Annotated in this window: 55 protein-coding genes and 1 pseudogene (1 of these 56 cut by a window edge); 26 read left to right on the top strand and 30 right to left on the bottom strand. The window is 72.0% G+C overall.

All coding sequences use genetic code 11. The features are described from left to right. The 6 genes from purB to CP981_RS35105 all read left to right on the top strand — a co-directional run. On the top strand, positions 1 to 389 hold the final stretch of the coding sequence (gene purB / locus CP981_RS35135; RefSeq protein ID WP_085922168.1) for an adenylosuccinate lyase. 1051 nt of this gene lie to the left of the window's left edge; 389 of the gene's 1440 nt are visible here — the last part of the coding sequence; its start codon lies beyond the left edge, outside the window; the stop codon is at positions 387 to 389. 11 nt (positions 390 to 400) lie between these two features. Then, positions 401 to 958 (top strand): G/U mismatch-specific DNA glycosylase, encoded by a 558-nt coding sequence (gene mug / locus CP981_RS35130; RefSeq protein ID WP_085922169.1) that lies wholly within the window; start codon positions 401 to 403, stop codon positions 956 to 958. Positions 959 to 1121: 163 nt separating this feature from the next. Next, positions 1122 to 2000: an alkaline phosphatase family protein gene (locus tag CP981_RS35125; protein WP_085922425.1), complete on the top strand. Its 879-nt coding sequence runs from the start codon at positions 1122 to 1124 to the stop codon at positions 1998 to 2000. Positions 2001 to 2003: 3 nt separating this feature from the next. Beyond that, entirely contained in the window at positions 2004 to 3383 is a 1380-nt protein-coding gene (locus CP981_RS35120) for an MFS transporter (protein WP_085922170.1), read from the top strand. Then, positions 3380 to 4411, top strand: coding sequence for a TolB-like translocation protein (locus tag CP981_RS35115; protein ID WP_425282192.1), 1032 nt, complete (start codon positions 3380 to 3382; stop codon positions 4409 to 4411). Before CP981_RS35120 ends, CP981_RS35115 begins: the two co-directional genes overlap by 4 nt. Before the next feature lie 638 nt (positions 4412 to 5049). After that, positions 5050 to 6222 (top strand): ROK family transcriptional regulator, encoded by a 1173-nt coding sequence (locus CP981_RS35105; RefSeq protein WP_085922171.1) that lies wholly within the window; start codon positions 5050 to 5052, stop codon positions 6220 to 6222. A 90-nt stretch (positions 6223 to 6312) separates the two neighbouring features. Here the strand turns inward: CP981_RS35105 and CP981_RS35100 are convergent, their stop codons facing one another. Further along, positions 6313 to 7059 (bottom strand): GntR family transcriptional regulator, encoded by a 747-nt coding sequence (locus CP981_RS35100; protein WP_085922172.1) that lies wholly within the window; start codon positions 7057 to 7059, stop codon positions 6313 to 6315. Between the two features lie 251 nt (positions 7060 to 7310). Here CP981_RS35100 and CP981_RS35095 point away from each other — a divergent pair, with 251 nt between their 5' ends. Next, on the top strand, positions 7311 to 7976 hold the full coding sequence (locus tag CP981_RS35095) for an aspartate/glutamate racemase family protein (RefSeq protein WP_085922173.1): 666 nt from the start codon (positions 7311 to 7313) through the stop codon (positions 7974 to 7976). On the opposite strand, the gene CP981_RS35090 is transcribed toward CP981_RS35095, so the two are convergent. Continuing rightward, on the bottom strand, positions 7928 to 8821 hold the full coding sequence (locus CP981_RS35090; RefSeq protein ID WP_085922427.1) for an RNA polymerase sigma-70 factor: 894 nt from the start codon (positions 8819 to 8821) through the stop codon (positions 7928 to 7930). The two genes, CP981_RS35095 and CP981_RS35090, sit on opposite strands and share 49 nt — an antisense overlap. A gap of 188 nt (positions 8822 to 9009) precedes the next feature. Here CP981_RS35090 and CP981_RS35085 point away from each other — a divergent pair, with 188 nt between their 5' ends. From CP981_RS35085 to CP981_RS35070, 4 genes are all read left to right on the top strand, one after another. Continuing rightward, complete coding sequence (locus tag CP981_RS35085; protein ID WP_085922174.1) at positions 9010 to 9840, top strand: alpha/beta fold hydrolase; 831 nt, start codon at positions 9010 to 9012, stop codon at positions 9838 to 9840. A gap of 258 nt (positions 9841 to 10098) precedes the next feature. Beyond that, a complete protein-coding gene (locus CP981_RS35080; protein WP_085922175.1) occupies positions 10099 to 11673 on the top strand; it encodes an alkaline phosphatase D family protein in 1575 nt (524 codons plus the stop codon). An 84-nt stretch (positions 11674 to 11757) separates the two neighbouring features. Next, entirely contained in the window at positions 11758 to 13068 is a 1311-nt protein-coding gene (locus CP981_RS35075) for a GNAT family N-acetyltransferase (RefSeq protein WP_085922428.1), read from the top strand. A 153-nt stretch (positions 13069 to 13221) separates the two neighbouring features. Then, positions 13222 to 14916 carry a DUF885 domain-containing protein gene (locus CP981_RS35070; protein WP_085922176.1) on the top strand — a complete coding sequence of 565 codons (1695 nt, stop codon included), beginning with the start codon at positions 13222 to 13224 and terminating at the stop codon, positions 14914 to 14916. Between the two features lie 121 nt (positions 14917 to 15037). Here the strand turns inward: CP981_RS35070 and CP981_RS35065 are convergent, their stop codons facing one another. Beyond that, entirely contained in the window at positions 15038 to 15904 is an 867-nt protein-coding gene (locus tag CP981_RS35065) for an SDR family oxidoreductase (protein WP_244329936.1), read from the bottom strand. A gap of 177 nt (positions 15905 to 16081) precedes the next feature. Here CP981_RS35065 and CP981_RS35060 point away from each other — a divergent pair, with 177 nt between their 5' ends. Next, positions 16082 to 16528, top strand: a complete 447-nt coding sequence (locus CP981_RS35060; RefSeq protein WP_085922177.1) for an Lrp/AsnC family transcriptional regulator — start codon at positions 16082 to 16084, stop codon at positions 16526 to 16528. 92 nt (positions 16529 to 16620) lie between these two features. Here the strand turns inward: CP981_RS35060 and CP981_RS35055 are convergent, their stop codons facing one another. Both CP981_RS35055 and CP981_RS35050 read right to left on the bottom strand, forming a co-directional pair. Then, complete coding sequence (locus CP981_RS35055) at positions 16621 to 19929, bottom strand: AAA family ATPase (RefSeq protein ID WP_085922178.1); 3309 nt, start codon at positions 19927 to 19929, stop codon at positions 16621 to 16623. Further along, positions 19926 to 21092 (bottom strand): exonuclease SbcCD subunit D, encoded by a 1167-nt coding sequence (locus tag CP981_RS35050; protein ID WP_085922179.1) that lies wholly within the window; start codon positions 21090 to 21092, stop codon positions 19926 to 19928. Before CP981_RS35050 ends, CP981_RS35055 begins: the two co-directional genes overlap by 4 nt. A 134-nt stretch (positions 21093 to 21226) precedes the next feature. Here CP981_RS35050 and CP981_RS35045 point away from each other — a divergent pair, with 134 nt between their 5' ends. Continuing rightward, positions 21227 to 21415, top strand: coding sequence for a hypothetical protein (locus CP981_RS35045; protein ID WP_143658794.1), 189 nt, complete (start codon positions 21227 to 21229; stop codon positions 21413 to 21415). An 89-nt stretch (positions 21416 to 21504) separates the two neighbouring features. Here the strand turns inward: CP981_RS35045 and CP981_RS35040 are convergent, their stop codons facing one another. Continuing rightward, entirely contained in the window at positions 21505 to 22131 is a 627-nt protein-coding gene (locus tag CP981_RS35040) for a YigZ family protein (RefSeq protein ID WP_085922180.1), read from the bottom strand. A gap of 263 nt (positions 22132 to 22394) precedes the next feature. Here CP981_RS35040 and CP981_RS35035 point away from each other — a divergent pair, with 263 nt between their 5' ends. Further along, positions 22395 to 23177 carry a type VII secretion system-associated protein gene (locus CP981_RS35035; RefSeq protein ID WP_085922181.1) on the top strand — a complete coding sequence of 261 codons (783 nt, stop codon included), beginning with the start codon at positions 22395 to 22397 and terminating at the stop codon, positions 23175 to 23177. 173 nt (positions 23178 to 23350) lie between these two features. Then, the gene (locus tag CP981_RS35030; protein ID WP_085922182.1) at positions 23351 to 23758 is read left to right on the top strand and encodes a CoA-binding protein; all 408 of its coding nucleotides are present in this window, start codon (positions 23351 to 23353) and stop codon (positions 23756 to 23758) included. A gap of 106 nt (positions 23759 to 23864) precedes the next feature. Here CP981_RS35030 and CP981_RS35025 read toward each other — a convergent pair whose 3' ends face one another. Together CP981_RS35025 and CP981_RS35020 are read right to left on the bottom strand one after the other, a co-directional pair. Next, positions 23865 to 24422, bottom strand: coding sequence for a YbaK/EbsC family protein (locus CP981_RS35025; protein WP_167536183.1), 558 nt, complete (start codon positions 24420 to 24422; stop codon positions 23865 to 23867). A gap of 43 nt (positions 24423 to 24465) precedes the next feature. Then, positions 24466 to 25038 (bottom strand): helix-turn-helix domain-containing protein, encoded by a 573-nt coding sequence (locus tag CP981_RS35020; protein WP_085922183.1) that lies wholly within the window; start codon positions 25036 to 25038, stop codon positions 24466 to 24468. Between the two features lie 105 nt (positions 25039 to 25143). On the opposite strand from CP981_RS35020, the gene CP981_RS35015 reads away from it, so the two are divergent. Continuing rightward, complete coding sequence (locus tag CP981_RS35015; protein ID WP_085922431.1) at positions 25144 to 26013, top strand: DMT family transporter; 870 nt, start codon at positions 25144 to 25146, stop codon at positions 26011 to 26013. A gap of 72 nt (positions 26014 to 26085) precedes the next feature. Here CP981_RS35015 and CP981_RS35010 read toward each other — a convergent pair whose 3' ends face one another. Then, positions 26086 to 26850 carry an acyltransferase gene (locus CP981_RS35010; RefSeq protein ID WP_208853025.1) on the bottom strand — a complete coding sequence of 255 codons (765 nt, stop codon included), beginning with the start codon at positions 26848 to 26850 and terminating at the stop codon, positions 26086 to 26088. Between the two features lie 141 nt (positions 26851 to 26991). Here CP981_RS35010 and CP981_RS35005 point away from each other — a divergent pair, with 141 nt between their 5' ends. After that, positions 26992 to 27531, top strand: coding sequence for a gamma carbonic anhydrase family protein (locus CP981_RS35005; RefSeq protein WP_085922184.1), 540 nt, complete (start codon positions 26992 to 26994; stop codon positions 27529 to 27531). Positions 27532 to 27608: 77 nt separating this feature from the next. Here CP981_RS35005 and CP981_RS35000 read toward each other — a convergent pair whose 3' ends face one another. The 9 genes from CP981_RS35000 to CP981_RS34960 form a co-directional block, all read right to left on the bottom strand. After that, entirely contained in the window at positions 27609 to 28370 is a 762-nt protein-coding gene (locus tag CP981_RS35000) for an enoyl-CoA hydratase/isomerase family protein (protein ID WP_085922185.1), read from the bottom strand. Positions 28371 to 28422: 52 nt separating this feature from the next. Next, complete coding sequence (locus CP981_RS34995; RefSeq protein ID WP_244329935.1) at positions 28423 to 29556, bottom strand: cytochrome P450; 1134 nt, start codon at positions 29554 to 29556, stop codon at positions 28423 to 28425. A gap of 223 nt (positions 29557 to 29779) precedes the next feature. Beyond that, a complete protein-coding gene (locus tag CP981_RS34990) occupies positions 29780 to 31138 on the bottom strand; it encodes a cytochrome P450 (RefSeq protein WP_085922187.1) in 1359 nt (452 codons plus the stop codon). A 10-nt stretch (positions 31139 to 31148) separates the two neighbouring features. Then, positions 31149 to 31739 (bottom strand): GTP-binding protein, encoded by a 591-nt coding sequence (locus CP981_RS34985; protein WP_085922188.1) that lies wholly within the window; start codon positions 31737 to 31739, stop codon positions 31149 to 31151. Continuing rightward, positions 31714 to 32094 (bottom strand): DUF742 domain-containing protein, encoded by a 381-nt coding sequence (locus CP981_RS34980; RefSeq protein ID WP_042158149.1) that lies wholly within the window; start codon positions 32092 to 32094, stop codon positions 31714 to 31716. The genes CP981_RS34985 and CP981_RS34980 overlap by 26 nt, the downstream gene beginning before the upstream one ends. After that, positions 32091 to 32504: a roadblock/LC7 domain-containing protein gene (locus CP981_RS34975; protein WP_085922189.1), complete on the bottom strand. Its 414-nt coding sequence runs from the start codon at positions 32502 to 32504 to the stop codon at positions 32091 to 32093. Before CP981_RS34975 ends, CP981_RS34980 begins: the two co-directional genes overlap by 4 nt. Beyond that, positions 32501 to 33733 carry an ATP-binding protein gene (locus tag CP981_RS34970; RefSeq protein WP_085922190.1) on the bottom strand — a complete coding sequence of 411 codons (1233 nt, stop codon included), beginning with the start codon at positions 33731 to 33733 and terminating at the stop codon, positions 32501 to 32503. Before CP981_RS34970 ends, CP981_RS34975 begins: the two co-directional genes overlap by 4 nt. A 438-nt stretch (positions 33734 to 34171) precedes the next feature. Continuing rightward, entirely contained in the window at positions 34172 to 34528 is a 357-nt protein-coding gene (locus CP981_RS34965) for a DUF4333 domain-containing protein (protein WP_085922191.1), read from the bottom strand. A gap of 129 nt (positions 34529 to 34657) precedes the next feature. Next, the gene (locus tag CP981_RS34960; protein WP_085922192.1) at positions 34658 to 35644 is read right to left on the bottom strand and encodes an alpha/beta hydrolase; all 987 of its coding nucleotides are present in this window, start codon (positions 35642 to 35644) and stop codon (positions 34658 to 34660) included. A 295-nt stretch (positions 35645 to 35939) separates the two neighbouring features. Here CP981_RS34960 and CP981_RS34955 point away from each other — a divergent pair, with 295 nt between their 5' ends. Both CP981_RS34955 and CP981_RS34950 read left to right on the top strand, forming a co-directional pair. Then, positions 35940 to 37994, top strand: a complete 2055-nt coding sequence (locus CP981_RS34955; RefSeq protein WP_107429474.1) for an ATP-binding protein — start codon at positions 35940 to 35942, stop codon at positions 37992 to 37994. A gap of 100 nt (positions 37995 to 38094) precedes the next feature. Continuing rightward, positions 38095 to 38304, top strand: coding sequence for a hypothetical protein (locus tag CP981_RS34950; RefSeq protein ID WP_167536182.1), 210 nt, complete (start codon positions 38095 to 38097; stop codon positions 38302 to 38304). Positions 38305 to 38436: 132 nt separating this feature from the next. On the opposite strand, the gene CP981_RS34945 is transcribed toward CP981_RS34950, so the two are convergent. Together CP981_RS34945 and CP981_RS34940 are read right to left on the bottom strand one after the other, a co-directional pair. Next, entirely contained in the window at positions 38437 to 39087 is a 651-nt protein-coding gene (locus tag CP981_RS34945) for a DedA family protein (RefSeq protein WP_085922193.1), read from the bottom strand. 224 nt (positions 39088 to 39311) lie between these two features. After that, positions 39312 to 39767 carry a DUF4442 domain-containing protein gene (locus CP981_RS34940; protein WP_085922194.1) on the bottom strand — a complete coding sequence of 152 codons (456 nt, stop codon included), beginning with the start codon at positions 39765 to 39767 and terminating at the stop codon, positions 39312 to 39314. Positions 39768 to 39933: 166 nt separating this feature from the next. Here CP981_RS34940 and CP981_RS34935 point away from each other — a divergent pair, with 166 nt between their 5' ends. Continuing rightward, complete coding sequence (locus CP981_RS34935) at positions 39934 to 41289, top strand: MFS transporter (protein ID WP_425282191.1); 1356 nt, start codon at positions 39934 to 39936, stop codon at positions 41287 to 41289. A gap of 36 nt (positions 41290 to 41325) precedes the next feature. On the opposite strand, the gene CP981_RS34930 is transcribed toward CP981_RS34935, so the two are convergent. From CP981_RS34930 to CP981_RS34915, 4 genes are all read right to left on the bottom strand, one after another. Next, entirely contained in the window at positions 41326 to 42180 is an 855-nt protein-coding gene (locus CP981_RS34930) for a spermidine synthase (protein WP_107429483.1), read from the bottom strand. Positions 42181 to 42245: 65 nt separating this feature from the next. Beyond that, the gene (locus CP981_RS34925) at positions 42246 to 43088 is read right to left on the bottom strand and encodes a patatin-like phospholipase family protein (RefSeq protein WP_085922195.1); all 843 of its coding nucleotides are present in this window, start codon (positions 43086 to 43088) and stop codon (positions 42246 to 42248) included. A 165-nt stretch (positions 43089 to 43253) separates the two neighbouring features. Then, the gene (gene tuf, locus CP981_RS34920; RefSeq protein ID WP_085922196.1) at positions 43254 to 44426 is read right to left on the bottom strand and encodes an elongation factor Tu; all 1173 of its coding nucleotides are present in this window, start codon (positions 44424 to 44426) and stop codon (positions 43254 to 43256) included. Between the two features lie 109 nt (positions 44427 to 44535). Further along, entirely contained in the window at positions 44536 to 44724 is a 189-nt protein-coding gene (locus CP981_RS34915; protein WP_085922197.1) for a hypothetical protein, read from the bottom strand. A gap of 386 nt (positions 44725 to 45110) precedes the next feature. On the opposite strand from CP981_RS34915, the gene CP981_RS34910 reads away from it, so the two are divergent. The 3 genes from CP981_RS34910 (at position 45111) to CP981_RS34900 (ending at position 47423) form a co-directional block, all read left to right on the top strand. Then, positions 45111 to 45812: a TVP38/TMEM64 family protein gene (locus tag CP981_RS34910; protein ID WP_085922198.1), complete on the top strand. Its 702-nt coding sequence runs from the start codon at positions 45111 to 45113 to the stop codon at positions 45810 to 45812. A gap of 195 nt (positions 45813 to 46007) precedes the next feature. Further along, a complete protein-coding gene (locus CP981_RS34905; RefSeq protein WP_085922199.1) occupies positions 46008 to 46880 on the top strand; it encodes an undecaprenyl-diphosphate phosphatase in 873 nt (290 codons plus the stop codon). Positions 46881 to 46889: 9 nt separating this feature from the next. Continuing rightward, the gene (locus CP981_RS34900) at positions 46890 to 47423 is read left to right on the top strand and encodes a hypothetical protein (RefSeq protein WP_208853024.1); all 534 of its coding nucleotides are present in this window, start codon (positions 46890 to 46892) and stop codon (positions 47421 to 47423) included. Between the two features lie 408 nt (positions 47424 to 47831). On the opposite strand, the gene CP981_RS34895 is transcribed toward CP981_RS34900, so the two are convergent. Further along, positions 47832 to 48692, bottom strand: coding sequence for a hypothetical protein (locus CP981_RS34895; protein ID WP_244329934.1), 861 nt, complete (start codon positions 48690 to 48692; stop codon positions 47832 to 47834). Between the two features lie 238 nt (positions 48693 to 48930). On the opposite strand from CP981_RS34895, the gene CP981_RS34890 reads away from it, so the two are divergent. Then, complete coding sequence (locus CP981_RS34890; RefSeq protein ID WP_085922201.1) at positions 48931 to 49797, top strand: SCO4651 family lipoprotein; 867 nt, start codon at positions 48931 to 48933, stop codon at positions 49795 to 49797. Here the strand turns inward: CP981_RS34890 and CP981_RS34885 are convergent. The 3 genes from CP981_RS34885 to CP981_RS34875 form a co-directional block, all read right to left on the bottom strand. Continuing rightward, on the bottom strand, positions 49794 to 50711 hold the full coding sequence (locus CP981_RS34885) for an SCO6745 family protein (protein WP_085922438.1): 918 nt from the start codon (positions 50709 to 50711) through the stop codon (positions 49794 to 49796). The two genes, CP981_RS34890 and CP981_RS34885, sit on opposite strands and share 4 nt — an antisense overlap. Before the next feature lie 198 nt (positions 50712 to 50909). Beyond that, positions 50910 to 51140 (bottom strand): hypothetical protein, encoded by a 231-nt coding sequence (locus CP981_RS34880; protein WP_085922202.1) that lies wholly within the window; start codon positions 51138 to 51140, stop codon positions 50910 to 50912. 2 nt (positions 51141 to 51142) lie between these two features. Next, positions 51143 to 51394, bottom strand: coding sequence for a DUF6400 family protein (locus tag CP981_RS34875; protein WP_085922203.1), 252 nt, complete (start codon positions 51392 to 51394; stop codon positions 51143 to 51145). A 370-nt stretch (positions 51395 to 51764) separates the two neighbouring features. Here CP981_RS34875 and CP981_RS39025 point away from each other — a divergent pair. Further along, a pseudogene (locus CP981_RS39025) lies at positions 51765 to 52170 on the top strand (SulP family inorganic anion transporter); the annotation flags it as partial. Positions 52171 to 52250: 80 nt separating this feature from the next. Here the strand turns inward: CP981_RS39025 and CP981_RS34865 are convergent. After that, positions 52251 to 53549, bottom strand: coding sequence for a PP2C family protein-serine/threonine phosphatase (locus CP981_RS34865; RefSeq protein ID WP_085922204.1), 1299 nt, complete (start codon positions 53547 to 53549; stop codon positions 52251 to 52253). Between the two features lie 102 nt (positions 53550 to 53651). Beyond that, complete coding sequence (locus CP981_RS34860; protein ID WP_085922205.1) at positions 53652 to 54356, bottom strand: TetR/AcrR family transcriptional regulator; 705 nt, start codon at positions 54354 to 54356, stop codon at positions 53652 to 53654. Between the two features lie 293 nt (positions 54357 to 54649). Between CP981_RS34860 and CP981_RS34855 the strand changes: the two genes are divergently transcribed. Next, the gene (locus CP981_RS34855) at positions 54650 to 56176 is read left to right on the top strand and encodes an APC family permease (RefSeq protein WP_244329932.1); all 1527 of its coding nucleotides are present in this window, start codon (positions 54650 to 54652) and stop codon (positions 56174 to 56176) included. The last annotated feature ends 42 nt before the right edge of the window (positions 56177 to 56218 follow it).

The following is a 56218-nucleotide window of genomic DNA, read 5'->3' as shown; positions in this document are numbered from 1 at the left end:
CGGTGCTCGACGAGTTCGGCGCGTTCCCCGCCGTCGTCGCCCGGGAGCTGGACCGCTACCTGCCCTTCCTCGCCACGACGAAGGTGCTGATGGCGTCCGTGCGGGCCGGTGTGGGCCGCGAGGAGGCACATGAGGCGATCAAGGAGAACGCGGTCGCCTCGGCGCTGGCCATGCGGGAGCAGGGTGTGGAGCGCAACGAGCTGCTGGACAAGCTCGCCGCCGATGCGCGGATCCCGCTGGAGAAGGCGCAGTTGGACGCCCTGATGGCGGACAAGCTCTCCTTCACGGGCGCGGCGGCCGACCAGGTGACGGCCGTCGTCACCCGGATCGGGGAGATCGCCGAGCAGTACCCGGAGGCCGCGGCGTACACCCCCGGCTCGATCCTCTGACGCGAGGGCTCATGGGCCTCACCCCCGAAGAGCTGGCAGCCGCTCGCGACCGCGTCGTCCCGGACGTGGCCGCGAGCGGCCTGCGGGTGCTCTTCTGCGGTATCAACCCCGGGCTGATGACGGCAGCCACCGGCCACCACTTCGCCCGGCCCGGTAACCGTTTCTGGCCGGTTCTGCACGCCGCCGGCTTCACCCCGCGCCAGTTCCGGCCCGCCGAGCAGGAGGAGTTGCTCGCCCATGGCCTCGGCATCACCAATGTCGTGGCGCGGGCGACCGCCAAGGCCGACGAGCTGACCGCGCAGGAGTACCGCGAGGGCGGCCGGCTGCTGGCCGAGAAGGTGGCGCGGCTGCGCCCCCGCTGGCTGGCCGTCGCCGGTGTCACCGCGTACCGCGTCGCCTTCGACGACCGGAAGGCCGCGATCGGGCCCCAGCAGCGGACGCTGGGCGACACCCGTATCTGGGCACTGCCCAACCCCAGCGGGCTGAACGCCCATTGGACGGTGGCGGCCATGGCGGAGGAGTACGGACGGCTGCGCGCCGCGGCGTTCGCGGAGGGTGACGGCGCATAAAGCCGTCCACCGTTCGGCCGGTCGTCATCTTGAAGGCATGTACATGCCTACCGGACAGTTCTACTCTGACGCCGCCCGCGCAGCTCCCCCCTCCCGTACGGAGACTCCCGTGCCTGCTACGCCCGCGTCCCCCTCCTCCACCGAGTCCCCCACCTCCCACCGCATCCGCCGCTCACGCCGCCGTAAAGTCACCGCGCTCGCCGGGGCGTTCGCCCTCGCCACCGCCGGTCTCGGCGTCTGGGCGGGCAACGGTTTCGGCGCCGAGGCCGCCGCGGCCGCCGTGCCCACCCCCGACCATGTGGTCGTCGTGGTCTTCGAGAACCACGCCTACGACCAGGTGATGGGCAGCTCCAGCGCCCCGTACCTCAACTCCCTGGCCTCCGGCGGCGCCGGCCTGACCGCCTCCTACGCCGAGACCCACCCCAGCCAGCCCAACTACTACGCCCTCTTCTCCGGCGACACCCAGGGCGTCACCGACGACAGCTGCGTCGACCCGGGGTTCAGCGACGCCCCCAACCTCGCCTCCGAGCTGACGGCGGCCGGCAAGTCCTGGGCGAGCTACAACGAATCGCTGCCGTCCGAGGGCTCGACCACCTGCAAGAGCGGCACGTACGCGCAGAAGCACAACCCGTGGTTCGGCTTCAGCAACGTCTCCACCGGCTCGGCCCACACCTTCGACGCCTTCCCGACCGACTTCTCGAAGCTGCCCACCGTCTCGTTCGTGGTGCCGAACCTGTGCAGCGATATGCACGACTGCTCGGTGTCCACCGGTGACACCTGGGTGAAGGACCACCTCAAGAGCTACGCCGACTGGGCCAAGACCCACAACAGTCTGCTGCTGGTCACCTTCGACGAGGACAACCGGCTCAGCGGCAACCGCATCCCGACCGTGCTGTACGGCCAGCCCGTACAGGCCGGCTCCACCTCGGACACCACCTACAACCACTACGACGTGCTGCGCACCCTTGAGGACATGTACGGCACCGCGCACGCCGGCCGGGCCGCCGACGCCAAGGACATCAGCGGAATCTGGGCCGGCTGACCCGTGTATCTCGCAGACGGCCGCCCGGCTCCCGCCACCTCCGTACCGCCGGGCGGCCGGCGCACCGGCCGCAGCCGCCGCGTCCGCGCCGCCGTCCCCTCCACGGTGCTGGTCCTGGGCACCGTCAGCCTCATCACCGACATCTCCTCAGAGATGGTCACGGCCGTGCTCCCGCTGTACCTCGTCGCCGAACTCGGGCTGTCCCCGCTGGGGTTCGGGGTGCTGGACGGGGTCTACAACGGGGTGAGCGCACTGGTCCGGCTGGTGGGCGGCCGGCTTTCGGACCGGGGTGGGGGCGTCGGGCACAAGGCGGTGGCCGCGGTGGGGTACGGGCTCTCCGCCCTCTGCAAGCCGCTGTTGCTGCTGGTCCACTCGTTGCCGCTGATCGGGGCGGTGCTGGCGGTGGACCGGACCGGCAAGGGACTGCGGACCGCACCGCGGGACGCGATGATCTCGCTGGCCGCCGAACCGGCCGCCCGTGGCCGGGCGTTCGGGGTGCACCGGGCGATGGACACCGCGGGCGCCCTGTGCGGCCCGCTGGTGGCGTTCGTGCTGCTGCGGGTGGCGGCCGAAGGCTATGACGCGGTGTTCACGGTCAGCTTCTGTGTGGCCGTACTGGGCGTGGTCGTCCTGCTGTTGTTCGTCCCGGGCCGCGCCCTGCCCGCCGCGGAGGGCACCGCCGGACCGGCATCGGCCGGTCCGGCATCGGCCGGTCCGGCATCCGCCGGTCCGGCATCCGCCGGGCCACGGACGCCGGCTGCGCCACGGACGCCCGTGCGCGCGCTGCTGGGCCGGCCGGAGATACGCCGGCTGACCGCATGCGCCGTACTGCTCGGGCTGACCACCGTCAGCGACTCCTTCCTGTATCTGACCCTCCAGCGGCGGCTGGACCTCCCGGCGGGATGGTTCCCGCTGCTCCCTCTGGGCACCGCCGCGGCGTTTCTGTCGCTGGCGGTGCCGATGGGGGCGATCGCCGACCGGATCGGCCGACGGCGGCTGTTCCTGGCCGGGCATCTGGTGCTGCTGTGCGTCTACGGACTGCTGCTGGCACCCCTCGACGGCAGCACGGCGCTGGTCTGTGCCGTGCTCATCCTGCACGGCGCGTTCTACGCGGCGACCGACGGAGTGCTGGCCGCCGCGACCGCCGACGCGGTGCCCGAGGACGCCCGTGGCAGCGGCCTGGCCGTGGTGCAGACCGGCCAGACGGCCGCGCGCTTCGTCTGCTCGCTCGCCTTCGGTGCCGCCTGGACCGCCTGGGGCGACCACACCGCCGTCCTCGCCGCGGCCGTCGGGCTGGCTCTGGCCGCGGCCCTCAGCGCCCGGCTGCTGCGCCCGGCCGGACCGGCGGCGGGCCCGAACTCCCCCTCGGAGCACACCTCATGAACCGCATGCCGCTGAGCCGCACCGCGCGCCTGCTCATCCTGCTCGCCACCGTCGTCGTCCTCGGCGCGGTCGCCGTCGGCGCGACCCTGGCCGCCGCCGGACGCGCCGACCGGAAGGACCGCACCCAGTCCGACGGCCCGAAGGTGACCCCCGGGGCCGTACGACTGGACGGGCCGCACCAGGGTCTCTTCCGCAACATGGCCTGGGGGCCGCACCGCGACGAGATCACCGCCGTGCCGGAAAGGCGGCTCACCGGGCCGCGCACCGCGTCCGGCGTGCACTGTCTGCGGTTCCACGCGGCCGCCGGAACCGGTATCTGTCTCCAGGCCGTCCACGGCGAACTCCGGGACAGCTACCGGGCCGTACTCCTGGACCGCCGGCTGCGCGAGGTGCGCCACTACGACGTGGCCGGCACACCCACCCGCGCCCGGGTCTCCCCCAGCGGCCGCACCGTCGCCTGGACCGTCTTCGTCAGCGGTGACTCCTACGCGGGCACCGCCTTCTCCACCCGTACCTCCGTCGTCGACACCGGCGGCCGGCGCCTGGACGCCAACCTGGAGACCTATGCGCTGACCGTCGGCGGACACCGGGTCCGCGCCGCCGACATCAACGTCTGGGGCGTCACCTTCGCCGATGACACCCGCTTCTACGCCACCGCCGCCACCGGCGGAAAGACCTATCTCGTCCGCGGCGACCGCGGCACCAGAACTCTCCGGGCCCTGCACCCCAACGTCGAATGCCCCTCGCTGTCCCCGGATGGCACCCGGATCGCCTACAAGAAGCGCATCGCGGGCGCCGACCCCGACGCTCCCTGGCGGCTCTACGTCCTCGATCTGCGCACCCTGCGCGAGACCGCGACCGGTGAACACCGCAACATCGACGACCAGGCCGTCTGGCGCGACGGCCACACCCTGGTCTACTCGCTGCCGGGCGACTACGGCTCGGACCTCTGGACGGTCCCCGCCGACGGCACCGGCACCCCGCACCGCCTCCTCTCCGCGGCCCTCGCCCCCGCTTTCACCCGCTAGGGATGTGGGTGGCCCCGGGAACCGCCGCCCCCTCTCCCCCACGGCCACCAGCAGCTGGAACGGCAGCTCGCGCCCGCCCTGCCCCACTCCCACGCCGATCCAGCGGCCCTGCACCCGCCAGCCGTGCATCCGCGGGACATAACCGCACAGCGTGTCCAGCGGCGGCCGGACCGGCAGGCCCTGCGCAGTCCGCTCCAAGTGGGCCCCGAGATCGACGGTTTCGGGGGCGCCCCACCGTAACGACAGCGCCTGCACCAGCGCCGTCAGCTCGGCGGTGAAGTCCTCCTCGGTCTCCGCCACCTCGGCGGCGTCCGCGTCCCAGAACTCCCCGCTGACCCGCAGCCCGGCTATGTGGTAGCCGGGCCCGCTCTCGACCATGGCGGACCGGTCCGGCACCGCCGGGAACTCCCGCCGTCGCAGTCGGTCGATGACCGTCAGATGCTTGTCAATGGTCATGCCGTCAGTAAACCGCGCGGGTCTGACAATTGGCCCTCCCGCGGCCCGGCGCGGGTCGACCTCGCGCGCACCGCGACCGCCGGGCAGGCGTCACGGCGGCCGGCTGCCCCCTCCCGTGGGGCTCGCCGCGCACCCCCTGACCGGCTACGATCCGCCCACACGCAAAGTGAGGGAGACGGACGTTGGGGCGGCTCACCGGCGGGGACCCGTCCCTGCTGCGACGGATCAACTCCGCGGTGGTGCTGCAAGCGCTGCGCGCCGCGGACTCCCCCACGCTCACCGACCTCGTCCAGGTGACGGGGCTGTCCCGGCCGACGGTCGAGGGTGTGGTCGAGGGGCTCATCGAGACCGGTCTGGTGGTCGAGGCGGCCGCCGGGGAGGGTGCGACGCGTCGCCAGGGGCGGCCGGCCCGCCGGTTCCGTTTCCGTACGGAGGCCGGCCATCTGCTGGGCATCGAGATCGGCCCGCACCGCGTCGCCGCCCTGCTGTCCGATCTGGGCGGCCGGGTGCTGGACACCGCGCAGCGCCCCGTGGAGGAGCGCGCACCGGCCGACGAGCGGCTGGAGCGGGTCCGTGCCGTGGTGGCCGATCTGCTGCGCCGTACGGGCGTGCCCCGCGATTCGCTGCGGGCCGTCGGGGTGGCCGGCCCCGGCATCGTGGAGGCCGACGGCACCGTCCGGCTGAGCACCGCGCTGCCCGGCTGGACGGGTTTCCCGCTGGGCGAGCGGCTGCGGCGCTCGTTCCGCTGCCCGGTGCTGGTCGAGAACGACGCGAACGCCGCGGCGGTGGCCGAACACTGGCAGGGCGCGGCGACCGGCTCGGATGACATCGTTTTCGTGCTGGCCGGACTCAGCCCGGGGGCCGGTTCACTGATCGGCGGACGGCTGCACCGCGGCTTCGGCGGGGCCGCCGGGGAGATCGGCGCGCTGCATCTGCTCGGCCGGGAGGCCACCCCGGAGAAGCTGCTGTCGACGACCGGAGAACCGCTGCATCCCCTGGACGAGGCGCAGGTGGCGGCGGTCTTCGCGGCGGCACGGGACGGCGACGCACAGGCGCGGGAGGCGGTGGACCGCTTCATCCGGCGGCTGGTGCACGATGTCGCGGCTCTGGTGCTGGCGCTGGACCCGGAGCTGGTGGTGATCGGTGGCTGGGCGGCGGGCCTGGCGGGCGTACTGGAGCCATTGCGCCGGGAGTTGGCGCGTTACTGCCTGCGCCCGCCGCAGGTCGCCCTGTCGCAGCTCGGCGAGGCGGCGGTGGCCACCGGGGCGCTGCGGCTCGCGCTCGACCACGTGGAGGGCGAACTCTTCGCGGTGGAGAGCACGGTGACGGGCCGCCGCCGCACCGCGGCGCGCTGACGGCCACTACGCAGCGGCGACGCCCCGCCACAACGGAGCGGGCCCCTCCGAGATCCGGAGCGGGCCCGTCCCCTCAGTCGCCGGTCAGTCTCACCCCGCGAGCAACGCGACCGCGTCGCTCTCGCCGAAGGTCAGACGGCAGGTGTCCGCCCGGTAGGTGGAGACCGCGACGGCTGCCGTACGGCCGCCCGAGACATAGCGGGTGGTGACGACCAGGACGGGTGCGCCGGGCAGCCGGTCCAGCTGCTTGGCGTCCTCCGCACGGGCCGAGCCGAGCTCGACGGTGCGGTCCTGGCCCTCCAGCTCCAGCGACTGAAGCTGAGCCAGGACCGCATAGGCCTGCGCCGGGCCGGTCAGCAGCGCGATCTCCGCGCCGCTGGGGATCACGGCCGCCGGGACGTACAGCAACTCGGCGGCGAGGGGCCGGTCCTCGGTGACCCGGCTGCGGCGGACGATGTGCACCGGGTCGCCCTCGGCGGTCTCCAGCAGGCGGGCCACCACGGCGGGCACACTGCCGCTCTCGTCGCAGCCGAGCACCTGCCAGTCGTCACCTGCGGCGCCGGGCCAGCTGTGGCGGGCGGGTGCGACGGCGACACCGACCCGGGGCGGGGCGACCGTGGTGCCCACACCGCGGCGGCGCTGGAGTCTGCCTTCCAGCTCCAGCTGTTCGAGCGCCTGCCGCAGCGTGGCCCGTGCGACGCCGAACCGCGCCGCCAGATCACGCTCGTTGGGCAGAATCTCGCCGACCGCGAACTCCGAGTCCAGCGCCTCGCTGAGCACGGTCTTGAGGTGCCAGTACTTCGGCTCCGGCACCGTTTCGAGCTGCGTGGTCCCCACCCTGTCCTCCGCACTGGCCGCTACCGGGGCTGCTCCCCCATGGGACTCGGGCCGCGCGGCCGGCAGATGTGGGCCCGCTGCGCGCCTGATTATGAGCGCTTCTTTATTAAAGGTTGTTGCAGTATCCCGACGATATGGCCGCCCCCACCCTTGGTCAAGACCAATCCGGGATCACTTTCGGCCCGCTCCGGACGCCCGAACGGGCCGTCCCGCCCACGCCCTCAGCGGGGCCGCTGGGTACTGTCTCCGTCATGCTCGCGCTGCTGCACACCTCGCCCGTCCATGTCCCGGTCTTCGACGCACTACGGGACGCGGAGTCCCCCGGCCTGGCGCTGCGTCACCTCGTACACCCTCAACTCCTGGACCGGGCAAGGGCGCAGGGGCCGGAGGCCGTCTCGGCCGAGGTCTCCGCCGTACTCGCGGACGCGGCCGGCCACGGGGCGCGGGCTGTGCTCTGCACCTGCTCGACGATCGGTGCGGTGGCGGAGACGGCCGGCGCCGCGCTCGGCCTCCCCGCCCTGCGGGTGGACCGTCCGATGGCCGCGGCCGCGGTCGCCACCGGCCCGCGGATCGCCGTACTCGCCGCTCTGGAGAGCACCCTCGCCCCCACGGAAGCCCTGATCAACGAGGAGGCCCTACGGGCGGGCCGCGAGGTCGGGGTGCGTACCGTCCTGGTGCCCGGCGCCTGGGGGCGCTTCGAGAGCGGCGACACCGATGGTTATCTGTCGACGGTCGCCGCCGCGGCGCGGGAGGTCCGGGACGCAGATGTGATCGTCCTGGCGCAGGCCTCCATGGCACCGGCCGCCGAGAGGTTCGACGGCGGCATCCCGGTGCTGTCGAGCCCGCGGCTCGGTCTGCTGGCCGCCGCTCAGCGGGCCACGAGCGACTCCAGCTTCTCGGGGTTGCGGACGATGTAGACGGTCTTGATCTCGCCGTCCGCGACCCCGAGCTGGAGGACGGTGTCCGGCAGGCCGTCGAGGAGCGCCAACAGCGCGATCCCGCCGTTGAGTTCGAGGACGGAGAACTCCATGCCGGGCGGCAGGGACCTGGTGACGCCGAAGAGGAAGCGGGCGACCTTGTCCGGGGATTCGATGATCCGCAGCGGGGCCTTGGCCTTCCCTCCGCTGTCCCCGACCAGCCGGGCGTCGGCCGCCAGCAGGCTCAGCAGCCCGTTCAGATCGTCGCCGGCCGCCGCGGCCAGGAACCGCTCGGTCAGGTCCCGCTGCCGGTCCGGATCGACGTCGTAGCGCGGTTTGCCCTCCTCCACATGCCGCCGGGCCCGGCCCGCCAGTTGCCGGACCGCGGCCTCAGTGCGGTCAAGAGTGGTGGCGATCTCCGCGTACGGATAGCCGAAGGCCTCGCGCAGCACGAACACCGCGCGCTCCAGAGGGGAGAGCGACTCCAGGACGACGAGCACGGCGAGGGTGACCGATTCGGTGAACACCGCGCGTTCGGCGGTGTCCGGGGCGATGCCGCCGACGTCCGTCCGCAGCGGCTCCGGCAGCCAGGGCCCCACATAGGACTCGCGCCGTGACTGCACCTGGCGCAGCCGGTCGATGGCCAGCCGGGTGGTGATCCGCACGAGAAAGGCGCGCGGTTCCCGTACCGCCGCATGATCCGCGCCCGACCAGCGCAGCCAGGCGTCCTGCACCACGTCCTCGGCGTCGGCCACCCGGCCGAGCATCCGGTAGGCCACCCCGAAGAGTACGGAGCGGTGTTCTTCGAAAACGTCGGTGACCTCGGTCGCGGAATCCTTCAGCACCTCTCCATCCCACTCGGCCGCCCCCACGTTGTCCAGCGGAAACGGTGACGGGCGGGCGCGCGGGCGCGTGGTGTGCGGCACACTCGCCCTCGCCCCGGCCGCCCCATACCGCTCAGTAGCCCCAGCTGGCATCGTGTCAGCGCACGCGCGCACCACCGGAAGTCCCGCACCCCCAGAGGAGTTCACCCATGGCCGCCCCGGTCTCCTTCGCCCGTATCACCCCCGCGGACCGGCCGCCGTTCACGGTCGCCTACGACCGCAAGGGCGCGGGCGAACCCATCGTCCTGCTGCACGGCATCGGCCATCACCTCCAGGCCTGGCGCCCGGTGTGCGACATCCTCGCCGCCTCCCATGAGGTCATCGCGCTCGACCTGCCGGGGTTCGGCGCCTCGCCCGCGCTGCCCGGCGGCTCCTCGTACAACCTGTCGTCGGTCGTCCCGCTGCTCACCGCGGCGTTCACCGAACTGGGCGTCGAGCGCCCGCATGTGGTGGGCAACTCGCTGGGCGGGCTGCTCGCGCTGGAGCTGGGCCGCACAGCCGCCGTGCGGTCGGTCACCGCGCTCTCGCCCGCGGGCTTCTGGACCCCGGCCGAGCGGAGGTACGCCCTCGGTGTACTGCGCGGGATGTACGCCGGAGCCCGGGCGCTGCCCCAGCCGGTGGTGGAGTCGCTGGCCCGGAGCGCTCTCGGCCGCGCCTCGCTCACCGGCACCATCTACGCCCACCCCGGCCGCCGCTCGGCCGAGGCCGTCGTGGCGGAGACCCGGGCGCTGCGCGAGGCGCCCGGCTTCGCGCCGACGCTGGCGGCCGGCCGGGAGGTGCGGTTCACCTCCGATGTGCCCGGCGTCCCGGTGACGATCGCCTGGGGCAGCCGCGACCGGCTGCTCCTCCCCCGCCAGGGCGTACGCGCCAAGCACACCATCCCGGGCGCCCGCCTCGTACGGCTGCCGGGCTGCGGGCATGTGCCGATGAACGACGATCCGGCGCTGGTGGCGCGGGTCATCCTCGACACGGTGGGCTGAGCGCGCGGTGCCGTCGTCCCCGGGGGCCACCCGTTCCGGCGGCACGTATCGGGACCGTATGCACCACGTCAGCGTCCTGGCGATCGGGCGGTGGTCTTGCGACCATGGCCCGGGTCCACCGGTCGCGGGAGCCGGCCGGGCGAACGGTGCACCGTGACCGGCGAACGGGCCGGTGTTCACCGTCCGTTCGACTGCGGGGCACCGGACAGCGATACGAAAGGGTGGGCTGTGAGGTCGGTCGAGGCATGGAGGTTGGAGATGGCGCAGGGATCCGGCAGCGGCGTCGGACGGCGGTCGCTGCTGCGGGGCGCGGCGGCGGGTTCGGCGGCGCTGGCACTGCCCGCGCTCTCCTGTGCCGCGCCGGCCCAGGCCCGCAGCGGGCGGCCGGGCGCCGACTGGGGTGTGCAGGTCGGGGATGTCACCACCTCCTCGGGCCTGGTGTGGGTGCGGTCCGACCGGCCGGCCCGGATGGTGGTGCAGACCGCGGCCACCGAGTCGTTCCGGCACGCCCGGTCCTGGCACGGCCCGGTGCTCGGGCCGGAGACCGACTTCACCGGCGTGACCTCGCTGCACGGCCTGCCGTCCGGTGAGCAGGTCCACTACCGGGTGCTGCTCGCCGACCCCGATGACCCGCGGCGCACCGGCGAACCGGTCTCCGGCACCTTCCGCACCGCGCCCACCGGGCGGCGCGCGGACGTCCGCTTCCACTGGTCGGGGGATCTGGCCGGGCAGGGCTGGGGCATCAATCCGGACCGCGGCGGCTACCGCATCTACGAGGACATGCGGCGCCGGAACCCGGACTTCTTCCTGTGCAGCGGCGACAACATCTACGCCGACAACCCGATCCCCGAGCGGGTGACGCTGCCGGACGGCCGGATCTGGCGGAATGTGACGACCGAGGAGAAGTCCAAGGTCGCCGAGACGCTCGCGGAGTTCCGGGGCGCGTTCCGCTACAACCTGCTCGACGACAACTTGCGCCGCTTCAACGCGCAGGTGCCGACGATCACGCAGTGGGACGACCACGAGGTGCACAACAACTGGTACCCGGGGCAGCTGCTCGACGACGACCGGTACACGGAGAAGCGCACCGATGTGCTGTCGGCGCGGTCGCTGCGCGCCTTCAGCGAGTATTTCCCGATCCGAACGCTGCGGCCCGACCGGGGAGGCCGGGTCTATCGCGTGGTGTCGCACGGCCCGTTGCTCGATGTGTTCGTGCTGGACATGCGCCGTTACCGGAACGCCAATTCGCCGGGCCGGCAGACCGACGACCCGCAGGGCATCCTCGGCGCTGAGCAGCTGCGCTGGCTCAAGCGGGAGCTTTCCCGGTCCCGCGCGGTATGGAAGGTGATCGCCTCCGATATGCCGCTGGGGCTGGTCGTCCCGGACGGCAAGACGAACTTCGAGGCGGTGGCCCAGGGCGATCCGGGCGCGCCCCTGGGGCGTGAGCTCCAGCTGGCCGAACTGCTGCGGCACATCAAGCACGACCGGGTGACCGGCACCGTCTGGCTCACGACGGACGTCCACTACACCGCGGCGCAGCACTACGCGCCGGAGCGGGCCGCGTTCAAGGACTTCGAGCCGTTCTGGGAGTTCGTGTCGGGGCCGCTCAACGCGGGCGGCTTCCAGGCGCTGAAGCTGGACGGAACCTTTGGGCCCGAGCAACCGTTCATCAAGGCGCCGGACCGTGCCAACACCTCCCCCGCGGAGAGTCCGCAGTACTTCGGCGAGGTCGATATCGACGGGGGCAGCGGGGAGCTGACGGTGCGGTTGCGTCAGGAGGGTGGCCAGGTGTTGTTCAGCAAGGTGCTGCAACCAGGACGGGTAGGGCAGTAGGGGCCAATGCGTCGATTGCGTCTTTTACCCGTCGGACACAAGGTGTTGGCGATCAGGCAACACCTGTCCGTCAGGCTGGTGTGCATGACTGAAGCATCCTTTGCCCCTTCCGCCCGCCGCCCGCACCGGCGCCGGGACGCCCTCCAGCCCGCCGCTCTCGTCGCGGCCGCCACGGCAGGCTTCCGCTTCTGGTGGTCACGACGCCACGAAAACGCGCCGCCGCCGACCGATACCGGCGCCGCGGCGCCGTCCTCCACCGACCGGGCCCCGGGGTCCGGCGGCCAGGAGACGGTGCTGTGGCGGATGCGGACCACGGTCCGGGACGAGCCGGGCAGCCTGGCCGCGCTGTGCACGGCGCTGGGTGCCCGCCGGGTGGACATCCTCAGCCTCCAGACCCATCCGCTCTCCGATGGCACGGTCGACGAGTTCCTGCTGCGCGCGCCCGATGCGCTGACCTCTGACGAGCTCACCCGTACGGTCGCCGGCGCGGGCGGCACGCACAGCTGGCTGGAGCGCGCCGACGCACACGACCTCGTCGACGCGCCGACCCGGATGCTGGGCCTGGCGACCCGCACGGCCCTGGACTCCGCCGAACTCCCCCTGGCACTGCGGCAGTTGCTGGGTCGCTGCACCATCCATTCGGTGCCCGCGCGCTCCCTGCACGGGCGTCCGCTCGCCGAGCAGGTCCCCACGGAGGGCGTGCTGGAGGAGCACCGCATGAAGTTCCGCGACCCCTCCGGGGGCTCGCTCACCATCGAAAGGCCGCAATTGCCCTTCACCCCCACCGAGTTCGCCCGGGTCCGGGCACTGGTCGATCTGGATGCCCGGCTCGGCCAGCGGGTGCCGCCACGGCGTGATGTGCTCACGCTGCCGGAGGGCAACGAGATCACGGTCCGCCGCGCCGACACCTCCGACCTGGCCGCGGCCCGGGAGATGCACGACCGCTGCTCGCCGAAGACCCTGGGGCTGCGCTACCACGGTCCGGTCGGCGACGCGGACCGCTATCTGGGCCATCTGCTCAGCCCGCGGTTCGGCCGCACCCTGGCCGTGGAGACCGCCTCCGGCCGGCTCGTGGCGCTCGGCCATCTGCTGTGGGACGGCGACGAGACCGAGGTCGCGCTGCTGGTCGAGGACGCCTGGCAGCAGCGCGGTATCGGCGCCGAACTGCTGCGCCGACTGGTGGCGATGGCGGACGAGACCGGCTGCGAGAGCGTGTACGCGATCACCCAGGCCTCGAACACCGGCATGGTGGCCGCGATGCGCGGCCTCGGGCTGCCGCTCGACTACCAGATCGAGGAAGGCACCCTGGTGATCACCGCCCGCCCGACGGGTCTGCCCGCCAAACGGGAGCCGCGGGAGACCGTACGCATCCATGACGGCAGCGGGCGCCGCTGAGCCCCCGGGAGCTCCACCGGACACGGAACCCCGGCCGGCCGGGCGTACGGACGCCCGACCGGCCGCGGCACCCGGCAAGGGCACCGAAAAGCGACAGCAACGTACAGCTTTTTGATGGTGACGCGGCGGGGCGATCCGTACGAGGATGTCCGTATGCCCAACACCACTACTTCCGGGGGCGGCCCGCTGCCCCGCGAGGTCGCCGACGCCTATGTCGACGCCCTTGTCGACCTGGACCCGATCACCGGCACCTTCCTCGGCGTCGCCGAGAGCTCCGACAAGCTCCCCGACTTCTCCCCGACGGGCCAGGAAGCGGTGGCCCAGCTCGCCCGGACGACACTGGAGAAGCTCACCCAGGCCGAGGCCCGGCCGGGCGCGGACAGCGCCGCCGAGCAGGTCTGCGCCCGGCTGCTGCGCGAGCGGCTGACCGCCGAGCTGGCGGTCCACGAGGCGGGCGAGGGCCTGCGCACGGTCAGCAACCTCAGCTCGCCGCTGCACCACGTCCGTGAGGTCTTCACGGTCACCCCGTCCGAGACCGAGGAGGACTGGGCGGCGATCGGCCGACGGCTGCGGGCCGTACCCGCCGCGCTGGAGGGCTACCGCTCCGCGCTGGACGCCGGCCGCAAGCAGAACCTGCCCGCGGGACCGCTCCAAGTCCGCACGGTCATCGGCCAGTTGGACGAGTGGATCGGCACGGACCGCAGCTGGTTCGCCGAGTTCACCGACCCGGGCCCGGACGCGCTGCGCGCCGAGCTGACCGCGGCCGCCGAGGTGGCGACCGGCGCACTGGTGGAGCTGCGCGACTGGTTCCGCGACACCTACGCCCCGGCCATCGAGGGCGCTCCGGACGTGGTGGGGCGGGAGCGCTACGCCCGCCTCGCGCGCTACTTCAACGGCGCCGACCTCGACGCGGACGAGGCGTATGCGTACGGCTGGTCCGAGTTCCACCGGCTGCTGGCCGAGATGGAGACCGAGGCCGAGAAGGTGCTGCCCGGCGCGAAGACGCCATGGGAGGCGCTGGCCTGGTGCGATGAGCACGGCGAGGCGATCGAGGGCGTCGAGGAGACCCGCCAGTGGCTCCAGTCGCTCATGGACGAGGCGATCGACGCGCTCGACGGCACGCACTTCGAGCTGGCGGAGCGGGTGCGCCGGGTCGAGTCCCGGATCGCCCCGCCCGGTGGCGCCGCCGCCCCGTATTACACCCAGCCGTCGCTGGACTTCTCCCGCCCCGGCCGGACCTGGCTGCCGACGATGGGCGAGACCCGCTTCCCGGCGTACGACCTGGTCTCCACCTGGTACCACGAGGGGGTCCCCGGCCATCACCTCCAGCTGGCGCAGTGGGCCCATGTCGCCGACTCGCTCTCGCGGTACCAGACGACGGTGGGCATCGTCAGCGCCAACGCCGAGGGCTGGGCACTGTACGCCGAGCGGCTCATGGACGAACTGGGCTTCCTGACCAACGCCGAACGCCGCCTGGGCTACCTGGACGCGCAGATGATGCGGGCCGTGCGGGTCATCATCGACATCGGCATGCATCTGGAGCTGGAGATCCCCGCGGACTCGCCCTTCCACCCGGGTGAGCGCTGGACGCCGCAGCTGGCGCACGAATTCTTCGCCCGGCACAGCAGCCGCCCGGCCGACTTCGTCGAGAGCGAGATCATCCGCTACCAGGGCATGGCCGGCCAGGCGATCGGCTACAAGCTCGGCGAGCGGGTGTGGCTGCGGGGCCGGGAGGCGGCCCGCGCCCGGCACGGCGCGGACTTCGACCTCAAGGCCTGGCACATGGCGGCGCTGTCGCAGGGTTCGCTGGGCCTGGACGATCTGCTGAGCGAGCTGTCAGCGCTCTGACCAGGTCTTTTCCGGGGGCGGCGGCCGGCCATGGCCTGTGGTGGCCGGCCGCCGCCCCGTCCGTAGGACCGTCGGCAGCACAGCGGGGCGGAACCGGTGCGACGGCGGCGCTGTCCAGCGGTCAGCGCCGGAAGCCGCCCTCGGAGTTGATGACCTGACCGGTGATCCAGCCCGCCTCGTCGGTCGCCAGCCAGGCGATCAAACGGGCCGGGTCGTCGGGCGTGCCCCACTGCCCGCCGGGGAAGCATCCGGCGACCCGTTCACGCAGCTCGCCGACCGCGTAACCGGTGTCCACGGGGCCCGGGTTGACGGTGTTCACGGTGACTCCGAGACCGGCGAACGTGGTGGCCAGGCTGCGGGTCGCCGAGGCCAGCGCCCCCTTGGCCAGACCGTAGGCGATCTCTTCCGGCATCCCGTCACCGAGGTCCTGGCCGGAGGTCATCAGCACGATCCGCCCGCCCGGCGGTCCCGCGGGGCGCCGACGGGCGTAGGCCTGCGCGAGCAGGATCACCGAGCGGGTGTTGACCGCCCAGTGAGCGTCGAGCATCGCCGCGTCAAGGGCGTCGAGGGTGCCGTCGCTGCCGCTGAGGGCATGGTTGGCGACGAGGATGTCCAGTCGGCCGCCGAGCGCCTCGGCGGCGGTGTCGAGGAGGCGGGCGGGCGCCTCGGGGTGCGACAGATCGGCCGGCCCGTGGGCCACCACCGCGCCGGGGGCGGCGAGTTCGCGTACCCCGTCGGCGACCGCGGCCGGGCCGCCCGGGTCCGCTCCCCACGGCTGGTCGGCATCGTGCGGCACATGGTGATGCAGATAGACACCGGCCCCGTATGCGGCCAGCCGCCGGGCGACGGCATAGCCGATGCCACGGCGCCGGCTCGCTCCGGTGACCAGGGCGGTACGGCCGAGGAGCGGCAACGGGTCGCGGTGCGGTGCCTCGGTCCCCGTGGCGGGCCGGCGGCCTTCGGCGGAGCTGCTCTTGTCGTAGGTCATGACACCCCACCCTCGCCGCCGCCGGCCGGGGCGTCACCCGCTTTTCGGGGCCGGTGCCCACGGGCTGCGACGAGTGCGTGATCATGGCCGGTCAGGCGCGTCCGGCACCGGCCTGCAAAAGGGAGATCACCGGCAGCACCCTTGCTCTGCCGGTGATTCCACTGCTAGACAGCACGGATGACCGGTTATTCCCCGGACGCCACCGACTGGCGCATCCTCGACGTCCTCCAGCACAACGGCCGCGCGGGCTACGCCGAGCTGGCACGTGCCGTGAACATGTCCGCCAGCGCGGTCACCGAACGGGTCCGCCGGCTGGAAGAGGCCGGGGTGATCTCGGGCTATGCGGCGGTGATCGACCCGGAGCGCATCGGGCTGCCGGTGCTGGCCTTCGTGCGGCTGCGGTACACCGACGGCAACGACCAGCCGTTCCATGAGCTGCTGGAGTCGACGCCGGAGATCCTGGAGGCCCACCACGTCACGGGCGACGACTGCTATGTCATCAAGGTCGCCGCCCGGACCATGAAGCACCTGGAGGAGGTGTCCGGCCGGATCGGCGCGCTCGGCGCGGTGACCACCAGCGTCGTCTACTCCTCGCCGCTCCCCCGCCGCCCGGTCAGCCGGTGACCGGCGGCCCGTGACGGGCTCGCCCCTGACCGGCGGACCAGGACCGGCAGCCGGTGACGGCCCCCACCCGTGACGGCCCCCGGACTCTGCTCTCAGCTCCGTACGCGGTGCCGGACCGTCGAGCCCGACCGGTCCTTGACGACCTCCAGCTGGGCGGGGATCCGCGCCTTGAGGTCGGCGACATGGCTGACGATGCCGACGCTGCGGTCCCGTTCGCGCAGTGAGTCCAGCACGTCCAGCACCTCGTCCAGGGTCTGTTCGTCCAGGCTGCCGAAGCCCTCGTCGATGAAGAGGGTGTCCAGTCGCGTGCCGCCCGCCTCGTCGGTGACGACATCGGCGAGGCCGAGCGCCAGCGCGAGCGAAGCGAAGAAGGTCTCGCCGCCGGAGAGGCTGGAGGTGTCCCGCTCGTGACCGGTCCAGGCGTCGATGACATGCAGCCCCAGGCCGGAACGCCGGGCGCCGCCGGCCCGTTCGTCGGAGTGGACGAGGGTGTAGCGGCCGGCGGACATCCGGTGCAGCCGGGCGCTGGCGGCCGCCGCGACCTGTTCGAGCCGGGCGGCGAGCACATACGACTCCAGGCGCATCCGCCGCTCGTTCTCGCTGGACGTGCCCGAGGCGAGTGCGGCGAGGCGGGCGATGCGGTCATAGGCGGCGCGCAGCGGGGCCAGCGTGCGGGCGTCGGCCTCGGCGCGGGCGGAGAGCCGGTCGAGCTCGGTGCAGCGTTCCCGGGCCGCGGCATGAGTGGCCGAGGCGGTGCGCAGCCGGGCCGCCGCGGACTGGTGCGCGGACTGTGCGGCGGCCGGGTCGGCGGGCGGCAGCGCCGCCGCGGCCGCGGTTTCCGGATCGGCCAACTCGGCTTCCACGGCGGCGGATTCAGCCTGCCACTCATCGAGCCGTCGCTGGAGCGCCCGCCAGGCGTCGTCCTGGAGCAGGGCCTCCGCGGCGGCCTGCGGGGTGTCGAATCCGGCGCGGTAGGCGGCGTCGGACAGCCCGGCGTCGGCCTCCTTGAGCCGCTGGGCACAGGAGCCGGCCGTACGGGACGCCTCCGCCGCCGCGGCGAGCAGAGCCACCTGCCGCTCCAGCCGGGCGGCCCGGTCGGCGACGCTCGGGCTGTCGCCGCGCGCCCGGGTCAGCTCCTCTTCCAGGGCGGCCCGTTCGCGGTCCAGCGCCTCCCGGTGGGAGGTGCGGGCAGCGGCCCGGCGCTCGGCCTGCTGTTGTTCGGCGCGGCGCCGTTCGTGTTCGCGCTCGGCGCGCCCGAGGGCCTCGCGGGCGGCATGGAGGTCGGCGCCCTGCGCATGGGCATCGGCGTATGCGGCGCGCAACTCCGCCACCTCTGCGGCGAGTTCGTCCGCCGGAGTGTCCCCGGCCGTGGCGGCCGCGGCAGCCAGCGCCTCCTTGGCCGACTGGCAGCGGGCCTCAGCCTGCCCCCGGGCCTCCTCGGTCTGACGGTGCGCGGCCAGCGCGGCTTCCTCGGCCGCCCGGTCGACATGACCCGCCCCGGCCCGGGCCGGCCGGGGGTGCTCGGTCGCGCCGCACACCGCGCAGGCCTCGCCGTCACGCAGTCCGTCCGCAAGCTCGGCGGCGATGCCGCGCAGCCTCCGGTCCTTGAGGTCGAGCCAGTGCTCGTGGGCCGCCGCGGACCGCTCTCTGGCGGCGAGCAACTCCGCTTCCGCCGACCGCACATCTCCGCTGAGCCGATCGCGGCGACGGGCGGCTTCCCAGCGTGCGGCGGCCGGTTCGATCCGGGCGCCGAGCTGTTCGGCCCGGGTGGCGGCCTCCTGCGCCGTCTCGATGCGCTGCTGGTGGGCGCGCTGGGCATCGTCCCATGCGGCGAGCCACTCGGCGGCGTCCAGCAGCGTCTGCTCGTCGGCGCGCGCCTCGCGGTCGAGGACGGTGCGCTCCCGGCCGATGTCGGCGGCCCGCAGTTCGGCCCGCCGGGCAGCGCCGAGCGACCCCAGATCCTCCCGCAACTCCCTTTCCAGCGCGGCGAGTTGATCGCTCTCCGCGTCGGCGAGATCTGGCGGCAGCGGGCTTCGGTGCTGTCGCTCGGCGCGCTGTGCGGCGTCCAGCTCACGCCAGGCGGCGTCGCGCAGTGCGAGCGCGGGCGCGACCTCCGCGGCCGCACGGGCCCGCTCCAGCCTCTCGCGAGTCTGCGTACGTTCCTCGGCGTGGGCCTCCAGCCGGGCGGCCCGGCGCCGGGCGTCCGCGTACCGCTGCTGGAGCCGGTCGCGTTCACGGGCCTCCTCCCAGCGCCCGGCCGCCGTCCGCTCGGCGGTCTCGGCGGCGTGCAGCGCGGAGTCCGCGACCGTCAGCCGCTCCCGTGCGCTCACCCGGGCGACCGCCGCCCTGACCAGCACCGCATCCGCGAAGCCCGGCTCGCCGGGGCCCGGTGGTGTGGCCGGGCCCGCGGCCGGATCTTCCGCGGCGCCACTACGGGCCGATGCGGCCGGTGCGCCGGGCTCCACGGCCCCGGCCTGCCCCGGTACGGTCGCCCGCTTCGTGGCCGCCGCGGTCGCCGTCGCCCGCCCGCGCCCGCCGCCAGCCGTCGCGCCACGTCCGCGCGCCGCTGCGCCCTGCGGCGCCGCCCCGGCCCGCTCCGGCGCCGGGACCGACGGATCGGTGAGGTCGGCGCTCTCCCCGGCCGCCTGCGCCATCCGGTGCGCCAGCGCCAGCAGCCGTTCGTCGCCGGCCGTGACGGTGTCCGCGGCGGCCTTGCGGCGCGCGGTCAACTGCTCTTCGAGCGCGGCGAACCGCCGGGTGTCGAAGAGCCGCCCCAGCAGCCGGGCGCGCGCCTCGGCATCGGCCCGCAGAAAGCGCGCGAAATCGCCCTGCGGCAGCAGCACCACCTGGCAGAACTGCTCCTTGCTCATCCCGAGCAGCTGGCCGATCTCCTCACCGATCTCCTGATGCGAGCGGCTCAGCGCCTTCCAGTGACCGCCGCCCTCCGGCCCGTCGCCGCCTCCGGACCCGCCCTCACCCTCCGGCCCGGCTCCGACCCCGGGCCCGTCACCGTCCACCGGCCCCCCGGCCCCGGCCGGCACGAACTCCCGCAGCCTGCTCTGCGCCTTCTCCTTCGTCGTGCCACTGCCCCGCTTCTTGGGACGTGGCTGCTCCGGCAGCCGGGTGATCTCCAACCGCCGTTCGCCCACGGTCAGTTCGAGGACGACCTCGGTGAGGGTCAGCGGGTCCGCCAGATCACTGCGCAGCGCCTGGCCGCTCTGCCGCGCCCCGGGGACCGACCCGTACAGCGCGAAGCACACCGCGTCCAGGACCGAGGTCTTGCCCGCGCCCGTCGGGCCGTGCAGCAGAAAGAGGCCATCCCTCGTCAGCCGGTCGAAGTCGATGGTCTGGGTGCCGCCGAACGGCCCGAAGGCGGTGAGAGAGAGCCGGTGCAGCCTCAACGCGCCACCTCGGCCGCCATGTCGTCGACCCGTACTTCGTCGATCGCCGAACGCAGCTCGGCCCGCTCCTGCTCATCGGCCGCGCGGCCGGACCGTACATGTTCCACGAAGTCCTCGGCGATCTCCTGGTCGCTGCGCCCGCGCAGCCGCTGCGCGTACGACGCCAGCGAGCGGGTGGGCCCGTCATCAGGGTCGAAGACCAGGCTGACGAGGTGCGGGAAGCGCTTGACCAGCCGGGCCATGGGCTCATGGGGGCGGGCGGTGTCGGTGAGGGTCGCCTCGACCCAGGAGTCCTCGTGCCGGGCCGGTCCGGGATCTTCCAGCAGCTGCTCCAGCCGCCCGCGGATACGGGCCAGCGGCCGCGGCACCGGGCAGTCCACCCGCTCCGCGTGCACGGTGCCGTCCGCGCCGAGATCGACGATCCATGACGACTTACGGTGCTCGGCCTCGGAGAAGGAGTAGGCGAGCGGAGAGCCGGAGTAGCGGACCCGCTCGGTGAGGGTCTGACAGCCGTGCAGATGCCCGAGGGCGACATAGTCCACCCCGTCGAAGACGCCCACGGGAACCGAGGCGACCCCGCCGACGGTGATATCGCGCTCGCTGTCACTGACCGCGCCGCCGGTGACGAAGGCATGCGCCAGCACCACGGAACGCGTCCCCGCGGGCCGCCCGGCGAGATCGGCCCGCACCCGCTCCATGGCCGCGCCGAGCACCTCCGCATGGTCGGCACGCCGCGCCCCGAGGGTTTCACGGACCATGGCGGGTTCGAGATACGGCAGCCCGTAGAGCGCCACCGGCCCATGGGCATCGGCGAGCACGACAGGCGTGCCGCAGTCGGCCGGGTCGGTCCGCAGGTGCATTCCGGCCCGCTCCATCAGCCCGGAGCCGACCCCCAGCCGGCGGGCCGAGTCATGGTTGCCGGAGATCATCACCGTCGGGACGCCGAGCCCCGCGAGCCGGTGCAGGGCGTCGTCGAACAGCTCGACGGCGGCGAGCGGCGGCACGGCACGGTCGTAGACATCGCCCGCCACCAGCACCGCGTCGATCTCCCGGGCCCGCACCGTCTCCACGAGATGATCGAGAAACGCACGCTGCGCGGAGAGCAGATTCACCCGGTGAAAGGACCGCCCGAGATGCCAGTCGGAGGTGTGCAGAAATCTCACGCAGCCACTCCGACCTGCATTTTTCCCCTCCGAGAGCCCACGAACCAGCACCCGACCACCACGGCCCGGCAACCGGCCCCACCACGGCGACCACTGTCCGCACCCCATTCCTTGCGGGCCTCATTCTTGCATCCGTGGCCGGTCCTGACGTCGCCGTCATGCAACACGCCATGTTCGGGCAGCGGTTGTGGGACTTCTCGCTCCCTGCCGGAATCATCGGTCTGTCGCTGGTCGGTATCACCCTCGCGGCAGTGCCGGCCGCGATATGGCCGGCCCGCCGGGCGGCCCGTACGAGGATGCTGTCGGCGATTGCCGGCGGGTAGCCACGGGCGGGAGGGGTGCGCCGCCCCGGCGGAGCAGGCGTCAGCTCTGGGCGGCGCACCCGACCACCGTGCGCACCAAGCCCGCCGGATCAGGCCTCCCCATAAGCCTCGCCCCCCAGTTCCAGCCGTGCCGTGCCGGCCGTGGTGTCCGCGAGCCAGGCGCGGAAGGTGTCCAGGTCGGCCTCCGGCAGGCCGATTTCGATGCGGACCTCCGCGCCGTAGGTCACCTCTCGCACCGTGCGGCCGGTGGTGCGCAGGTCGTTCTCCAGCCGGCCGGCCCGCTGGTGGTCGACGGTGACGGTGACCAGCCGGAAGCGCTGGCGGGTGACCGTGCCCAGGGTGTCGAGCGCCTCGCCGACGACGCCCCCGTACGCGCGGATGAGGCCGCCGGCGCCGAGCTTGACGCCGCCGAAGTAGCGGGTGACGACGGCGACGGCAAAGCGGACCTCGCGGCGCAGCAGCATCTGGAGCATCGGCACGCCCGCGGTGCCGCCGGGCTCGCCGTCGTCGCTCGCCTTCTGGATACCGCCGTCGGCGCCCAGGACGTAGGCGAAGCAGTGGTGGCGGGCGGTGGGGTGCTCCTTGCGGATGCGCGCGATGAAGTCCTGGGCCTCGGTCTCGGTCGCGACGGGCGCGAGCGCGCAGAGGAAGCGGGACTTGTTGATCTCGATCTCGTGGACACCCTCGCGCGCGAGCGTGCGGTACTGCTCCTGCATCGGACCAGCCTATGCGGCCCCGGTGACAGCCGGACAGCGGCCGGTACCGGTGGCCCGCGCCGCGCGGGGGTGTCCGCCGTAAGGGCGCGGGGGTCCGCCGTACGGGCGCAGTGCGCACGGCCACGCGGCGTACCCGCCCCGTCCGCCCGGTGCGTCGGGGAGACGTCCGCGCTGCCCGTGGGCACTGTGAGGGCGGTGCGAGAGCCTCGTGTTTCCGGGGCCCCGCTCGTACAGGTAGGAACGGCGGGTTTGCGGAGGGCTGCATGGAAGAGAGCACACAGTCGGCGATGACGGCGGGCGTTCCGGTGACGGGCGAGGAGATGCCCGAGCCCCCGCCGGAGGTCATCGAGGCGGCACGCACGGCGCCCGACCACTGGCTGGCCATGGTGGATCTGACCTGGCAGGGAGAGGGTCCGCCACCGCTCTGGGCGCTGATCGGCCAGTGGCGGTCGGGTCCGACGGGCGAGATCGAGGAGTGGCGGGACAATCCGGAGTACCGGCCGTCGCCCCAGATGCTGGACTGGTCCGAGCCGACGGACGCGGTCGATGGCGCACTTCAGCTCGCCGCGACCGGCTACGGGCCGGGGCAGGACGTCTCGGAGGCGCTGGCGCGCGCGGAGGTCTCCGTCCTGGTGACCGCGACCGGTTCGCCACTGGCCGCCGCCTCACCCGAGGGCACCCCGGTGATCCCGGTCTACACCTCGCAGAGCTACCTCGAGTCGGTGGGCCGGCTGCTGTACGACCGCCGGCCGGTGGCCGACCTGGTCGAGCAGCTGCCGCCGGGGCATGCCCTGTACCTCAACCCGACCGGGCCGGTGAGCATGCTGGTGGACACCGAGGAGCTGCGTGCGGCGCTGGCCGGGGTGTCCGGGACGGAGGCGCGGGAGCCGGCCGCTCCCGTGGCGCCGCGTCCGGGGACCGGGGCCGGCGGTGCCGAGCCCGTCGGCAGTGGCCGGGGGATCGGCAAACCGGCCCGGGCCGCGAAGGGCAGCACCGTGGTGGGGGCCGGGATGGCCGGCAGCGGCATGGCCCGCGGCGCGAACTGAACCACCGCGCAGAAGACCCGCCCCGCCCGTCTTCCCCTTCGGGCGGGGCGTCTGCCATACAGCGTTCACCGGCCGCCGCACACCCGCGGCGTTGTCGTCTCCCGCGACGGGAATCTCCGGGTCACGCCGTCCGTTGAGCGGCACAGGACCCTTCCATCCGCAGGAGGCAGTGCGTGTACGGCGACCCCAGCACGATCCGCAGGATCCTGACCGAGCTCGGCGACACCTGGGCGGTCGTGGGCCTGTCCAACAACGAGCAGCGCCCGGCGCACGGCGTCGCGGAGGTGCTCCAGCGCTACGGCAAGCGGATCGTGCCGGTGCATCCGAAGGCCGAGCCCGTCCATGGTGAGCAGGGGTATCCCTCGCTCTCCGCGATCCCCTTCCCGGTCGATGTGGTCGATGTCTTCGTCAACAGCGAGCTGGCGGGCCCGGTCGCCGATGAGGCCGTGACGGTCGGGGCGAAGGCCGTGTGGTTCCAGCTCGGAGTGGTCGACGAAGCGGCCTGGGACCGGGTGCGCGACTCGGGTCTGGACATGGTGATGGACCGCTGTCCGGCGATCGAACTGCCGCGTCTGGGCTGAGCGGGGGCGCGGCGGGCGTCCGTACGGGAGCGTGACGCGAGCCGCCGTCCGTCGGGGACGTGACGCGAGCCCGCCGTCCCGTACGGAACGGCCGGGCGCGCGGTGGTCAGGCGATTCCCAGTCCGTCCAGGACCGTTGCGCCGGGCAGTTCGGCCAGCGCCTTGCCGGGCACGATGAGCTTGCCGCGGCGGCTGCCGCTGCCGATCAGGGCGTAGGGGGTGTCGACGACGGCGGCGTCCACGAACAGCGGCCAGTCTGCGGGCAGGCCGATCGGGGTGATCCCGCCGTACTCCATCCCGCTGTCGCCGACCGCCTTGTCCATCGGCGCGAACGACGCCTTGCGAGCGCCCAGTTGACGACGCACCACCCCGTTGACGTCGACGCGGGTGTGCGAGAGGACGACGCAGGCGGCCAGGGTGGTCTCGCCGCCGCGCTTGCCGGCCACCACCACACAGTTCGCCGACTGCTCCAGGAGCCAGGGGCCGTGGCGCTCGACGAGCAGCGCGGTGTCCGCGATCGCCGGATCCGTGTCGACGTGGCGCAGCTCCTCGACGGGCACGGAGCCGCCCCAGGCACGGATCGCGGCGGCAACAGGCTCGGGCAGCAGGTCCAGGCACTCGACAGCGGGCCGGACTTCGTCAAAGGCATCCATCGGGACGGGCATGCCCGCCAAGCTAACAGCCGGGGCGGCCCGGTGGCGGGCCGTCTCAGCGGACGGGCGGGATGATCACCGACATGGTCATCTCGACCGGTTCCGTGCCGTCGTTGCGATAGCCGTGCGCGACCTTGGCCTCGAAGGTCGCCGAGGCACCGGCGGTCACCTCGTGCTCCGCGCCGTCCACGACCAGCGTCAGCGTGCCGGCCCGGACATGCAGCAGTTCGACGGTGCCCGGGGGATGTGGATCGGAGGTGCTGCTGTCGCCGGGCATCAGCCGCCAGTCCCACAGCTCGTACGGTCCTGGTGCCTCGGCGCCTACCAGGAGCGAGGTGAAGCTGCCGGCGTCGGTGGACCAGAGCCGGACCGCCTCCTGCGGGGCCACGATGCGTACCTGCGGGCCCTGTTCGTAGTCGAGGAGCGTGGTGATGCTGACGCCGAGCGCGTCGGCGATCTTGACAGTGGTCCCCACGCTGGGGTTCGTACGGGCCTGCTCAATCTGGATGATCATGCCGCGGCTGACACCGGCGCGGGCCGCCAGCGCGTCGAGGGTGAAGCCGCGCTCGGCGCGCCAGTGCTTGAGATTGCGGGCGAGCGACTGCGTGAGCTGGTCGAGATCCGTCACGGTCCATCCAAGTCGAGGCCAATATATTCGATACCCCAGTACAGTCTGCTGCACTACGGTGTGCTGTACTTCAGCGTCCGGTTCACTGTACTGCGAGGTTTCACCATGACAGCGGTCTTCGCCCTGGCCACCAGCCTTCTCTGGGGGCTCGCCGACTTCGGCGGCGGACTGCTCACCCGACGGCTCCAGGCGCTGACCGTAGTGGTGGTCTCCCAGGCCCTGGCCGCCGTCGCACTGGGCGCCATCGTGCTGGCCACCGGCGGCTGGCGGGAGGCCGGACCGCAGCTGTGGTTCGCGGTCGGAGCGGGTGTCGTCGGCCCCGCTGCCATGCTCTGCTTCTACCGCGCGCTGGCGCTCGGCCCGATGGGCGTGGTCTCCCCGCTCGCGTCCTTCGGCAGCGTGCTGGTCCCGCTCGGCGTCGGGATCGTGGCGGGTGAGCGGCCGGGCCTGTTCCAGGTCACCGGCATGCTGGTGGCCGTGGTCGGTGTCGTGCTGGCCGGCGGCCCGCGGATCAGCGGCGCCTCCGTGGCCCGCCGGACGATCGCACTGACGGTGATCTCGGCGTTCGGCTTCGGCGCGGTGATGGCGCTGATCTCGGAGGCGTCGACGACCGTGACCGGGCTCTTTCTCGCCCTGTTCGTGCAGCGGCTGTGCAATGTCGCCGTCGGCGGCGTCGCGCTGTACGCGTCGGTGCGGCGCGGCACTCCGGCCCTGCCCGACGGCGGACTCCCGGCCCTCCGGGACGCGCTGCCCGCACTCGGCTTCGTCGGTATCGCGGATGTCGCCGCCAACGGCACCTACGCGCTCGCCGCTCAGAGCGGACCGGTCACCATGGCGGCGGTGCTCGCCTCCCTCTACCCGGTCGTCACCACGCTCGCCGCACTCGGCATCCTCAAGGAGCGGCTGCGGGCGATCCAGACGGCCGGCGCCTCCCTCGCACTGGTCGGCTCGGCCCTGCTCGCCTCCGGCGGCTGACCTCGGCCGGGCCGGCAGCAGTACGCCGCACCTGAGGCCAGGTCAGGACGCCTCATACGTCTCGAGACCGGGTCAGGACGTCTCGTACGTCTCGCCGGCCTCCGCCGCCTGCCACTCCTCCAGCACGACCAGCTGCTCCGGGGTGACGCCCTCGGGGATCGGTACCGGCGCGGGGGTGCGCAGCGGCGGCTGCCAGCCCTGCCGGGCGTCCCAGCGGCGGACGATCCGGGCGGGCGCACCGGCGACCACCGCGTGATCGGGGACCTCACCCCGCACCACCGCACCGGCCGCGACCACCACATTCCGGCCCAGCCGCGCGCCGGGCAGGATCACCGCACCCGTCCCGATCCAGCTGCCGGGGCCGATGACGACCGGTTCGCTGCGCGGCCACTGCTTGCCGACCGGCACCTCGGGGTCGTCATAACTGTGGTTGGTGGTGGTGACATAGACACCGGGGCCGAAGAAGCAGTCATCGCCGATCGTCAGCCGGACATCGGCGATCACATGGCTGCCGCGGCCCAGCACCACACCATTTCCCAGCGTGAGGATCGGCTCCGCACCGAGATCGAGGTCCGGCATCATGCCCGCCGTCAGCGTCACGTCCTGGGCGATGATGCAGTGGTCGCCGAGCTCGATCCACGGGTCGCCGAAGACCGTGCCCTGCGGGTAGGCGAGCCGGGTGCCGGTGCCGATCCGGCGGAAGCGGTAGGGGCCCGGGCGCTCGGCCGTCACGGCCGCGGTCTCGCGCACCCAGCGCGCGCCACGGTGGACGGCGCGCGATACGGCCCGGCGCCGCCAGGCCGCGACAGACGAGAACACGTTCTGGTTTATCGGCACCCGCACACCGTACTCAGCCCGCGCCCGGAAGGCCCCGCCACGGGCTGTGATCTTCGCCCCACCGGCGTCCGGCACCGCCCGGCACCGCGCCCGTCGTCTACGGTGCTGTCGGCGCGACGCAGCACGACGAGGAGGTCCAGGATGACGGCACGGGCGTTGATTTCAGCGGTGGGCGGCAAGGAACCGAAGGTCGATCACAAGGCGTTCACGGCCCCGACGTCCGTCGTGCTCGGCGAGGTCACGATGGCTCCGGGCAGCAGCGTCTGGTACCACACGGTGCTGCGGGCGGACTGCGGCCCGATCGTGCTCGGTGCCGACAGCAACATCCAGGACAACTGCACGGTCCATGTGGATCCCGGCTTCCCGGTGACCGTCGGCGCGCGGGTCTCGGTCGGGCACAACGCGGTGCTGCACGGCTGCACCGTCGAGGACGATGTCCTGATCGGCATGGGTGCCACGGTGCTGAACGGCGCGCACATCGGCGAAGGCTCGCTGGTCGCCGCGCAGGCGCTGGTCCCCCAGGGGATGCAGGTCCCGCCCGGTTCGCTGGTCGCCGGGGTGCCGGCGAAGGTCAAACGGCCGCTGACCGACGAGGAGCGCGAGACCATCAAGCTCAATGCGGTCATGTACCTGGAGTTGGCGGCACAGCACCGGGAAGCGGTCGCGGGCGCCGAGGACTGAGCCGGGCCACGCCGACCGTGCGGGGTCCGGCCGCCGCGGCGCGGGCCGTGGGACGGGCCCGCGCCGCGGCCGGCGGCTCAGCGCCGGGTGGCGGCGGCGACGGTCAGCGCGGAGGACAGCAGCTCGGCGTCGAACAGGGTGGCGTCCGCCAGGCGGTTGACGTTGGTGTAGGCGTTCAGCATCAGCTTCGCGGTCCGCAGAGCCGAGGGGGAACGGCGGACCAGCGGCTTGATCCACTGCGTGACGGCACGGTCGAGCTGCTCCTCCGGGACGACCTTGTGCAGGATGGACAGCTCCTGCGCGGTGGTGGCGTCGAAGGTGTCGGCGGTCAATATCAGCTCACGGATCCTCGCCGTACCCACCTCGTGCAGCAGCCGCGGCATGATGCCGCCCCAGGCGGGCGGCACCCCCAGCCCCAGCTCCGGCAGCCGGAAGCGGCAGGTGTCCGCGCCGACCCGCAGATCGCAGAAGACCGCCAGCCCCACACCGGCCCCGACCACCCCGCCGTGCAGCCGCGCGATGGTCACCGCGTCGGTGCTCGCCAGGGCATCGCACACCCGGCGCGCCTTGTTCCCCAGGGCGCGCAGCCCCACTCCACTGGGGTCCTCGGCGAGCAGTGCGGGGAATTCCGCGCGGTCACCGCCCAGACAGAAGTCCTCGCCCGCGCCGGAGAAGACCAGGACCCTGATACCGGAGTCGTCGTCCAGGGCACCCAGTACGGCGAGGAGCTCGTCGAGCATCTCACCGGAGAGGGCGTTTCCGGTCTCGGCGCTGTTCAACCGCACCGTGAGGACGGGCCCTTCCTGTGTCACGAGGAGGGACTTGAAGTCGTGGATCATGGGGTTCCTTGTTTCCTTGTTCCGCTGTGCGGGAGACCGGTGCCCGCCGATGTCAGCCACGGACGACCGGAAGTGTGATCATGCGGCGGAAGGCCACCCGCGGCTCCCAGACGGGCGGAGCGCTGATCCGCAGCCCCGGCAGCCGCTCCAGCAGCCCGGTGAGCAGGCAGTCCGCCTCCATACGGGCCAGCGCGTTGCCCAGGCAGTAGTGAATTCCCCCGCCGAAGGCGAGCTGGGACGCCCGACGGTGGATGTCGAAGTCCTCCGGGGCGGCGTAGTGGTTCGGGTCGTGATGGGCGGCGCCGACCATGAGCTGCACCATCTCGTTCTTGCGGACGGTCACCCCGGCGAGTTCGGTGTCCTCGGGAGCCACCCGGCTGATCATATGGATCGGGGCGTCGTAGCGGAGCACCTCGTCGACCGCGTCCGGTATCTGCTCGGGGTGGGCTCGCAGCCAGTTCAGCTGGCGGGGGTGCTCCAGGAGCAGCCGGACCGCACTCGACAGGACATGTGCGGTCGTCTCCAGCGCGGCCAGGACCATGAACAGCGTGAGGGCGTAGACGGCCTCGTCGGCGGCGTCCCGGTCGGGTTCCTGTGCGTCCCAGACGCGCAGCCACGAGGAAACCGGATCATCACCCGGTTTTCGCCTTCGTTCACTCACCAGGGCAGTGAAATACTCCCGCAATTGGTGGGTCGATTCATCGGAGAGGGCGAGTTGACTCGGCGTCGGAAACAATTCCTGGGTGTACACCTGGTCATGGGTGAGCGAACGCAAAAGCCCATAGTCGGCGGGCGGAACCTTCAGCCATTCGCCGATGGTGATCACCGGAAGTTCTTCACTGACCAGGGCGCAGAAATCAGCCTGGCCGTACACGAGTTCCTCTTCGAAACGATCGAGCAGCCGGCTCGTCGTCTGCTCGACCGAACTCTTCATGTCGGCCAGGGATTTACGGTCGAAAACATTGCCCAACGAGCGCCGCACCCGCGTGTGGTGCGGTGGGTTGAGCATCGGCAGCGTGTCGCCCATCTGGCGTGACGCGGAGGCGTTCCAGCGGGCCACATCGTCCTGGCGGGCCCGCCAGGCGCTGTCCGGGACCCGCCAGGATCTACTTCGCAAAAGCTGATGGCACAGCCCGTACGAGGTCGCCAAGTAGCCTCCCCAGGGCGCCTGAACGATATCCCCCATCGCCCTGAGTTTCGCGTACAACGGCAAGGAATTCGACTGGCCATCGGCCGTGCGCAGACGGGAGAAAAGCGAAACCACACTGCGCCGGTCAATGGGGGCAGCGGCCAGGGCGGGCTGCAAGGCGACACCTTCTTTCGGAAGATCACTGAATAAGTCGCCTGCCCTGCATACCCCTACTGCCGAACGTTCATGCGACGCACGGACATTCAAGCTGTCGTGAACATCACACCCGCCACCAACTGAGGAATCCGCTCCACCAGCTTCCCTTTTGCGGCTTGTTCTGCTGCCCCTGGTTACGGGCATCCCCGCCCGGACCGGCCGCCGCGCCGGACTGCGGGCCCCGCCGCTCGCTGCGTACGGGAGTGAAGCGCGCAGGCAGCGCGTTGAGCGCCCGGTGGAACGGGCCGGGCCGCCAGGTCAGCGTCTCGGCCGGGGCGCCCAGCTCGATGTCGGGCAGCGTGTTCAGCAGCTTCTCGATCGCCCGTATGGAGATCAGCAGCGCGGGATCCTTCGCCGGGCAGGCATGCGGCCCGGCTCCCCAGGCCAGATGGGCCCGCTTGCTGAACGTCTGCCGGGTCGCGGACAGGCTGGGGTCACCATTGGCCGCCGCGAAGCTGACCAGCACCGGGGTTCCGGCTGCCAGCTTGTTCCCGGAGAGTTCCACCTCGTGCACCGGGTAGTGGGTGGCGTAGTTGGCGATCGGCGGGCTGTTCCACAGCACCTCGTTGATGGCGTCCTCGACAAGGAGGTCGCCACCGCCGGCCGCGAACTGCTCGTCGGACAGCAGCAGCCGCAGGGCGTTGGCGATGAGGTTCTGTACCGGCTCGGTGCCGGCCCCGATGAGCAGGGCGAGCTGATGCACCATCTCCTCGTCCGACAGCCGCGACGGGTGCTGCATCAGCCAGGAGGTGATGTCCTCGCCCGGCGTGACGCGCTTCAGAGCGACCAGCTCGAACAGGGCCCCCGCCATGACCTCGTTGGCCCGCTCCGCATCGATCCCGTCGAAGAGGTTGGAGATGGCGCTGATCAGCCGGTCACCGATCTCCGCCGGGCAGCCGAAAAGATCGTTGAAGACCAGCAGCGGCAGCAGCTGCGCATAGTCGCTGATCAGGTCGGCCTTGCCACGGGCACTGAACTGGTCGGTGAGGTACGCCGCGACGCGGTCGACATGCCTGCTCACCCGGTGCATGTCCAGGCGCCCGAAGCTATCCGTCACTGCCTGACGCAGCCTCAGATGGTCTGCACCGTCCGAGAACATGCAATTCGGCCGGTACATCATCATCGGCAGCACGGGGCTGTCCATCGGAACGCGTCCCTCGTTCAGCGCGCGCCAGCGGCGGGAATCGCGCGCAAACGTGTCCGGGTTCTGAAGGACATGGAGCGCCGTGGCGTACTCCGTGACGAGTTCGGCCTCCACTCCCGGAGCCAGCTCGACGGGCGCGGTGGGGCCGTACTGCCGCAGCATGTCGTAGAAAGCGTCCGGCGCGGCGGCGAACTCCGGCCCGTGCAGGGGCGCCCTTTCGCCGCCGGCGTGCGCGGGGCAGCCGGGCGGCGGGCTCTGGAATTCCGAGTGAGATTGCATGCCTGAACTCCTAGTTGAGGCGGGACTGGAGATATCGGACGAGTGCGATCAGCGAATCCGCCGAGGAACGTTGGTCCCGTGCGTCACAACTGACCACAGGCGTCTCGGGAAGCAGGTCCAGAGCCTCCCGGATCTCGTCGAGCGAGTGCGAGGGCGTGCCGTCGAAGCGGTTCACGGCGATGGCGTAGGGGATTCCGTAGTGTTCCACCAGGTCCATGACAGGGAACGACTCGTCGAGCCGCTCGGGGTCGACCAGGACCAGCGCCCCGAGCGCACCACGCGTCATGTCTTCCCACACCTGAACGAAGCGCTGCTGGCCGGGCGTTCCGAACAGATAGAGGACCAGCTTCTCGCTGAGCGTGAGCCGGCCGAAGTCCATGGCGACCGTGGTCGTGGTCTTGTGGGGCGCGCCTTTCGGGTCGTCAATTCCGGCGCCCGCCTGGGTCATTATCTCTTCGGTCCGCAGCGGCGGAATCTCGGACATGGTCCCGATGAATGTCGTCTTCCCCACGGCGAAGTGTCCGACCACGAGGATCTTTGCCGCGGTCTGCACTGAATTGCGCAGGTACACACCGTCATCCAAAGCGAGCCTGGAGCCCATTCAGCACCTCCTCTAGGATTTGCCGGTCGACCAGCTGAGCAGTAGGTATGGGCGCGCGAGAGAAGAGATATCCCTCGCGCGCGAGATCGGACACCAGAATCTTGACGACGCCCACCGGGAGCCGGGTGTGCCCGGCTATCTCGGCGATCGAGAGAAACCCCCCCGAACACAGCTCCAGCAGGCTGAGCTTCTCCGGATCGAGGGGTTTCGTGCGGGGCGGATCCGCGTGCACGGTGACCAGGGTGATCAGCGAGAAGTCACTGCCGTCAAGAAGATCGCGGCCGTTGGTGATGACGTACGGCCGTACTAATTCCGCTGCTTCGTGTTCCAGCTCCGGCTCGTCGTCAGTGGTCATGGCTGGATATCAGCCCTCTCACGAGGCGGACTGGTCAATGCCTTACCGAGCTGGCCCACCAGCTGTTGCATACGGAACGTGATCTCTGCCATGTCGACATCGGGCGACGCCGAAACCGCGAGATAGGCGCCTTCGCCGGCCGAGATCAGAAAGACCCAGCCATGGTCGAACTCAACGAGTGTTTGCCGCCATTGCGGCCGATTGGCGGTTGCGCCACCGAGGCAGAAGTCGGCGACCGTACGGCTCAGCGACTGCATTCCGCTCATGGCTGCGGCGACTGTATCGGCGTGGTCCCGGCCGACATCCTTCGAACGGGCCATGAGCAGACCGTCCGCGGAGACGAGGATGGCATGCTGTGCTTCCGGCAATTCCAGAGCACTGTCAAGCATCCACGACAGATCGTAGTTCACTGAACCTCAGGCCCTTCACTGCTTGCATTGGTGGAACGTCGGCCGGACTGCGTGCCGCGCTGGAATGCGCCCATGACGGACGCCGCCCTTGCGCTGTCACGCACCGGGGTTTCCGTACTCTCGGATTCGGTCGGCACAATGGAAATCGCCCCGCGGCGGCGGCGCTTCGGCAGACCGCCGGCCGTGGTCTCGGGAACCGGTCGGGCACCGGCCGGCTGTCCCGGAGGCGGCGGTCCCGGAGCCGGGGGGCCGGCCGGCGGGTATCCGGGTATGGCCGACGCCGGGGCGCCATGGGCCGGGTGACCAGGGGCGTTCTCAGGCGGCAACGGAGCGGACGCGGCCACGACAGGGCTCTCCTCGGGCTCGTGCAGAGACGTCAGTAGATCGTCGGGGAGCAGGACGACCGCGCGCACGCCACCATAGGGAGAGGTCGAATCCACCGATACGGTGAAGCCGTAGCGGGCGGCGAGCACACCCATGACCGTGAATCCGAACTGCGGTGGATTACCGAGGCTGGAGACACTGGCCGCATTCTCGCTCGACAGCAGCTGAGCGGCTCGTGACTTCTCCTCCTCGTTCATACCGACACCGGCGTCGTCGACGATGATGCAGACACCCTTGGGCACCGGCCGGATATTGATCTCGATCATCGTTTCCGGCGCCGAATAGCTGGTGGCGTTGTCCAGCAGTTCGGCAAGCACCAGCGCAACCGGTTCCACCGCGCGGCTCACGATGGCGACATTGCTCTGCGACCGGATCTCGACGCGGGTGAAATGGCGAATTCGACCCTTGGCGCTGCGGACCACATCGTAGAGCGAGGCGTTGTTCCGGCGCCGGCCGAGCCAGCCGTCACAGAGCACGGCGATGGACTGGGCCCGTCGCGCGAACTGCGAGTTCATGTGGTCGATGTCGAGCAGATCCTGAAGGATCTTGTGCTCGCCATACGTGTCCTGAAGCTTGGAAATCGCCAGCTGCTGTTCGCTCGCCAGCCCCTGGAGGGTCCGCATGGCGGACTTCAGGGTCGTCTTCGTAGCCTCTTCGGCCCGGTCCTTGGCCTCTTCGACGGCCTCCGTGTAGTGATCTTCAAGATTGGCGTAGTGCTGCTTGAGCTCCGCCTTTTCTTTTCGGAGATCCGCGATCTTCATTCTGCCGCGAATAACCGCGGTGGCAGCAACAGGGGTACCAGCGATCAATCCCCAGAAAGCTGGATCCTGGAAATATTGCGTCATAGGACTCTCTTCGGATGACGGATCCACCAGGTGTCGTATGCCTGGCTGTGACGTAGAGAATCACCCACGGCCCCAGACATACGTGTACGGCCGCGCACAGTCGCCTGCCAGAAAGCCATCGAAGGGCCGGCTAATGGCATAGTTCTCCCCGGGGTGGCGGTTTTCTTAGGCCAATGCGCGGAATTTCTTTCTTGCCTTAGCAGGTGACTACCCGGTTGGCAAGTGCGATGATCTTAGCATCACAGCAACACCCGCCGTCCAACGGCGATCTGCGCACTTGCAGCATCTGAAGCAGATTCAACAAAGGCCCAGATTGGGTTCATTGGGCACTGATGCCGGTCCTGGCGGCGCAACCGGTCCGCCCGCTTCCTGACGGACCGTTGATGCGCTGCCCCTGCTGCCATCGCGAACGCAACGTGCAACAGCGGTCAGCAAAGGTCAGCGATGGGGCGCGTCATGGACATAGGTGATCTCGCCGCCGCGGACCCGTACGACCCGTACGGTCATGTCCCGGTCGGTGCCCCGCAGATAGTGGGCCGTGCAGTGGGTCCGGGCCCCCATGACGGCCCGCAGGTCCTTCGCGCAGTCGACCGAGCGCGGTCCCCTGGGGATCACCGGAAGCGACAGATGGCCCGAGATCGAGTGGGCGATCTCGTCGCGCGGGACGGCATCGGACGTCCCGTCCACCTCACTGGTCGCGTCCCGGTCCGTCAGCCATCGGCTGCCCGCCGTGAAGCTGCCTGCCAGCAGAGCCGTACCGGCCAGCAGCAGGCCGACAGCTCGCAGATTCCGCACAGTTCTCCTTCCCGTGGGCACCACACGGACACCGGCCGTGCCCACGGGCCGGGTCACGGGCAATTCTTGCCGGTGGCCCGGTTCCGGCAACAGGAGCCCCCACCGTGCGCCCGGCCGGCCGACGGTGCGTCACGCGGACGGTACGGGGCCCCGCATCCGCCGGCTGATCCAGTGCAGCGACTCGGCCATCCGCCGGATGTAGGTGTGCCCGCTGTGCACGCCGTCCGGTATCTCGAAGAGCGTGGAGTGGACCGGTCCGCCGGTGTAGTCCCTGATGAAGCGCTTCACATCGGGCGCCGCCGCCTCCTTGCTCCCGAGCTCGAAGGCGAGATAGACCGGCAGGTCCTTGCGCGCGGCCAGCCTCCGGGCCAGGTGGCGTGGGTCGTTGGCGCGCATCTCGGCCGGGTGTCCCTGCCACAGCGGTGAATCCGGCGCGGTATCAGGCCCGTTGACGACGGCCGCCTTGAACTTCTGGGGTTCTTTCAGGACGGCCTTCAGCGCGGCGAAGCCACCGGACGAGGAGCCCATGAAGGCCCAGCCGTCACGGCTGTCGTACGTACGGAAGTTGGCCCGCGCGAAGTCCGGTACGTCCTCGGTCAGCCAGGTGCCCATCTTGGGCTGCCCGGGGATGTCGCTGCCGTCGTAGTACGTCCGGCACGGATTGAGCACCGGCATCACGACGATGAACGGCAGCGTCCGGCCCTGCCGCGACCACTTCGCGATCCGCTCCTCCAGCGCGAAGGCGTCCCCCGCCCAGTAGTTGAACGGAAAGCCGTAGGCGCCGGGCAGCGCGATCAGCACCGGGAAGCCGCTCTTGGCGTAGCGCGCCTGGTGGTACTCCGGCGGCACCCAGGCCCATATGGCGCCGGTGAAACCGGACTTGCGGCCGTGCCACTTCGTCGTGACGACCCGGCTCCCGCCCCCGGTCGGACGGAACGCGGTGAAGGTAGAGCGCGGTCCGCGGGGCGGCACCACCCGCGGCTGTCCGTTGCGGGCGTCCGCGGCATGGGCCGCCGGCTGCGGCTCGCCGGAGGGGTGGACGGTGCCGCCGCCGCAGCCGGCCACCAGCCCCAGAGCCGCCACACTCACCACAAGGCTGACGCGCAGGCACTTCATCGGGACGTTCTCCTTGGCTTCTTGGCCGGCCGCGGGCAGTCACGCTGCCACCAAGCCGCCGGTCGCAAGACATCACCTCAAGATCGCCCGCGGCGCCCCCGATGCCGCCTCCGGCCACCCTGACCTGGTGGTCCGCGCGCGCGGCCCCGCGCAACGACGCACCGGCACGTCAAGTACACCGGCCGGGTTTCCCTCGTTCGATGAGGCCACGGGTTGTTTACCGGTCGGTCGGTTCTGGCAAGGTGGGTTTCCAATTCCGAAGGGCGCGGCGCTGTGCCGTGGTTGGGGATGACCGATGACCGCGAGGGCCGATCGCCGGCCGCTGCCCGGCGTAGTGGGGCGGGCCGTTGAGCACGAGCTGGTGTCCGGGCTGCTGGGCAGCGCGCCGCTCGTGACGCTCACCGGAGCCGCGGGAGTGGGCAAGAGCGTGCTGGCCCGCGCCGTCCTGGAGGAGCACACCGCCCGGCACGACGGCACGGTCCTCCGTGTCGGCTGCTGGGACGGTCTGCCCGAGGGCGGGCTGACGGCGGCGCTGCTCCGGGCGGCGCGGCCGGCGGACAGCGCCCGCCAGGACACCACGGCGGCGCTCGTCCGGCGGGCCGCCCCGCCCCGCGTCGGCGAACCGGTGCACGGCCTGATGGGACCGGCGGAGGCCCCAACAGGGCGCGCTCCGGCGGACGATACGGCGATGGCCGCGCTCGCCGCGCACTGCCGGCGGTCTCGCGCGACCGTGCTGCTGGACGACTGCGATCCGCTGCGCGACGAGTGCGCCCAGCTCGTACGCCGGCTGCTGCGGGCCGATCCCACACTGCGCATCGTGGCGACCGCACGGGGTGCGCTCGGGCTGCCCGAGGAGCGGACCGTCGCCATCGCGCCGCTTCCGGTGACGCTGGGCGAGGGGATCGCCGGGCCGGCCGTCGAGCTGCTGGCCACGCGGGCCGGGGCCGCCACGCCGGAGCTGCTGATCGCCGTGTGCCAGGCGCTGGAGGGCTCGCCGCTGGCGATCGCGCTGGCCGCGCAGCAGCTGGACCGGATGTCGTTGCCGCAGCTCGCGGCGCAGGTGGGGTCGGACGGTCCGCTGTTCTACTCAGGGCCGGCGGCGACCGTGCGGCACACCTCGCTCTACGCCGCGCAGGCCGCGGGCTACGCCCTCTGCTCGCCCCTCGACCGGCGGGTCTGGGCGCGGCTCTCGGTGCTGCCCGGCGACTTCGATCCCTGGCTCGCCAGTTGCGTCTGTTCCAGCTGTGACGTTCCTGCGGCCGCGGTCGAGGGCGCCCTGGAACGGCTGCTCACCGCCTCGGTCGTGGAGCGCGTACGGGACGCGGGGGGCACGCAGGAGGACACCGGGACGGCGCTGCCGCCGCGCTACCGACTCCCCCGCGCCGCCCGGGACTTCGGGCGGACGCAGCTGCGTGAGGCGGGCGAGGAGGCCGCGGCGCTGCGGCGGTTCCGGCAGGCCTGCGCGGCGCTCGCGGCCGAGGCCCAGATCGCCTGGCAGGGCCCCCATCAGCAGGTCGCCGTACGTCTGGTGGAGGACGAACAGGCCAACCTCGACGCGGCGCTGACCCGGCCCCCGCAGGACGCGGAGGACGCGCTCGGCGCGCTGGAGATCGCGGTGTCGCTGTGGTTCCACTGGGCGGCCTGCGGCTTCCGCCGCGAGGGGCGGGCGCATCTGGACCGGTTGCTGCTGCTCTCCCGGGACGACACCGCGCTGCGGGCCCGCGCGCTGTGGCTGGCCGGATATCTCGCGGCGCAGGAGCACGCACTCGGCGCAGCGGAGGCGCTGCTCGACGAGGCGTGGACGGCGGCCGTGATGCATGCGGACTCCGACGGGCTGGCCCGTATCGCGCATGCGCACGGAGTGCTGGCGCTGTACCGGGGGAACACCGCGGCGGCGGTGGCCTGTCTGGAGGAGGCGGCCCGGCACCGCTCCCGGGACCCGTGGTTCGGCCCGGGGCCGGCCCACAGCTGGGCGCTGCTCGCCGTCGCCCTGTCGTCCCCCGACCCGGAGCGGGCCCGGGACGCGGCCCGTCGCGCCTGGGAGAGCCGGCACTCGGACGGCGATTTCTGGCTGTATTCGACGGTCCTCTATGCCTGTGCGGCGACCGAGCGCGCCCATGGGGAGCCGGCGGCGGCGCTCCGGGCCTGCCATGCGGCGCTGGCGGCCAAAAAGCTCATCGGTGACCCGCTGTTCATCGCCGGGGCCCACGATCTGCTGACCGGTCTGCCACGTGAGGTGCGCGACGGGGAGCCGCCGCCGGACCATGACGAGGAGGCCCCGTGGTGGCGGCCCGGCGGACCGGACGTACCGCCCCAGCCGTTCTTCTCACGGCTGCGGACGGGGCCATGAAGGCCGGGGAGCCGTGGCTGCCCCAAAGGCGGACACGGTAGGTGACGAGCCCGTCGCGCTCGGGATGCGGGGGCGGCGGGACGGTCGCATGCTGGGGCGTATGAAGCGTGCCCCCGTGATCGTGCATCCGCCCTGCACCGGCGGTCGCCGTGTGACGCTTTACGGACAGGATCTGGGACGGGCGCTGCGCCCCGGTGACGTGGCCGCGATCCTGCGCCGGGCCGGTTTCTGCGCCACCACCTTCGTCTGGGACGACACCGGCGTCTTCGAATGGCGCGACGGCGGACCCGACGTCTGGCTGATGCCCTGACGCGATGCCCGTCCCTGAGCGGACCGAACGGGCATCGCCTGTAGGTGAGTTGCCGTACCCGGGCGTTCAACTACCGGTGTTCACCCGCAGTTGCGCCCCCACGGGCCGAGCCGCGGGAAGCGGCCCGCGCGGTCAGTCGACCGTCGCCGCGACCGGGGTCTCCGCCGCCTCGCGGGCGGCGGCCGCCTTCTTCGCCCGGTGCTTCATGAGGAGGAAGAAGCCGACGCCGAACAGCAGGGCGGCGACCAGCCCGAGCCAGGAGAAGCGCTTGAGCCACTCCTCGGCGACGACACCCACGCTGTAGATCAGCGCGGTCGTACCGCCGGCCCAGACGATGCCGCCGAGGACGTTGGCGATCAGGAACTTCCAGTACGGCATCTTGAGGACACCGGCGAGCGGACCGGCGAAGATGCGCAGCAGCGCGATGAAACGGCCGAAGAAGACCGCCCACATACCCCACTTGTCGAACTTCGCCTCGGCCATCGCGACATGGTCGGGGCCGAAGTGCTTGGGGAACTTGCGGCCGGCCCAGTGCAACAGGGGCTGGCCCCCCTTGCGTCCGATCAGATACCCGATGGAGTCACCGATGATCGCGCCACCGGTCGCACAGGCGCCCAGCACGAACGGATTGATGTGGTCCTGGGTCGCCGCGAGGATCGCCGCGCTGACGAGGACGATCTCGCCGGGCAGCGGAATGCCCAGGCTCTCCAGGCCGATGACCACCCCCACCAGGAGGTAGACGCTCACGGCCGGTACCGACTCGAGCCACTCCTGGATGTGCAACGCCGATTCCTCCGCTGGTGTAGGGCCCCGTGGGCCGTGGCCCGACGTCCGTGACACCGTGCCGATCAGTCCCCTGGCGCACCGCAGCGCGCCCCGGGAAGCGTACTCGATCGGGCCGCCCGGGGGCCGAGTCCACGTGCGCTACGCAACATCTGGCGCCCGGACACGGCGACGGCCCGCCGCGCGGTGCACGGCGGGCCGTGAGGGCCCCATGGAGAGGCAGCTCACTTATTGGGGCGCAGGGTCCACACGATGCTCATCTCGCCGGTCACCGCGCCGTCCTCGCGGGTGATGGCGATGTTCACCGGGAATTCCGGGCGCTCGCCGGCGTCGAGCTCGGCGACGATCTCGGCCACCGACCGGCCCAGCTCCGCGGTGGCGGTGACGGGCCCCATGGCGAGCTTCTTGTAGCCGATCTCGGCGCGCACCGCGAGCGGCACCGCGCGGCCGAGCTGGTCGCCGAAGGCCGCCATGACGATGGCGCCGCTCGCCGACTCGGCGAGGGTGAACATCGCGCCGGCGTGCGGACCGCCGACGTGGTTGTGGAAGTCGGGCTGGTCGGGCATGCGGACCACGGCGCGCTCGGCGGTGGTCTCGGTGAACTCGAGGTTCAGGGTGCGGGCCATCGGCACGGATGCCGCCATCATTTCGCCGATCGACGGCAGGGTCTCGGAGGACATGAGGTCATGTTACCTAGCGGTAGCTTAGGTGGGAAGAGTCGGCCGTTTCCTGGGTCGGCTCTTCGCCGGACGCCGGGCAATAACCCGGTGCTCCCCGTCCCACGCCCGTCCTATCGTGGACGCCCATGGGGACAGGACAACAACACAGCGGAGACGGACGGGTGACGTGCCCGGCACACCCGGTGCACCGACCGGACGACCCGAGCCGGAAGCGGTCCACCACGGCACCTGCCCGGCCGGTGCGGTCGTGCTGAAGACCCTCCCCCCATGGGCGGGGCGCAACTATCTGCTGCTCACCGGCGCCACGGTGATCGCGAGCCTCGGCAGCTCCGGCGCGCTGATCGCGAGCGCGTTCGCGGTGCTCGCCGCCGGCGGCTCCGCCACCGATGTCGGCCTGGTCGCCGCCGCGCGGACGATCCCGCTGGTCTTCTTCCTGCTGATCGGCGGCGCGGTCGCCGACCGGCTCCCCCGGCATCGCGTCATGGTCGCCGCGAACGCCCTCAGCTGTGTCTCCCAAGGCCTGTTCGCGCTGCTCGTACTGGCCGGGGAGCCGCGGCTGTGGCAGATGGCGCTGCTGGCCGCGCTCGGCGGCACCGGGCAGGCGTTCTTCGCGCCGGCCTCCGAGGGCATGGTCCTCGCCAGTGTCTCCGGCGACCAGGCGGGACGTGCCTTCGCCGTGTACCGCATGGGCATGAACGGCGCGAACATCGGCGGCGCGGCACTGGGCGGCGCGCTGGTCGCCGCGGTCGGACCCGGCTGGGTGCTGGCCGTCGACTCCGCCGCCTTCGCCCTCGCGGCGGCGCTGCGCGCCTTCCTCGACGTCAGCGGGGTCCCCGAGCGGGCTCCCGGCGGCGGGATGCTGCACGATCTGCGGGACGGCTGGCGCGAGGTCGTCTCCCGGCCCTGGCTGTGGGCGGTGGTGGTGCAGTTCTCCCTCGTCAACGCGGTGGTGTCGGCCGCCGAGGCGGTCTACGGGCCCCTGGTCGCCGAGCAGCGTCTGGGCGGCCCCGGCCCCTGGGGGCTGGCGCTGGCCGCGTTCGGTGTGGGCACGGTGGGCGGCGCCCTGCTGATGGCCCGGGTGAGACCCCGCCGCATGCTGCTGACCGGTGCACTGTGTGTCTTCCCGCTCGCCCTCCCGTCCGCCGCGCTCGCTGTGCCGCTGCCCGTGGCCGGACTGACCGCGATCATGTTCGGCAGCGGGATCGCCATCGAGGTCTTCGCGGTGACGTGGATGACCGCGCTGCACCAGGAGATCCCCGAGGAGAAGTTCTCCCGGGTCTCGTCCTACGACTGGCTCGGGTCACTGGCCATGGTCCCCCTGGCCACCGCGCTGGCCGGCCCCGTACAGGACCTCATCGGCCGGACGGCCGCGCTGTGGGGCTGTTCGGCGGTGATCGTGCTGCTGACGGCGGCGGTGCTGTGCGTACCCGATGTCCGGCGACTGACGCGGCGTACGACGGCGGAGCCGGTCGCCGGTGTGTCTGCCGGGGCGACGGAACCCGACACCGCGGGGGCGGAGTAGCCGGTCCCGCCGGCGCCGGGCCGGAGCGGGCCGGGGTCAGCCCACGCTGAACGCGCCGTCCGGCGGCACCGGGGACGCCACCGCCTCGGCATCGCGTACGGGAGCCGCGTTCGCGATCAGCCGGCGCAGCGCCGCGCCGTGCTCGACCCGGGCCGGGAAGGCGTCACCGGCCGTCCGCCGGGCCAGGGCGGCGACGGGGAGCGGCGCCCGCGAGGCGAGCAGCACGGCGTTGCCGAACCGGCGACCGCGCAGCACCGAGGGCTCGGCGATCAGCGCGAGATGCTCGAAGACCGTGGCGAAATTGGCGAGTTGGCCGCGCAGAAAGGTGAACGGCGCGCTGTCCGCGAGGTTCGCCGCATAGCAGCCGTCCGGCCGCAGCACCCGCGCCGCGGCCCGTGCGTACTCGACCGAGGTGAGCTGGGCCGGCACCCGCGACCCGCCGAAGACATCCGCCACGATGACATCGGCGCTGTCCTCCGGCGCGGCCTCCAGCGCCGTCCGGGCGTCCTCCGGATGCACGGTGATCCCGCTGTCGCCGGGCAGCGGCAGATGCTCCGTGACCAGGGCGAGCAGCCCGCGGTCGGCTTCCACGACGTCCTGCCGGGACTGCGGACGGGTGGCGGCGAGGTAGCGCGGCAGGGTCAGCGCCCCGCCGCCCAGATGCAGCACGTCGAGCGACTGCCCCGGGGCGGCCGCCTCGTCCAGGACGTATGCCAGCCGCCGCACATACTCGAACTCCAGATGGACGGGCGCATCGAGGTCCACGTACGACTGCGGTGCGCCGTCCACGGTCAGCAGCCAGGCGCGGGGCCGGTCGACGTCCGGCAGCAGCTTGGCGGTGCCGCAGTCCACGGTCCGGGTGACGGGTATCGGGTCGGGTGCTTCGTCCACCGCCCCATTGTGCCGGTGCGGGCGGGGCGCCCCGGCCACGGTCGCCGCGGGCACCGGCCCACCGGTCAGTCCGACCAGACCCGCCGGATCTCCGCCACGTGCGCGGCGGCCTGCCGGCGCCCCGCACGGGCCGCGTCCGCGCGCTTTGCCGGGTCGAGGACGTTACGGCCGAACGCCGACCTCGCCACCCGGTCCGGCGTGATCACACACACCCGGGCGCCGCCGCGCGCCAGTCGCTCGCCCTGCGCCCGCGGTCCGGCGATCGGCCCGCCGGAGGCCGCCATCGGCGCGACGACCACCACCCGGCTGTATCCGGCGGCCAGATCGGCGTTGGCGGTGGAGTGCACCCCGCCGTCGATCCAGCGGGTGCCGTCAATGGTGACCGGCGGATAGATGCCGGGGACCGCGCAGCTCGCGCCCACCGCGTCGAGCAGCCGCACCCCGCTCGTGTCGTCGAACGCGGTCCGCTCCCCCGTCGCCACCTCCACCGCCGTGATGACCAGCCGTCGGTCCGGCCAGTCGGTCATTCCCAGGGTCCGGGCGATCACCGCGCGCTGTTCCGCCTCGGGGACGGTACGGGCCGCGAGCGCCAGCTTGCCCATGCGGACACCGAAGGAGACCGTGTCACGGGAACGCAGCGCGAGGGCCGCGAACCGGGCCAGGGCGGCCGGGCCCATACGGGCGGCCGAGTGGGCCTCCGGTACGGCGAGCTGGCGTTCGTACATCTCCTCCAGGGACAGCTGCCGGGAGGTGAGATGGGCGCCGACGATCGAGCCGGCGGAGGTGCCGATGACGACATCGGCCCCGGTGAGGTCGGCGCCCGCCTCGGCGAGTCCGGCCAGCATCCCGATCTCCCAGCCGATCCCGGTGAGCCCGCCGCCGCCCAGGACCAGTGCCGTACCTGCCATGGTGTCTCCCTCGCGCCTTCGGGCCGACCGGCCGCGCCCGTACGGCGCGGCCGGAGCATCCTCGTCATCCGTGGCGAGCAGTTTCGCACCCCGCCTGTCCCCGGGACAGCGGACGGCTGCACCCGGCACCGGGACGGCGCCGGGCGCAGCCTGACCTGCGGTGTCTCACTCCTCGACGGTGCGTACCGTGCCCGCGCCGACGGTCCGGCCGCCTTCGCGGATGGCGAAGCCCAGCCCCCGCTCCAACGGCACGTCCCGGCCCAATTCGACCGACGCCGTCACCGTCTCGCCGGGGCGGGCGATGCCCCGCTCGCCGAGGTCGAGGTCGCCGACCACATCCGCGGTACGGATGTAGAACTGCGGCCGGTAGCCGGTGGACAGCGGCGTCCGGCGGCCGCCCTCCTCGGTGGAGAGCACATACACCTCGGCGGTGAAACGGCGCCGCGGGGTGACGCTGCCGGGCGCGGCGACCACATGCCCGCGGCGCACCTGGTCACGGTGCAGACCGCGCAGCAGCAGCGCGACATTGTCACCCGCCTCGGCCGACTCCATGGGCTTGCCGAACGTCTCCAGCCCGGTGACCGTCGTCTCGGTCTCCGCGCCGAGCACCGCGACCCGGTCGCCGATCCGCACCGTGCCGCGCTCGACGGCTCCGGTGACGACCGTGCCGCGCCCCGTAATGGTCAGCACGTTCTCCACCGGCAGCAGGAACGGCGCGTCGACATACCGCTCGGGCATCGGGACATAGGTGTCCACGGCGTCCAGCAGCGCCTCGATCGCCCGCGTCCAGCGCGGGTCGCCCTCCAGGGCGCGCAGCCCCGAGACCCGGACGACGGGCACATGCTCCCCGTCGTAGCCCTGCGCGCTCAGCAGTTCGCGCACCTCCAGCTCCACCAGGTCGGTGAGCTCCGGGTCGCCGGCGTCGGCCTTGTTGAGGGCCACGACGATGTGCTGGACGCCCACTTGCCTGGCGAGCAGCACATGCTCGGAGGTCTGCGGCATGATCCCGTCGAGCGCGGAGACGACCAGGATCGCGCCGTCGAGCTGCGCCGCGCCGGTCACCATGTTCTTGATGAAGTCGGCGTGGCCGGGCATGTCGACATGGGCATAGTGCCGGGTGCCGGTCTCGTACTCGACGTGCGAGATGTTGATGGTGATGCCGCGGGCGGCCTCCTCCGGGGCCCGGTCGATCCGGTCGAACGGCACGAACGTCCCGCTCCCCCGGTCGCTGAGGACCTTGGTGATGGCCGCGGTCAGGGTGGTCTTGCCGTGGTCGACGTGGCCCATGGTGCCGATGTTCAGGTGCGGCTTGGTGCGCACGTATGCCGTCTTGGGCATGGTGTTCTTCCTCGCAACAGTGCGGTGAGAACGGCGACTTGGCGCCGTGGGGACCCCTGAGACCGGCCGACCCTCCCCCTGCGGGGTCCGCCGGACGATCCGGAGAGGGTCAGCTTCGTGCGCCGTCGGTCGCTGCGACGGCCGGGACGCCGGCTGCTGCGACGGCGGTGGCCGCTGCCACCGTGACGGCACCCGCGGGTGCGAAGTCCGCTGCGGCGAGGGCCGCGAGAAGGTCGACGGCAGCCTTCGGCGCGTCCGCGACTGCGGACGGGAGCGCGAGGAAGGCGTGCCGGAACATGCGTCATATGGTGCCGGGCGGCCGACCCGGCGTCTAACGATTTATCCGGGGGCGGCGGCGGGGCGGCGGAGGTACGGATGCCTGCCCTGCCCGGGAGTTGACGCCGCGCGGGGCTGGGCGCCGCGCGAGCCTCGGCCCAGGACTTGGCGCTGCCCGGCATGTGGCCCCGCCTTGGGCTTGGCGCTGCCCTGCACACGGGCCGCTCGGGCTTCGACCATGCCCCGCCCTCCCAAGACCGGGCCAGCACGGCCGGGCCAGCACGGCCGGGCCAGCACGGCCGGGCCAGTGCGGCCGGGCCAGTGCGGCAGGTACGGCGATGCGCTCGGCTCACGGGGCGTACGGCCCGGTGACGGCTCCTGGGCGCCCCTGTCGGTTACGCTCCCGGAATGTTCCCGCCCGCCGCAACGCCCGACGGCCTCGCCGCGCGCTGCACGCGTGTGGTGTTCTCCCCCTGGGCCCGGCTGGGGCTGCTGCTGGCCCTGCTGGCCTGCGCCGCAACCGCGATGCTGCTCTGGCAGCCGCAGCACCTCCTCACGGGCGGCTGGCCCGACCGGCTGTCCGGCCCGACCGCCCTCCTGGTCTTCGCGCTGCTGTACGGCGGCTGCACCACCGCCTTCGTACCGCGCCCGGTCCTCAACCTCGCGGCGGGTGCCCTCTTCGGCGGCCAGGCCGGCCTGGCCGCCGCCCTCGCCGGGACGGTGCTGGGCGCCGGTCTGGCCTTCGGGCTCGGCCGGCTTCTCGGCCAGGACGCCCTGCGTCCGCTGCTGCGCGCCCGCTGGCTGACGGCCGCCGACCGGCAGTTGAGCGAGCACGGCTTCCGCTCGATGCTGGCCCTCCGGCTCTTCCCCGGCCTGCCGTTCTGCGCCACGAACTACTGCGCCTCGGTCTCCCGGATGCGCTGGTTCCCCTTCCTGCTCGCGACGGCACTCGGCAGCATCCCGAACACCGCGGCGTACGCCGTCGCCGGAGCGCGTGCCGCGACGCCCACCTCGCCGGTCTTCCTCCTGGCCCTGGGCTTCATCGCCGTCAGCGGTCTGGCCGCACTGGCGGTGGCGTGGCGCAAACGGAAGGCGCTGCGCGGGCGCTGAACGCGGCAGCGCAGCCGACGGAATTCACCTCGGCCGCCGCGGGGCGGGCACGGCAGTCCAGGACCCTTTGGCCGGCCGGACATCTTCGGACGTTACGCTGCCCGGGTCGACGGTGATCCGCATCCGTCGCCACTGTCCGCTTTCTCCCGTCTCGCGCAGGTCAGCGCTTGATCACCCTTGGATAGCGTAGTTTCCATGTCTTGGTTTGAATCTTTCGTCCTCGGACTTGTCCAAGGGTTGACCGAGTTTCTGCCCATCTCCTCCAGCGCGCATCTCCGTTTGACCGCGGCGTTCGCCGGCTGGCAGGACCCCGGTGCGGCGTTCACCGCCATCACGCAGATCGGCACCGAGGCGGCCGTCATCATCTACTTCCGCAAGGACATCGGGCGGATCATCTCGACCTGGTCCCGCTCCCTCTTCAACCGGGAGCTGCGGCACGATCACGACGCCCAGATGGGCTGGCTGGTGATCGTCGGCTCCATCCCGATCGGTGTGCTGGGCATCACGCTCAAGGACGCCATCGAGGGCCCGTTCCGCGATCTGCGGCTGATCGCCACCACCCTCATCGTCATGGGTGTGGTCCTCGGCATCGCCGACCGGCTGGCCGCCCGCGACGAGACCGGCGGCCGGCACCGCGCCATCAAGCAGCGCAAGACCCTCACCGACCTCAGCGTCAAGGACGGCCTCCTGTACGGCGTCTGCCAGGCCATGGCGCTCGTCCCCGGCGTCTCCCGCTCCGGCGCCACGATCAGCGGCGGCCTGCTGATGGGCTACACCCGTGAATCCGCGGCCCATTACTCCTTCCTGCTCGCCATCCCCGCCGTACTGGCCTCCGGCGTCTACGAACTCAAGGACGCCGGCCAGGGCCATGTCTCCTGGGGCCCCACCGTGTTCGCCACGATCATCGCCTTCGTCGTCGGCTACGCGGTGATCGCCTGGTTCATGAAGTTCATCTCCAACAAGTCCTTCATGCCCTTCGTCATCTACCGCATCCTCCTGGGCATAGCCCTGTTCGCCCTGGTCGCGGCGGGGACGCTGTCGCCGCATGCGGGGGAGGCGGCGGGCTAGGGCCGGTCCATGCCACACCTGAAGTCCTTGATCACTGCCATCCGCGAACAGGATGACGCCGCCGATTTCCTCGCTTGGCCGGGGGATTTCGAGCTGGACCGGGGTGACCATGTCGAGGAGGTCCACCTCGCTTCGGGCGCCGCGCTGGAGGGGTTCGCCGGTGACGGCGCCGGGGGCACCTTCTTCTTCTGCGGTGAGGGCGGCGAGGAACGTCCGGTCCTGTACGCGGACTCCGAAGGAGGTGCGGCGCTCCTCGCGATCGGTCTGCCCGAACTCCTGCGGCTCCTGCTGGTCGCCCCGTGGTGGCGCGACTGCCGAACATTCACCCCGGAGGAGAGCCAGGAACTCACAGCCGACTACCTCGACGACATGCCGGACCTGGTGACCCATCGGGACCGTGCCGCCGCGGCCCTTGACCTCGATCTGCCCACCGAGGCGGAGGCCTTGACTCGCCTGCGGGAAGTGGCCATCGGGGCCGGTAAGGACTTCGTCCTCATCTTCACGCCGGAGGGCCGGCCTTACTCGCCTTTGCTGACGGAGTGAAACGCCGCGCGGTCGGCGGCCACCACGCAAGTCCACGGCCATAACCCCCGGTTCGATATATCCGGCCGCCCCCGATTCCCTCGCCGGACGCCGGACGCCGGGTCGTAGCGCTGCTTGCGCACCATGAACCGGCGCGGTCCACCGCGATCGCCCTCGCCCGGCGCCTCGTGTGGCGCCGGCCACCGGCGCTGCCGTCCCCTCCCGTCCTCCCCCTTGGGCGTCCGGCGCGCCTGCCCGCGCGCCGCGCCCACCAGGTCTGTTGCCTGCTCTCTTGTCGTCCTTGCCACGGCTCCGCACCAGGGGAACCGGGCGGGGACGCATCGCCCCGGGCCAGGCCGGGGACGGTCTGCGAGGCAGGGTACGTACGTATCGCCATCGCATCGGGTTCCGTCAAGAACCGGGGTGGTATCAGGAACTGAGGTGGTACTGAGCCCAGGGCTGATGGGCCGGTGCGGCCTCCTCGTGTGAGGGCGCGAGGGTGCCCCAGGGGGCGAGCGCGTTGTCCCATTCGGAGGCCAGGGCTGCCATGTCCGGGACAGAGTCCGCGGACGGCATCGTGCCGGTGTGCCATGCGGACGCCATGGGGTGCGCCGAGGGGGCGGCGTTCCAGGCGGCGGTCTGCTGGGCGGGGATGGAGTATTCGGACTCGTGAACATCGCCGGGGCCGCGCCGGTGGCGTCCCGCATGGGTTTCCACCGGGCCGGGATAGAACCGCCCCTGGGCGGAGAGCTGTTGGGCCCGGGTGACCAAGCGGGTGAGGTCGAGCCCGAATTCAGCGGCGAGTTCGCGCAGATCCACCCCGGTCTGCCAACTGCCGATGAGCACCGCGTCCATCGCCGGGGACCAGGTCTGCTCGGCGGCACCCACGCTGCCGGTGGCCTCGCGGGTGGTGCCGGCCTGACGCGCTCCGGCGGACGGGTTCTGGTGGAGATATTCGGCCGCGGGCTCCGGCGCCGGGATGGCCTCCTCGGGCTCCCGCGGGGGTGCGGCGGGCGTGGCTGCCGCCAGCAGTTCGTCGGCGACGGCGCGGGCGTCCTCCTTGCCCACTGTGCGCCGGGCGATGCGCACTTCCCGCTCGTTCAAACCGAACAGCCCGGCCACCGCGCCGGTGCTCCCCACCGTCACCGCGAATGCCGCCAGCACCCGCGACCGGTCGGCCTGGGCCTCGTCAAGCCTGGCCTGCGCCTCACGCACCCGCTCGTCCCCCAGGCAAAACGCTTCTGCCAGCACGGCGTTGCGGTCCCACAACTCTCTAGGATCCATACTCATTCAACGCCTCTTGGGCGCAGGTGTCCCGATCTGGCTCAGCAAAGCACCCCAAAGCACCCATCGAACCACCAGATGAAAATCGTCCCGGGTGCGCGACTGCGCATCGCCCCCGTACCCCGTCCGGGGTCATATGCCCTGGCCAGAGGCCCGCGAAAATACGCAACGCGGATTGTCAGTGCCGTGAGCTACTGTCTCGATCAGTCGCATCTTCGCATTTCCATGTGTTCATGGGGGGACCATGGCTTATCGCTCCCGCGCCGCGTCCCGCGTCGTCGGGGTGCTCCTCACCGGCGCCGTGCTGGGCGGCACGGCGGCGTGCACGGCCGGCGGCGCGGCCGGGGACCGCTCCCGCGCGTCGGCGCGTCCCGACGCCACCACGGTCGCCGCGGTGCAGCGGGCCGTCACCAAGGGCGCGGGGCTCAACTCCCTGTCGTATCGCGTCTCCGGCAAGGTCCCCGGGCAGGGGGCCGTCAAGGGCAGGGCATCGCTCAGCCTCCGCCCGCGCGTCGTCGAGATGCGGATGACGGCGTCCGGAGGCTTGCCGCAGGGCGAGTTCTCGGTGCGGCTCGTGGGAGATGCGGTGTATGTCGGCGGGGGCGGGCAAGCGGCTGCCGTGCTGGGCGGCAAGCATTGGCTCAAGCTCGCCCTGACGGACCAGGGGGCCGGCGGCTTCGGGGGCATGCAGCGGCAGGCAGACCAGGACCCGGCGGCGCAGGCTTCGTTGCTGCCCGGGTCCGAGGACGTCAGGAAGGTCGGCGAGGAGACCGTCGACGGGGTGCGGACGACGCATTACGCCGGGGTGGTCGATGTGGCGGAGGCGGCGAAGAAGCCGGCCGCCAAGAGTCCGTCGGCCGGCGAGCGTCGCACGAAGGTCGTCGAGCAGTACCAAGAGCTCGGCGTGAGCGAGCTGAAGCTCGACCTCTGGGTCGGTCCCGGCGATCGCACGGTGAAGTTCCGTCAGCGGGCGCGGACGACCCAGGGGCCGTTGGACATATCCATACGGTTCTTCGACGTCAACAAGCCGGTCACGGTCCAGGCGCCGCCCGCGTCCGACACGGTGGATCCGGAAGGGAAGCTCAAGGGGGCGAGCCGGCGGCTGGGCTAGGCGTCGCGAGCCAGGCGGGACGGTGCGGACACGCCCTGGGCGTCGGTGTAGCTGCGTACGGGTTCGTCGAGGTGGGGCAGGCCGATCGGGTTGGGGAAGGGGAGGACATCAGCGGCCAGGATGCGGCGGACCACGGGTTCCAGGCCGTGCAGCAGCCCCTCGGTCTCCGCCTCGGGCAGTGCGCGCAAAAGTCGGCCGGCCAACCGGTCGGTGGCCTCCTCGATACGTTCGCGCTCCCGGCGGCCGTGGTCGGTCGCGTCGCCGTGTGCGTCCACGAGGTCACGGGAGCGCAGCCGGTCCGTCGCGGCGGCCCACTCCTCCTCGGTCCAGCCGCGGTCCTCCCGCATGGTGTCCTTGGGGACGCGTCCGGACGCGGCGGCCAGGACCAGGGCCTCGCACCCGTCCAGCCCCTCGTCGGCGAGCACGGCGTGGTGGGCGTCGCCTCTGAACTCCCGGACGGTGGTCGCCAGTTGCCACAAGCGCTCGACCGGGTCGGCGTGGTCGCACAGCGCGCGGTTGGCGGCGAACAGCGGCCGTGCCGTGGCCGGTGCGTCGTCCACGACCGCCTGAAGCGGAGGCAGCAGCTCGGCCGCCGCGTGGTCCAGTTCGGGGTCGATCGCGCGCAGGGCCTGCGCCGCTCGGCTGCCGCGTTCGTCGAGGACATGCGCCGGGCTGACGATGCTCCAGGCCGCGGGCAGCGCACGGGCGACCATCCCCGGGGCGAAGCCCCCGAGGAGGGCCGTGGCCGCCGCAGGTTCCACGGCCCCCAACGGCGCGGTGCGCGCGGCGAAGTACCCCATCCAGAAACCCTTGAGACCGAGGTCTTTGCCCAGGTCACGGCATCGCTCGTCGAAGTAGCACACAGCGTGCAGCGGCTCGGTCAACAGCCAAAGCGATCGTGCTTGCAGCTCCATGCAGCGCACGCTACCGCCGCCCGACGCCGACCGCAGCGCACGGAGGGCGAAGAGCGCCTGCGCCGACACCGTCGGCGCACCCGACCTGCATCGAGAGCGTCGAGAGACATCGAGAGGCGGAGCGGCAGGAGGGACGGGCGGGGCCTCGACCGTCGGCCGATCGCCGTGACGTCAGCCGTCAGCCGTCAGCCGTCACCGTCAGCCGCCTGTGCGGCCGCCGGCTCCGAAGCCCGACTGCCAGGCCCACAGGTGGGTGCAGTTGGGGCACTGGAGGTGCAGCACGCTGCCCTTGTTCGACAGGAGGTAGCGCCAGTGGTCGGCGCAGGTGCGGCCGTCGAGGCAGGTTCCGCAGTCCCGGTGGTCCTGGCAGCCGGGGCAGGGGACCCAGGCCCGGCGCCCGATATCGGCGGTGGGGTCGAGCGGCAGCATGCTCAGCCCTGACCGGAGGCCGGCAGCACCCCGGCGGCGACCAGCGCGTCATAGGTGGCCTGCTGCTCCGCGTCCAGACCTGAGTAGAGGAGCCGGTAGGCGTCCGCCTCGCCCTCCATCACCGCGATCGGGTCCCAGGTATCACCCAGCGCCGCGAGGACCTCGGTCCGCCGCTGCGTTTCGTGCGCGGTGAGGTCGAACTCGAAGGTCCGGTATTCCGGTATCCGGGGTTCCGAGGTGTTGCGGTCGTTCATGGTGCGCGTCCCATGCCACTTGCGGATGATTCGGACGTGTCTATCAAGTGGGGCGGCACTGAGGAAGCGTCAGAGGGGGCGGGCCTGAGCAGGGGGACACCAGAGGGGAAGGGTGGTGGCGGAGCGTGACGGGGCGAAGCGGGGTAGATAGGGGCGATTCGGAATCTCGGGTGGGATATTCCTTGCAGTATGCCCGATATGTTTGGGAATTCATGGCGTGATGGAATTCATCCGTACCACGTCGGCTACCGACCGGGCGTCGGAGCAACCGGCCCTGTTGACGCGCCCCGTCGACCGGGCCACGCTCGGGCCTCCATCCCTCTCCCAGGAGGTATCCATGCCCCGACGCACGGCGGCGACCGGGCTCAGCGTTGCCATGCTCGCGGCGGCTGCAGTGATGGTCATGGTGTCGTTCGCGACCTTCGATGGGCACTCCATCGCCCCCAAGACCCTCAAGCGGATGCCTGCCGGGGAGATCGCCGTCACGGTGATCACTGTCGCCTGCGTGGTCGCCACCCACCACCTCGCCATCGGCGTCGTCGTCGGCTCCCTCACCGCCATGGTCATCTTTGCCAAGCGCGTCGCCCACCTCACCGAAGTCAGGTCATCATCGACCTCTCCGCCGCCCACGTCTGGGACGCCTCGTCCGTCGCCCCCTCGATGCGATCGAGACGAAGTACGCCCAGCGCGGCAAGACCGTCGAGATCACCGGCCTGAACGACCCGAGCGCTCACCTTCACGACAAGCTCAGCGGCGAACTGGCGGCCGGCCACTGACGATTGCCACCTGCCCCGCAGAGGACCGCCGGCTTGATGGCCGGGGGCGAGGTTTTCCGGTCAGAGCACCAGCGGGCGCTTTAACCTCCATGGCCCGACGGCCGGCCCGGCAGGCGTCGTACCGCGACCGCGGCGGCGTCATCGCCCAGGCGGCCGTTCGTATGTGCCAGCAGGTCCGTGCGCAGCCGCTGTAGCACCTGCTGCGGACTGAGGGCGCTCCAGGCGCCGGCGCGCTCGGCCAGTGGGTAGAACGTGCCCTTGTCGTCGCGGGCCTCGCTCACCCCGTCCGTGTAGAGCAGCAGCAGCTCTCCGGGCTCGAAGGGGAAGGTCTCGACCTCGTAATCGGGGGCGCCTGGCAGGCCGCCGAGCCCGATCGGCAGTGCGGGCCACTCCGCCGCCAGGGTGCGCACCGGCCCGCCGGCCAGCAGCAGCGGGGGCGGGTGGCCGCAGGTGATGGTGTGCACGACGGGACTGCGGTCGGGGATGTCCAGCAGGATCACGGTCGCGAAGGTCTCGTCGGGGTCGGTATCGGGGACGGGGGCGGGGGCGGGCGCGGCCTCCGGAACGGCGGGTACGGGGCCGGCCTCAAGGACGGGACCCGCGCCCGGCCCGGGGTCGGCCACCGCGTCCGGAGCGGCGTCGGCAACCACATCCGGCGCAGGGTCGGCCACCGCGTCCGCCCCGGCCTCGGCCGCCCCGTCCGCCCCGTCCGCCCTGGCCGCAACCCCCGCGTCCCCTTCGCCCCCGCCCCCCGGCGCGTAACGCCACTGGCTGCTGTCCCAGCGGACGGCGCCGTCGAGGTGGATGGCCAGTCTGGGGAGGGTGGCCTCGCGGTGGGCGGCCGCGCGGAAGGCGCCGAGGAGGAGGGCGGCGTGGCTGTAAGCGGGCAGGCCTTTGCCCCGGACGTCGCCGATGATCAGCCGGGTGCTGGTGGTGGTGCGGGCGGCCGCGAACAGGTCACCGCCCATCTCGGCCTCCTCCTCGGCCGCCAAATACAGGGAGGCGATCTCCAAAAGGCCGCTGCGCGCGGGGAGCGGCCGGAGCAGGACCTGCTGGGCGACCGCGGCCACCGAGCGGCTCCGGGTGAGGCGGCGCTCGTTGCGGTCGCGGACGACGGTGAGGAGCACGACCAGTGCGGAGACCACCACCAGCGAGGCGATCTGGGCCTCCAGGTTCTCGGTGAAGAGCACATGGCGCGCGATGCCGATGAACACCTGGGCGGCCACCGCCAGCACACCGATCGCCGCTGTCAGACGGGGACCGGCGAAGGTCGCGGTGATCGCGGGAGCCGCGACGAGCAGGGGCCCCAGATGGATGTCGGGCGGCGCGAGGACGTCGATGGTACAGACCGCCACGATGATCCCGACCGGGATCAGCACCAGGACACGACTCAGCTCCCGTCGTCCCCGGAGCTGCCTCGGCCATGCAAAGGGCATGCTTCATGGTGGCACCGGGGCGGGCGGAATGCCCGGCTCATCCCGTCACCGCGACCGCTCCTCCGCCTCCTGCCGTATGGCCGCGATGAGCAGATCGAGGGTCGGCTCGACGGCCGAGCCCCCCATGAGCAGCAGCTGCTCCCGTACGCGGTGCAGGCTGGGGTACTCGTCCGCGGGCAGGTTGCCGTACCCGTCCTGCCAGGCCTGCTCGTCCGCCGCGCGCTGCGCGGGGGCCAGCCGCAGGACGCCGGCGTCCACGGCCGCATGACCGAGGGCGGTGTCCACGAGGGTGTGGTAGTGCCGGACGGCGGTGGCGTCGTCGAAGCCGGCCTGGAGCAGCAGACCGATGCCCGTGTCGACGGCGCGCTGCTCATGAGGCCGGCCGGTGACCCGCACGGTGCTGAACACCGCGATCTGCGGGTGCCGGAGCGCGGAACGGTACGCCCGCAGTGCGAGGTCGCGCAGATCGGCGGCCCAGTCGCCGCCGGGGACGAAGTCGGCCATGGACTCGCCGATGAGCCGGTCGGCCAGCGCCAGCAGCAGATCCTCGGTGTTGCGGAAGTAGCGGTAGACGGCGGAGGGATCGGCTCCCAGCGCCGCGCCGAGTTTGCGCACGGTGAAGGCCTGCGCCCCCTGGGCGTCGATGAGTTCACATGCCGCGTCGATGATGAGGTCGGCCGACAGGACCACGCCTGAGCTGGTCGGCCGGCGCCGCTTGCGCTCGACCGGGACGCGCTCGCTCTCCGCCACGCCGTACCCCTCCGCTTCGCTCCGCCCCGGCCCCCGGTCCGTTCTCGGAGCCAGTTAATCACCAGGTTACGTCAACACCGTTGACACAAGAATCAACGGCCTGTTTCATCGGCGGACATACACGGACCACCGCGGTGCCACATCCCGCACCACCCCCTTCCGTACGACGCGGCCCGGCCCCGATCCCGGGCCCGGCCCGCGCCGCCCTGCTCCGCCACACCCCGCCCGCACCTCCCCGTTCCTCCAGGTCCGGCCGAGACCGGCCCGGCCCGCCCGTCCAAGGAGTGAGTGCCATGCCTTCCGCAGTGCAGCAGGACCCCGGCCCACCGAGCATGCGCCGCTCACTGGGCGTGAAGGACGGGGTGGCGATCGCCGCGTCGAGCACCGCCGCGACCACCAGCATCGGCATCGGAATGGGCACCCTGGCCGCGTCTGCCGGCCGGCAGACGCCCGCTCTGTTGCTGCTGGCCTTCGTGCCCATCCTCGGTATCGCCCTCTCGTACGCCCGGCTCAACCGCAGCGAGCCGAACTGCGGCAGCGGCTACACCTGGGTGGGCCGGACCATCGGCCCGTGGCCCGGATTCCTGACCGGCTGGGTGGTGCTGGTCGGCAACGTGATCTTCATGGCGTACACCGGGGCGGTGACCGGCTCGGTCGTGCTCCAGTTCCTCAACAAGCTGGGCCTGTACAGCGTGTGGGGGCTCCGGCTGGACCCGGCCTCGACCGGCATCAGCACCGCCGTGGGCCTGCTCGCGCTGGTCGTCGTCACCATCACCGCCATCACGGGCGTGCGGGCCGCGACCCGGCTCCAGATGGGGCTGCTGATCTTCGAGTACGCGGTCCTGCTGATCTTCTGCGGCTATGCGCTGGTCATCGGCGACCAGCCGTTCTCGCTGTCCTGGCTCAACCCCTTCGAGATCGGCTCACTGCAAGCCGTGGCCCAGGGGATGGTGCTGGCGGTGTTCTTCTACTGGGGCTGGGACGCCGCGTTCAGCGTCAACGAGGAGACCCGCAACTCCTCCGACGCGGCCCGCGGCGGACTGATCGCGCTGGTGGTGATGATGGGTCTGTTCCTCATCGGCGCGCTCGCGTTCCAGCGGGTGATGAGCACCGGGGAACTCCTGCACAACGGACCGCAGGCGCTCACCTTCCTCGGCGGCGCCCTGGCCCCGGAGCCCTGGGCCTCGCTGCCCCTGGCCGCCCTGATGTGCTCCGCCTTCGCCTCGCTCCAGTCGAGCGTCATCCCCACCGCCCGCGGCACGCTGGCCATGGCCCGCGACCGGACGCTGGGCCCGGTGTGGCAGCGTGTGCACCCGCGCTACGGCTCCCCCGCCGTGGGCACCCTGCTGATCATGGCGATCGCCGCACTGCTCGCCGTGCTCGCGGTCGGCATCCCCAAGCTCAACGACATGATCCTGACGGCCGTCAACTCGATCGGTCTGACCGTGGCCCTCTACTACGGACTCACCGCGCTCGCCTGTGCGGTGCGCTTCCGGGACAGCCTGCGCGCCGGAGTCGTGCGCGCGCTCCGGGACGTGGTCGTTCCGGCGGTGAGCGCGCTGACCCTGTTCGGGCTCGGCCTGTACCTCGTCTGGGACTACGCCACCATGAGCGACCACTTCGAACTGAGCCCGGACAACGGCTGGTTCATGCTGCTGCTCCCGGTCCTGTTCATCCTGGCCGGTCTGGCGACCGCCGCCTGGGCCAAGTGGGTACGCCGCGCCCCGTACTTCCGCACCGGCCAGGGCACGGACGCCGATGCGATCACCCTGCCGATGGACGGGGACGGCGGCCCGCTCCCGAACCCCGTGGAGGGCTGACCACGCCCGATCCGATCCCTTCGCCCCATCCCACCGAGCCCT

The organism is Streptomyces platensis, from assembly GCF_008704855.1.
GTDB classification, from domain to species: Bacteria; Actinomycetota; Actinomycetes; order Streptomycetales; family Streptomycetaceae; genus Streptomyces; species Streptomyces platensis.
The sequence above is the reverse complement of the archived record's forward strand: the minus strand, read 5'-3'. Positions and strand labels throughout refer to the sequence as shown.

Bases quoted from the DNA above. Each gene is read 5' to 3' on its own strand.
- mug (WP_085922169.1), top strand. From the start codon at position 401: ATGGGCCTCACCCCCGAAGAGCTGGCAGCCGCTCGCGACCGCGTCGTC.
- CP981_RS35115 (WP_425282192.1), top strand. From the start codon at position 3,380: ATGAACCGCATGCCGCTGAGCCGCACCGCGCGCCTGCTCATCCTGCTC.
- CP981_RS35095 (WP_085922173.1), top strand. From the start codon at position 7,311: ATGCTCGCGCTGCTGCACACCTCGCCCGTCCATGTCCCGGTCTTCGAC.
- CP981_RS35085 (WP_085922174.1), top strand. From the start codon at position 9,010: ATGGCCGCCCCGGTCTCCTTCGCCCGTATCACCCCCGCGGACCGGCCG.
- CP981_RS35080 (WP_085922175.1), top strand. From the start codon at position 10,099: ATGGCGCAGGGATCCGGCAGCGGCGTCGGACGGCGGTCGCTGCTGCGG.
- CP981_RS35075 (WP_085922428.1), top strand. From the start codon at position 11,758: ATGACTGAAGCATCCTTTGCCCCTTCCGCCCGCCGCCCGCACCGGCGC.
- CP981_RS35070 (WP_085922176.1), top strand. From the start codon at position 13,222: ATGCCCAACACCACTACTTCCGGGGGCGGCCCGCTGCCCCGCGAGGTC.
- CP981_RS35065 (WP_244329936.1), bottom strand. From the start codon at position 15,904: ATGACCTACGACAAGAGCAGCTCCGCCGAAGGCCGCCGGCCCGCCACG.
- CP981_RS35060 (WP_085922177.1), top strand. From the start codon at position 16,082: ATGACCGGTTATTCCCCGGACGCCACCGACTGGCGCATCCTCGACGTC.
- CP981_RS35040 (WP_085922180.1), bottom strand. From the start codon at position 22,131: ATGCAGGAGCAGTACCGCACGCTCGCGCGCGAGGGTGTCCACGAGATC.
- CP981_RS35035 (WP_085922181.1), top strand. From the start codon at position 22,395: ATGGAAGAGAGCACACAGTCGGCGATGACGGCGGGCGTTCCGGTGACG.
- CP981_RS35025 (WP_167536183.1), bottom strand. From the start codon at position 24,422: ATGCCCGTCCCGATGGATGCCTTTGACGAAGTCCGGCCCGCTGTCGAG.
- CP981_RS35015 (WP_085922431.1), top strand. From the start codon at position 25,144: ATGACAGCGGTCTTCGCCCTGGCCACCAGCCTTCTCTGGGGGCTCGCC.
- CP981_RS35005 (WP_085922184.1), top strand. From the start codon at position 26,992: ATGACGGCACGGGCGTTGATTTCAGCGGTGGGCGGCAAGGAACCGAAG.
- CP981_RS35000 (WP_085922185.1), bottom strand. From the start codon at position 28,370: ATGATCCACGACTTCAAGTCCCTCCTCGTGACACAGGAAGGGCCCGTC.
- CP981_RS34995 (WP_244329935.1), bottom strand. From the start codon at position 29,556: ATGGGGGATATCGTTCAGGCGCCCTGGGGAGGCTACTTGGCGACCTCG.
- CP981_RS34990 (WP_085922187.1), bottom strand. From the start codon at position 31,138: ATGCAATCTCACTCGGAATTCCAGAGCCCGCCGCCCGGCTGCCCCGCG.
- CP981_RS34985 (WP_085922188.1), bottom strand. From the start codon at position 31,739: ATGGGCTCCAGGCTCGCTTTGGATGACGGTGTGTACCTGCGCAATTCA.
- CP981_RS34980 (WP_042158149.1), bottom strand. From the start codon at position 32,094: ATGACCACTGACGACGAGCCGGAGCTGGAACACGAAGCAGCGGAATTA.
- CP981_RS34970 (WP_085922190.1), bottom strand. From the start codon at position 33,733: ATGACGCAATATTTCCAGGATCCAGCTTTCTGGGGATTGATCGCTGGT.
- CP981_RS34960 (WP_085922192.1), bottom strand. From the start codon at position 35,644: ATGAAGTGCCTGCGCGTCAGCCTTGTGGTGAGTGTGGCGGCTCTGGGG.
- CP981_RS34955 (WP_107429474.1), top strand. From the start codon at position 35,940: ATGACCGCGAGGGCCGATCGCCGGCCGCTGCCCGGCGTAGTGGGGCGG.
- CP981_RS34950 (WP_167536182.1), top strand. From the start codon at position 38,095: ATGAAGCGTGCCCCCGTGATCGTGCATCCGCCCTGCACCGGCGGTCGC.
- CP981_RS34940 (WP_085922194.1), bottom strand. From the start codon at position 39,767: ATGTCCTCCGAGACCCTGCCGTCGATCGGCGAAATGATGGCGGCATCC.
- CP981_RS34925 (WP_085922195.1), bottom strand. From the start codon at position 43,088: ATGGCAGGTACGGCACTGGTCCTGGGCGGCGGCGGGCTCACCGGGATC.
- tuf (WP_085922196.1), bottom strand. From the start codon at position 44,426: ATGCCCAAGACGGCATACGTGCGCACCAAGCCGCACCTGAACATCGGC.
- CP981_RS34915 (WP_085922197.1), bottom strand. From the start codon at position 44,724: ATGTTCCGGCACGCCTTCCTCGCGCTCCCGTCCGCAGTCGCGGACGCG.
- CP981_RS34910 (WP_085922198.1), top strand. From the start codon at position 45,111: ATGTTCCCGCCCGCCGCAACGCCCGACGGCCTCGCCGCGCGCTGCACG.
- CP981_RS34905 (WP_085922199.1), top strand. From the start codon at position 46,008: ATGTCTTGGTTTGAATCTTTCGTCCTCGGACTTGTCCAAGGGTTGACC.
- CP981_RS34900 (WP_208853024.1), top strand. From the start codon at position 46,890: ATGCCACACCTGAAGTCCTTGATCACTGCCATCCGCGAACAGGATGAC.
- CP981_RS34895 (WP_244329934.1), bottom strand. From the start codon at position 48,692: ATGAGTATGGATCCTAGAGAGTTGTGGGACCGCAACGCCGTGCTGGCA.
- CP981_RS34890 (WP_085922201.1), top strand. From the start codon at position 48,931: ATGGCTTATCGCTCCCGCGCCGCGTCCCGCGTCGTCGGGGTGCTCCTC.
- CP981_RS34885 (WP_085922438.1), bottom strand. From the start codon at position 50,711: ATGGAGCTGCAAGCACGATCGCTTTGGCTGTTGACCGAGCCGCTGCAC.
- CP981_RS34880 (WP_085922202.1), bottom strand. From the start codon at position 51,140: ATGCTGCCGCTCGACCCCACCGCCGATATCGGGCGCCGGGCCTGGGTC.
- CP981_RS34875 (WP_085922203.1), bottom strand. From the start codon at position 51,394: ATGAACGACCGCAACACCTCGGAACCCCGGATACCGGAATACCGGACC.
- CP981_RS34855 (WP_244329932.1), top strand. From the start codon at position 54,650: ATGCCTTCCGCAGTGCAGCAGGACCCCGGCCCACCGAGCATGCGCCGC.